At 43.2% G+C, this 57671-nt stretch carries 55 protein-coding genes (2 of these 55 cut by a window edge); 44 read left to right on the top strand and 11 right to left on the bottom strand.

Annotated elements, in window-relative coordinates; translation table 11 throughout:
• Both radA and fusA read left to right on the top strand, forming a co-directional pair.
• A protein-coding gene (gene radA / locus Q5H80_RS11080; RefSeq protein WP_009847515.1) for a DNA repair protein RadA crosses the window boundary here: on the top strand, positions 1 to 1304 show its 3' portion. It extends 76 nt beyond the left edge of the window; the window shows 1304 of its 1380 coding nt (coding positions 77-1380); the start codon falls outside the window, past its left edge; the stop codon is at positions 1302 to 1304.
• A 234-nt stretch (positions 1305 to 1538) separates the two neighbouring features.
• Positions 1539 to 3626: an elongation factor G gene (gene fusA, locus Q5H80_RS11075; protein ID WP_304564782.1), complete on the top strand. Its 2088-nt coding sequence runs from the start codon at positions 1539 to 1541 to the stop codon at positions 3624 to 3626.
• A gap of 202 nt (positions 3627 to 3828) precedes the next feature.
• On the opposite strand, the gene Q5H80_RS11070 is transcribed toward fusA, so the two are convergent.
• Positions 3829 to 4041 carry a VF530 family DNA-binding protein gene (locus Q5H80_RS11070; RefSeq protein WP_012604684.1) on the bottom strand — a complete coding sequence of 71 codons (213 nt, stop codon included), beginning with the start codon at positions 4039 to 4041 and terminating at the stop codon, positions 3829 to 3831.
• 45 nt (positions 4042 to 4086) lie between these two features.
• On the bottom strand, positions 4087 to 5037 hold the full coding sequence (locus tag Q5H80_RS11065; RefSeq protein WP_304564781.1) for a LysR substrate-binding domain-containing protein: 951 nt from the start codon (positions 5035 to 5037) through the stop codon (positions 4087 to 4089).
• A 103-nt stretch (positions 5038 to 5140) separates the two neighbouring features.
• On the opposite strand from Q5H80_RS11065, the gene Q5H80_RS11060 reads away from it, so the two are divergent.
• Positions 5141 to 5347 (top strand): DUF1127 domain-containing protein, encoded by a 207-nt coding sequence (locus tag Q5H80_RS11060; protein ID WP_304564780.1) that lies wholly within the window; start codon positions 5141 to 5143, stop codon positions 5345 to 5347.
• A 90-nt stretch (positions 5348 to 5437) separates the two neighbouring features.
• Here Q5H80_RS11060 and Q5H80_RS11055 read toward each other — a convergent pair whose 3' ends face one another.
• Together Q5H80_RS11055 and Q5H80_RS11050 are read right to left on the bottom strand one after the other, a co-directional pair.
• Positions 5438 to 7126 carry an AMP-binding protein gene (locus tag Q5H80_RS11055; RefSeq protein WP_304564779.1) on the bottom strand — a complete coding sequence of 563 codons (1689 nt, stop codon included), beginning with the start codon at positions 7124 to 7126 and terminating at the stop codon, positions 5438 to 5440.
• 90 nt (positions 7127 to 7216) lie between these two features.
• The gene (locus tag Q5H80_RS11050) at positions 7217 to 7966 is read right to left on the bottom strand and encodes an AraC family transcriptional regulator (RefSeq protein WP_304564778.1); all 750 of its coding nucleotides are present in this window, start codon (positions 7964 to 7966) and stop codon (positions 7217 to 7219) included.
• Positions 7967 to 8159: 193 nt separating this feature from the next.
• Between Q5H80_RS11050 and Q5H80_RS11045 the strand changes: the two genes are divergently transcribed.
• From Q5H80_RS11045 to Q5H80_RS10965, 17 genes are all read left to right on the top strand, one after another.
• Positions 8160 to 8330, top strand: a complete 171-nt coding sequence (locus Q5H80_RS11045; protein WP_012604678.1) for a Flp family type IVb pilin — start codon at positions 8160 to 8162, stop codon at positions 8328 to 8330.
• A gap of 173 nt (positions 8331 to 8503) precedes the next feature.
• On the top strand, positions 8504 to 9034 hold the full coding sequence (locus Q5H80_RS11040; RefSeq protein ID WP_304564777.1) for a prepilin peptidase: 531 nt from the start codon (positions 8504 to 8506) through the stop codon (positions 9032 to 9034).
• Between the two features lie 37 nt (positions 9035 to 9071).
• On the top strand, positions 9072 to 10421 hold the full coding sequence (locus Q5H80_RS11035; RefSeq protein ID WP_304564776.1) for an AAA family ATPase: 1350 nt from the start codon (positions 9072 to 9074) through the stop codon (positions 10419 to 10421).
• The gene (cpaB, locus tag Q5H80_RS11030; protein ID WP_304564775.1) at positions 10414 to 11163 is read left to right on the top strand and encodes a Flp pilus assembly protein CpaB; all 750 of its coding nucleotides are present in this window, start codon (positions 10414 to 10416) and stop codon (positions 11161 to 11163) included. The genes Q5H80_RS11035 and cpaB overlap by 8 nt, the downstream gene beginning before the upstream one ends.
• An 8-nt stretch (positions 11164 to 11171) precedes the next feature.
• Positions 11172 to 12626 (top strand): type II and III secretion system protein family protein, encoded by a 1455-nt coding sequence (locus Q5H80_RS11025; RefSeq protein ID WP_304564774.1) that lies wholly within the window; start codon positions 11172 to 11174, stop codon positions 12624 to 12626.
• Positions 12616 to 12885: a hypothetical protein gene (locus Q5H80_RS11020; RefSeq protein WP_304564773.1), complete on the top strand. Its 270-nt coding sequence runs from the start codon at positions 12616 to 12618 to the stop codon at positions 12883 to 12885. Before Q5H80_RS11025 ends, Q5H80_RS11020 begins: the two co-directional genes overlap by 11 nt.
• Positions 12886 to 12901: 16 nt before the next feature.
• Positions 12902 to 14170: a TadE/TadG family type IV pilus assembly protein gene (locus Q5H80_RS11015; protein ID WP_304564772.1), complete on the top strand. Its 1269-nt coding sequence runs from the start codon at positions 12902 to 12904 to the stop codon at positions 14168 to 14170.
• A gap of 2 nt (positions 14171 to 14172) precedes the next feature.
• A complete protein-coding gene (locus Q5H80_RS11010) occupies positions 14173 to 14601 on the top strand; it encodes a TadE/TadG family type IV pilus assembly protein (protein ID WP_304564771.1) in 429 nt (142 codons plus the stop codon).
• Entirely contained in the window at positions 14601 to 15092 is a 492-nt protein-coding gene (locus Q5H80_RS11005) for a TadE/TadG family type IV pilus assembly protein (RefSeq protein ID WP_029223094.1), read from the top strand. Before Q5H80_RS11010 ends, Q5H80_RS11005 begins: the two co-directional genes overlap by 1 nt.
• A 24-nt stretch (positions 15093 to 15116) precedes the next feature.
• The gene (locus tag Q5H80_RS11000) at positions 15117 to 16331 is read left to right on the top strand and encodes an AAA family ATPase (RefSeq protein ID WP_304564770.1); all 1215 of its coding nucleotides are present in this window, start codon (positions 15117 to 15119) and stop codon (positions 16329 to 16331) included.
• 33 nt (positions 16332 to 16364) lie between these two features.
• On the top strand, positions 16365 to 17816 hold the full coding sequence (locus Q5H80_RS10995; RefSeq protein ID WP_304564769.1) for a CpaF family protein: 1452 nt from the start codon (positions 16365 to 16367) through the stop codon (positions 17814 to 17816).
• A gap of 9 nt (positions 17817 to 17825) precedes the next feature.
• Positions 17826 to 18791, top strand: coding sequence for a type II secretion system F family protein (locus Q5H80_RS10990; protein ID WP_304564768.1), 966 nt, complete (start codon positions 17826 to 17828; stop codon positions 18789 to 18791).
• A gap of 3 nt (positions 18792 to 18794) precedes the next feature.
• Complete coding sequence (locus Q5H80_RS10985) at positions 18795 to 19766, top strand: type II secretion system F family protein (protein ID WP_304564767.1); 972 nt, start codon at positions 18795 to 18797, stop codon at positions 19764 to 19766.
• Positions 19763 to 20767: a lipopolysaccharide assembly protein LapB gene (locus tag Q5H80_RS10980; protein ID WP_304564766.1), complete on the top strand. Its 1005-nt coding sequence runs from the start codon at positions 19763 to 19765 to the stop codon at positions 20765 to 20767. Before Q5H80_RS10985 ends, Q5H80_RS10980 begins: the two co-directional genes overlap by 4 nt.
• A gap of 26 nt (positions 20768 to 20793) precedes the next feature.
• Positions 20794 to 22566, top strand: a complete 1773-nt coding sequence (locus Q5H80_RS10975; RefSeq protein ID WP_304564765.1) for a hypothetical protein — start codon at positions 20794 to 20796, stop codon at positions 22564 to 22566.
• A complete protein-coding gene (locus Q5H80_RS10970; protein ID WP_304564764.1) occupies positions 22563 to 23492 on the top strand; it encodes a glycosyltransferase family 2 protein in 930 nt (309 codons plus the stop codon). Before Q5H80_RS10975 ends, Q5H80_RS10970 begins: the two co-directional genes overlap by 4 nt.
• Positions 23493 to 23501: 9 nt before the next feature.
• Entirely contained in the window at positions 23502 to 24221 is a 720-nt protein-coding gene (locus tag Q5H80_RS10965) for a class I SAM-dependent methyltransferase (protein WP_304564763.1), read from the top strand.
• A 90-nt stretch (positions 24222 to 24311) separates the two neighbouring features.
• Here Q5H80_RS10965 and chrA read toward each other — a convergent pair whose 3' ends face one another.
• Positions 24312 to 25460 (bottom strand): chromate efflux transporter, encoded by a 1149-nt coding sequence (gene chrA, locus Q5H80_RS10960; RefSeq protein WP_304564762.1) that lies wholly within the window; start codon positions 25458 to 25460, stop codon positions 24312 to 24314.
• Positions 25461 to 25561: 101 nt separating this feature from the next.
• Here chrA and Q5H80_RS10955 point away from each other — a divergent pair, with 101 nt between their 5' ends.
• Positions 25562 to 26488, top strand: coding sequence for a LysR family transcriptional regulator (locus Q5H80_RS10955; RefSeq protein ID WP_304564761.1), 927 nt, complete (start codon positions 25562 to 25564; stop codon positions 26486 to 26488).
• A gap of 417 nt (positions 26489 to 26905) precedes the next feature.
• Entirely contained in the window at positions 26906 to 28033 is a 1128-nt protein-coding gene (locus Q5H80_RS10950) for a CyaA/EF/ExoY family adenylyl cyclase toxin (RefSeq protein ID WP_304564760.1), read from the top strand.
• Positions 28034 to 28131: 98 nt separating this feature from the next.
• Here Q5H80_RS10950 and Q5H80_RS10945 read toward each other — a convergent pair whose 3' ends face one another.
• Entirely contained in the window at positions 28132 to 28686 is a 555-nt protein-coding gene (locus tag Q5H80_RS10945) for a gamma-glutamylcyclotransferase family protein (RefSeq protein WP_304564759.1), read from the bottom strand.
• A 308-nt stretch (positions 28687 to 28994) separates the two neighbouring features.
• Between Q5H80_RS10945 and Q5H80_RS10940 the strand changes: the two genes are divergently transcribed.
• On the top strand, positions 28995 to 30179 hold the full coding sequence (locus Q5H80_RS10940; protein ID WP_304569408.1) for an NnrS family protein: 1185 nt from the start codon (positions 28995 to 28997) through the stop codon (positions 30177 to 30179).
• 348 nt (positions 30180 to 30527) lie between these two features.
• Positions 30528 to 30845, top strand: coding sequence for a DUF3622 domain-containing protein (locus Q5H80_RS10935; RefSeq protein ID WP_009847480.1), 318 nt, complete (start codon positions 30528 to 30530; stop codon positions 30843 to 30845).
• 174 nt (positions 30846 to 31019) lie between these two features.
• On the opposite strand, the gene Q5H80_RS10930 is transcribed toward Q5H80_RS10935, so the two are convergent.
• The gene (locus Q5H80_RS10930) at positions 31020 to 32066 is read right to left on the bottom strand and encodes a succinylglutamate desuccinylase/aspartoacylase family protein (RefSeq protein ID WP_304564758.1); all 1047 of its coding nucleotides are present in this window, start codon (positions 32064 to 32066) and stop codon (positions 31020 to 31022) included.
• Positions 32067 to 32337: 271 nt separating this feature from the next.
• Between Q5H80_RS10930 and Q5H80_RS10925 the strand changes: the two genes are divergently transcribed.
• The gene (locus tag Q5H80_RS10925; protein ID WP_304564757.1) at positions 32338 to 32877 is read left to right on the top strand and encodes a DUF3332 domain-containing protein; all 540 of its coding nucleotides are present in this window, start codon (positions 32338 to 32340) and stop codon (positions 32875 to 32877) included.
• Between the two features lie 143 nt (positions 32878 to 33020).
• Here Q5H80_RS10925 and Q5H80_RS10920 read toward each other — a convergent pair whose 3' ends face one another.
• Complete coding sequence (locus Q5H80_RS10920) at positions 33021 to 34493, bottom strand: aminoacyl-histidine dipeptidase (protein ID WP_304564756.1); 1473 nt, start codon at positions 34491 to 34493, stop codon at positions 33021 to 33023.
• A 1067-nt stretch (positions 34494 to 35560) separates the two neighbouring features.
• On the opposite strand from Q5H80_RS10920, the gene Q5H80_RS10915 reads away from it, so the two are divergent.
• From Q5H80_RS10915 to pgpA, 14 genes are all read left to right on the top strand, one after another.
• On the top strand, positions 35561 to 36850 hold the full coding sequence (locus Q5H80_RS10915) for an NCS2 family permease (RefSeq protein ID WP_012604654.1): 1290 nt from the start codon (positions 35561 to 35563) through the stop codon (positions 36848 to 36850).
• 84 nt (positions 36851 to 36934) lie between these two features.
• Entirely contained in the window at positions 36935 to 37399 is a 465-nt protein-coding gene (gene tet(34), locus Q5H80_RS10910; RefSeq protein WP_009847475.1) for an oxytetracycline resistance phosphoribosyltransferase domain-containing protein Tet(34), read from the top strand.
• Between the two features lie 89 nt (positions 37400 to 37488).
• Entirely contained in the window at positions 37489 to 38742 is a 1254-nt protein-coding gene (gene frsA / locus Q5H80_RS10905; RefSeq protein WP_304564755.1) for an esterase FrsA, read from the top strand.
• 145 nt (positions 38743 to 38887) lie between these two features.
• Positions 38888 to 39277, top strand: coding sequence for a sigma factor-binding protein Crl (gene crl / locus Q5H80_RS10900; protein WP_017091097.1), 390 nt, complete (start codon positions 38888 to 38890; stop codon positions 39275 to 39277).
• A gap of 76 nt (positions 39278 to 39353) precedes the next feature.
• Entirely contained in the window at positions 39354 to 40538 is a 1185-nt protein-coding gene (proB, locus tag Q5H80_RS10895) for a glutamate 5-kinase (protein ID WP_269335699.1), read from the top strand.
• A 62-nt stretch (positions 40539 to 40600) separates the two neighbouring features.
• Complete coding sequence (locus Q5H80_RS10890; protein WP_135444172.1) at positions 40601 to 41851, top strand: glutamate-5-semialdehyde dehydrogenase; 1251 nt, start codon at positions 40601 to 40603, stop codon at positions 41849 to 41851.
• Positions 41852 to 42007: 156 nt separating this feature from the next.
• Complete coding sequence (nrdR, locus tag Q5H80_RS10885) at positions 42008 to 42457, top strand: transcriptional regulator NrdR (RefSeq protein ID WP_004734394.1); 450 nt, start codon at positions 42008 to 42010, stop codon at positions 42455 to 42457.
• Between the two features lie 40 nt (positions 42458 to 42497).
• Positions 42498 to 43586 carry a bifunctional diaminohydroxyphosphoribosylaminopyrimidine deaminase/5-amino-6-(5-phosphoribosylamino)uracil reductase RibD gene (ribD, locus tag Q5H80_RS10880; protein WP_304564754.1) on the top strand — a complete coding sequence of 363 codons (1089 nt, stop codon included), beginning with the start codon at positions 42498 to 42500 and terminating at the stop codon, positions 43584 to 43586.
• A 46-nt stretch (positions 43587 to 43632) separates the two neighbouring features.
• A complete protein-coding gene (locus Q5H80_RS10875) occupies positions 43633 to 44289 on the top strand; it encodes a riboflavin synthase (RefSeq protein WP_048658105.1) in 657 nt (218 codons plus the stop codon).
• A 109-nt stretch (positions 44290 to 44398) separates the two neighbouring features.
• Positions 44399 to 45508: a bifunctional 3,4-dihydroxy-2-butanone-4-phosphate synthase/GTP cyclohydrolase II gene (ribBA, locus tag Q5H80_RS10870; protein WP_304564753.1), complete on the top strand. Its 1110-nt coding sequence runs from the start codon at positions 44399 to 44401 to the stop codon at positions 45506 to 45508.
• 341 nt (positions 45509 to 45849) lie between these two features.
• On the top strand, positions 45850 to 46320 hold the full coding sequence (ribE, locus tag Q5H80_RS10865) for a 6,7-dimethyl-8-ribityllumazine synthase (RefSeq protein WP_004734398.1): 471 nt from the start codon (positions 45850 to 45852) through the stop codon (positions 46318 to 46320).
• Positions 46320 to 46787 (top strand): transcription antitermination factor NusB, encoded by a 468-nt coding sequence (gene nusB, locus Q5H80_RS10860; RefSeq protein WP_004734399.1) that lies wholly within the window; start codon positions 46320 to 46322, stop codon positions 46785 to 46787. The genes ribE and nusB overlap by 1 nt, the downstream gene beginning before the upstream one ends.
• Before the next feature lie 278 nt (positions 46788 to 47065).
• Positions 47066 to 48040: a thiamine-phosphate kinase gene (gene thiL, locus Q5H80_RS10855; protein ID WP_304564752.1), complete on the top strand. Its 975-nt coding sequence runs from the start codon at positions 47066 to 47068 to the stop codon at positions 48038 to 48040.
• Positions 48040 to 48546: a phosphatidylglycerophosphatase A gene (pgpA, locus tag Q5H80_RS10850; protein ID WP_304564751.1), complete on the top strand. Its 507-nt coding sequence runs from the start codon at positions 48040 to 48042 to the stop codon at positions 48544 to 48546. The genes thiL and pgpA overlap by 1 nt, the downstream gene beginning before the upstream one ends.
• Positions 48547 to 48665: 119 nt before the next feature.
• Here the strand turns inward: pgpA and dxs are convergent, their stop codons facing one another.
• The 3 genes from dxs to xseB are packed head-to-tail and all read right to left on the bottom strand — an operon-like array spanning position 48666 to position 51718.
• Complete coding sequence (gene dxs, locus Q5H80_RS10845; protein ID WP_304564750.1) at positions 48666 to 50549, bottom strand: 1-deoxy-D-xylulose-5-phosphate synthase; 1884 nt, start codon at positions 50547 to 50549, stop codon at positions 48666 to 48668.
• 21 nt (positions 50550 to 50570) lie between these two features.
• On the bottom strand, positions 50571 to 51455 hold the full coding sequence (ispA, locus tag Q5H80_RS10840) for a (2E,6E)-farnesyl diphosphate synthase (RefSeq protein WP_304564749.1): 885 nt from the start codon (positions 51453 to 51455) through the stop codon (positions 50571 to 50573).
• Between the two features lie 20 nt (positions 51456 to 51475).
• Complete coding sequence (gene xseB, locus Q5H80_RS10835) at positions 51476 to 51718, bottom strand: exodeoxyribonuclease VII small subunit (RefSeq protein ID WP_004734405.1); 243 nt, start codon at positions 51716 to 51718, stop codon at positions 51476 to 51478.
• Between the two features lie 298 nt (positions 51719 to 52016).
• On the opposite strand from xseB, the gene pomA reads away from it, so the two are divergent.
• The 5 genes from pomA to Q5H80_RS10810 all read left to right on the top strand — a co-directional run.
• A complete protein-coding gene (gene pomA, locus Q5H80_RS10830) occupies positions 52017 to 52781 on the top strand; it encodes a flagellar motor protein PomA (RefSeq protein ID WP_304564748.1) in 765 nt (254 codons plus the stop codon).
• Between the two features lie 11 nt (positions 52782 to 52792).
• Positions 52793 to 53740: a flagellar motor protein MotB gene (locus tag Q5H80_RS10825; protein ID WP_304564747.1), complete on the top strand. Its 948-nt coding sequence runs from the start codon at positions 52793 to 52795 to the stop codon at positions 53738 to 53740.
• 338 nt (positions 53741 to 54078) lie between these two features.
• Complete coding sequence (gene thiI / locus Q5H80_RS10820) at positions 54079 to 55527, top strand: tRNA uracil 4-sulfurtransferase ThiI (RefSeq protein ID WP_304564746.1); 1449 nt, start codon at positions 54079 to 54081, stop codon at positions 55525 to 55527.
• Between the two features lie 674 nt (positions 55528 to 56201).
• The gene (locus Q5H80_RS10815; RefSeq protein WP_304564745.1) at positions 56202 to 57110 is read left to right on the top strand and encodes a transcriptional regulator GcvA; all 909 of its coding nucleotides are present in this window, start codon (positions 56202 to 56204) and stop codon (positions 57108 to 57110) included.
• Positions 57103 to 57671, top strand: the 5' portion of a protein-coding gene (locus Q5H80_RS10810; RefSeq protein WP_304564744.1) for an alpha/beta fold hydrolase. It continues 55 nt past the right edge of the window; 569 of the gene's 624 nt are visible here — the first part of the coding sequence; the start codon lies at positions 57103 to 57105; the stop codon falls past the right edge of the window. Before Q5H80_RS10815 ends, Q5H80_RS10810 begins: the two co-directional genes overlap by 8 nt.

Raw genomic sequence — 57671 nt, 5'->3', positions numbered from 1 at the left:
CATGTGGTGCTTGGAACACGATTACAGAAGTTAGGTTAGCCGCTTCACCTCAGGTCGCGCGTAATGAACGACTAAGTGGTTACGCTGGTGGTGCAACTGAATCTTCGGTTCAAACGCTATCGGAAATCGACTTGCAAGAGGTCCCGCGCTTTAGTAGTGGCTTCAAAGAGCTTGATCGTGTACTTGGTGGCGGTGTTGTACCTGGCGCTGCGATTCTTATTGGTGGTAACCCTGGTGCTGGTAAGTCAACGCTGTTATTACAGACTATGTGTCAGCTTTCTTCCCAGTTACCGACACTTTATGTCACTGGCGAAGAATCTCTTCAACAAGTTGCGATGCGAGCTTCTCGATTAGGGTTACCGAAAGAGCATCTCAAAATGCTCTCTGAAACCAACGTAGATAAGATCTGTCAGGTTGCCGAAAGAGAGCAGCCAAAGATCATGGTTATCGACTCCATCCAAGTTATGCACGTTGCTGATGTTCAATCTTCACCGGGCAGTGTTGCTCAGGTTCGTGAATCGGCAACCGCATTAACGCGCTATGCAAAACAGAATAACGTTGCAGTGTTCTTAGTTGGACACGTAACTAAAGACGGTACCTTAGCCGGGCCAAAAGTACTTGAGCACATTATTGACTGTTCTGTTCTATTGGATGGCGGAACCGATAGCCGCTTTAGAACACTGCGCAGCCACAAAAACCGTTTTGGTGCGGTCAATGAGCTTGGCGTGTTTGCCATGACAGGCCAAGGACTAAAAGAAGTCAGCAACCCATCGGCGATCTTCTTGTCTCGTGGTGAAGAAGAAACTTCGGGCAGTTCGGTGATGGTTGTGTGGGAAGGTACTCGTCCGTTGCTTGTTGAAATTCAAGCGCTGGTGGATTATTCCCAGCTGGCTAACCCGCGTCGTGTCGCTGTTGGTCTCGAACAAAATCGACTGTCATTGTTACTAGCCGTGCTGCATAAACACGGCGGCTTACAAATGGCTGACCAAGATGTGTTTGTGAATGTCGTTGGTGGTGTTAAAGTAACCGAAACCAGTGCTGATCTTGCATTGGTAATGGCATTACTTTCGAGTTTCAGAGACCGCGCATTGCCAAAAGATGTGGTGGTTTTTGGCGAAGTAGGCCTTGCTGGTGAGATTCGACCTGTACCGAGTGGTCAAGAGCGCTTAAATGAGGCGTTTAAACACGGCTTCAAGAGAGCCATTGTACCAGCGGCTAACATGCCTAAAGGTGGCATTCCAGGAATGCAGATCCACGGCGTGAAAAAATTATCGGAAGCAATTAATGCTTTTGATGAGTTGTAATTGAGCTCACTTCAGCTACTCTATACAGCAGAAATTCAGTCTAACTTAAACGCTATTTTCGCTTTAAGTTAGCACTAAACTTAACAATCATTTAGATTGTTTCTTCAGATTGCCTTTTTCTATATGTTAGAAAAAGGCAAAGTTTTTTAGTCCCAAATGCATGCAAAGCTATCAGTCCTCACAGATTGTGATATACTCTGCGCGCATTTTATATCCTATTAACAGAGTAAGACAATGGCAGATTTATCGAAATACAGAAACATTGGTATTTTCGCGCACGTTGATGCGGGTAAAACAACTACCACTGAGCGTATCCTTAAGCTAACTGGTCAGATCCACAAGACTGGTGAAGTACATGATGGCGAATCAACTACTGACTTCATGGAACAGGAAGCTGAGCGCGGAATTACTATCCAATCAGCAGCTGTAAGCTGTTTCTGGAACGGTCACCGTCTAAACGTTATCGATACTCCTGGACACGTTGACTTCACAGTTGAAGTATACCGTTCTCTTAAAGTACTTGATGGCGGTATCGGTGTATTCTGTGGTTCTGGTGGTGTTGAACCACAATCAGAAACTAACTGGCGCTACGCTAACGAATCAGAAGTATCTCGTCTGATCTTCGTTAACAAACTAGACCGTATGGGTGCAGATTTCTACAACGTTGTTGACCAAGTTAAAAACGTTCTAGGTGCAACACCTCTAGTTATGGTTCTACCAATCGGCCGCGAAGATGAATTCGTGGGTGTTGTAGACCTTCTAAGCCGTAAAGCATACGTTTGGGATGACACTGGTCTTCCTGAAAACTACGAAATCACTGATGTTCCTGCGGACATGGTTGATGACGTTGAGCAATACCGTGAAGAGCTAATCGAAACTGCTGTAGAGCAAGACGATGACCTAATGGAAGCTTACATGGAAGGTGAAGAGCCTTCTATCGAAGACATCAAACGTTGTATCCGTAAAGGTACTCGTGATATCGCATTCTTCCCTACGTTCTGTGGTTCTGCGTTCAAGAACAAAGGCATGCAAGTTATCCTTGATGCTGTAGTAGATTACCTACCTTCTCCAACTGAAGTTGATCCTCAACCTCTAATGGATGAGAACGGTGAAGAAACAGGCGAACACGCTATCGTTTCTACTGAAGAAACTTTCAAAGCGCTTGCATTCAAAATCATGGATGACCGTTTCGGTGCTCTAACTTTCGTTCGTATTTACTCTGGTAAATTGAACAAAGGTGACACGATCCTTAACTCATTCACAGGTAAAACTGAGCGTGTTGGTCGTATGGTTGAGATGCAAGCTGATGACCGTAACGAACTAACTAGCGCACAAGCTGGTGACATCATTGCGATCGTTGGTATGAAGAACGTTCAAACTGGTCACACTCTATGTGATCCTAAAGACCAAGTAACGCTTGAGCCAATGGTTTTCCCAACTCCAGTAATCTCTATCGCTGTATCTCCAAAAGATAAAGGCGGTTCTGAGAAAATGGGTATCGCGATCGGTAAAATGGTTGCAGAAGATCCATCTTTCCAAGTTGAGACTGACGAAGAAACTGGCGAAACTATCCTGAAAGGTATGGGTGAGCTTCACCTAGACATCAAGGTAGATATCCTTAAGCGTACATACGGCGTTGACCTAACAGTTGGTGCTCCTCAAGTTGCTTACCGTGAAACTATCACTCAAGCAATTGAAGATAGCTACACGCATAAGAAACAGTCTGGTGGTTCTGGTCAATTCGGTAAGATCGATTACCGTATCAAACCAGGTGAAGCTGGTTCTGGTTTCTCATTCAAGTCTTCTGTTGTGGGCGGTAACGTTCCTAAAGAATTCTGGCCTGCAGTTGAGAAAGGTTTTGCTAGCATGATGGAAAACGGCGTACTAGCTGGCTTCCCTACGCTAGACGTTGAAGTTGAACTTTACGATGGTGGTTTCCACGCAGTCGATTCATCTGCAATCGCATTTGAAATCGCAGCGAAAGGTGCATTCCGTCAATCTATGCCTAAAGCTGGCGCGCAACTTCTTGAGCCTATCATGAACGTTGACGTGTTCACTCCAGAAGATCACGTTGGTGATGTTATCGGTGACCTTAACCGTCGTCGTGGCATGATCAAAGATCAACAAGCTGGTGTTACTGGTGTTCGTATTAAAGCTGACGTACCTCTTTCTGAGATGTTCGGCTACATCGGTCACCTACGTACTATCACTTCTGGTCGTGGCCAATTCTCTATGGAATTCGCACAATACTCACCATGTCCAACTAACGTTGCTGACGAAGTGATTGCAAAAGTTAAAGCAGAAAAAGAAGCTGGTAAGTAATTAGCCCTTTTTTAAATTAGCTAAAAAAGCCCCGCAAGTGAAAGCTTGCGGGGCTTTTTATTGTTTGTAATATACTGCGAGGTGCGAGGTGCGAGGTGCGAGGTGCGAGGTGCGAGGTGCGAGGTGTGATGTGGCCCCTAAAAAGTAGACTCAGGGGTTGTCCCGTATTGAATCAACACGGGACTGATAAAGCAGGCAGAGACTAACGCTTTAAGTCGATGTAAATCTGCTCTACCTTGGTGCGTGCCCAATCTGTTTTACGCAAAAATTTTAAGCTTGATTTAATACTCGGGTCTTTTTTAAAGCAGTTGATGTTCACCATGTAACTCAACTCTTCCCAACCATAATGTTCAACCAATTCAGTCAGTAGCTTCTGTAGAGTGATACCGTGAAGTGGATTATTGTCTTGTGTCATGAGATGTTCTCGCCATTTATTTGAGCTAAGTATACCAGTTTCGCTTTATGAATTATCAGACCATTTAAGCTGGTAATCTGTCTCGATAATAGTTAGTTCTTCTCGACCTCTATTCCCAAACAACTGAACCTGATTTTGCATCCAAGCCTCAAAACGCTTTATCTTTTCTCGATGAAAGTAGCCCGCAGGGGCACATAAGAAGTAATTGTATTTAGGCTTGAGTGCTAAGTTACCGATTCTAACGAGTTTCTTTTCCTGCAAATACCGATAGACCAAACTGTGCTTCACAAGAGCAACGCCTTGTACGGATAATGCACCTTCTAAAACAAAATGCGAGCCATCAAATTGCAGTGATGAGCGTCCTGCCTTCGCACCTACAATGTCTAGCCATAGATTCCAATCCATATCTGGCCATCGGTCTTCAATTAGCTCTGCTTTGTGTAGATCGTCGATGTCATAAATACCATGCTTCTCTTGGTAGATAGGGTGGCAGACAGGGTAAACCACTTCGTCCATTAACCAACGTGATTCAATGTTTGGATAATTACCATGACCATATCGAACGCAGATATCGACATTAGAATCTTCAAACGTCACCAGTTTGTTGGTCGGTTCAATCAACATGGATAGATCGGGGTGACGATCACGAAAGTCGCCAATTCTAGGTACCAACCAATGTTGGGCAAATGATGGCACGGTTGAAATAGACAGTTGAGTAGGATTTGGGTCTTGGTTAATTCGCCTCACACCATCTTGAATGTGGGCAAAGCCTTTCTTAGCTTGCAGGTAAAGTACTTCACCTTCATGAGTGAGTACTATTTTTCGGTGCTGACGAATAAACAAGTCTGCACCTAACCACTCTTCAAGTTGGCGAATTTGTTGGCTGACGGCAGCTGCCGTGACAAATAGCTTTTCAGCCGCGAGTTTAAAACTGCCTGTTTCAGCCGCAGTATAAAAATAGTAGATCCCTTGGAAAGGTGGGATTCGTTCTCTCACATTAGTTTTCCTTAACCGAATGTCAGTATCTATCGTTTGTCGATATTTATCTGTTGGTCGATTATTGACCATGAAAAGGCTAAAAATCAACAGGAGATAGACTATGAACACGATAACAGCGACATCAAGGGCTAACCAATCATTCTTATCATCGTTATCAATTAAGGAATTCTATTCTAACTTTGAGCGTTATCTTCAGAATCGTAGAACCAGAAAGCAGCTGTCTGAGTTACCAGAATATTTGTTGAGAGATGTCGGGATTACACAGGAACAAGTTGATAAGGAACTGAAGAAATCGTTTTGGGAGTGAGTGGAGTGTGTTAGGTGAGGAAGTGACTGACCTAAGGTTGAGCGCTTTGGTGCTAAAAAAGGAGCCGTAATGGCTCCCTCTCAATTTTGATTACTCTTCCCAAACCACCAATTTATCTTTCGGCCAGTTATGACCGATTTCATGGTATTTCTGCTCAAGGATATGTCGCTTTATCTTGAGAGTTGGGGTAAGTACACCGTTGTCGATGCTCCACGGTTCCTTGATCATCAGTACGCCTTTGATCTTTTCATGCGAGGCTAACTGTTGGTTCATTTTTTCAATGACGCGTTTACTTGTTCTTTCGTAACGAGCCCTATCAAAATTAGGGAAGTCATGCGGAACCACAAGTAGGATAGGACCAGGTAAGCCTAAGCCGATCAAACACATCATTTCTACGCGGCTATATTCAAACAGTTTGTTTTCGATTGGCACTGGAGCCACAAACTTACCTTTCGCAGTTTTAAAGGTGTCTTTCTTACGCCCGCGGATCGTTAGGTAGCCCTCGCTGTCGATATCACCAATATCACCAGTATGAAGCCATCCTTCAGAGTTAAAAGACTCTTGGGTGGCTATGTCATTTTTGTAATAACCAGAGAACATACCTTTACTTCGAACCAAAATTTCTTCATCTTCTGCAATTTTGAGTTCGATGCCCGGGCCAGCATTACCCACAGTACCAATTTTGTCGGCTCTAAACGGGTGATTAATCGTGCTGTAAGCGAAAGACTCTGTCATTCCCCAAGCCTCGGTAATGTGTAGGCCAACACTCTCATACCATGCGAGTAGAGCCGGTGATACCGGAGCTGAACCACATCCCAAAACGCGGGCTTGATCTAACCCTAGGCCATCAGCCAGTTTCTTCTTAATGATGTTGTTGATAAACGGAATCTTAAGTAAGAAGTTCAGTTTCTTCTGCGGAAGCTTATCTTGGATTCGTTGCTGGAACAGAGTCCATAAACGAGGAACTGAAATAAATAGAGTAGGGCGATGCATTTTCACATCATCAATAAAGGTATCTAAAGACTCCGGGAAAGCTGTGACTATACCGCCCATTACCGATGAGCCAAAGATGTAAACGCGTTCTGTAATATGGGCAAGCGGTAGATAAGAGAACAAGCGATCGCCGGGTTGGATACCAATATGATCGTTCAACCGTTGAACTGACCACGTAAAGGCGCCGTATGTGAGCATCGCGCCTTTTGGTAGCCCTGATGTACCCGAAGTATAAACAAGCGACATTACTTTATCATCGTGATGCTGAGGACGCTTGGTCGAGGGTTCATGGGTATCGATGAGTTGTTCGAAAGTATGTTGGCACTTCGCTGCGCTATCGTAGGGAAGTGAGATACTCATCAAGTTTGGATTATCGTCCAGTACTTTTTGAGTGGCCTTAGGATCGTCGAGCTTACCCGCAATCACAATTTTACTTTCACTGTGTTCAATACAGTACTGTATGGTATCGGCACCCGCTGTTGGAAAGATTGGGACGCTGACAAAATCTCCTAACATCATGGCAAGATCGCAGATAAACCATTCTGCACAGTTTTTCGATACGAGAGCGACTCGATCACCGGGTCGGGCTCCGAGTCCTTCTAATGCTGACGCCAGTTTCAGTGCTTTGTCGGCTACTTCTTTATAAGTAAACTCAACAAATTGGCGGTTAATAATTTGCTTTAAGTAGACTTCATCTGGGCGTTCTTCTGCCCACTTTAAAATCATGTCATTGGGTGTAGGGAGAGCTGTTGCTTGTTCTTGGCTAAACTCGTTAGGCTGAATCATTGTCTAACTCCATGTTTTTCGCTAAGTTATTTTTGTTAAAATCATGTTAAATGTACCATGGTTTTTTCTTTTAGGGAGTAAAATTAGCGTTTATGTTCTTTGTTTTCCGTTATCTGTGCAGGCTCGCCTGTAACTTGCAGGCGTTACTCCAGTCCGTTTCTTAAAAATTCTCGAGAAATATGACACATCCTTGTATCCACATTGATAGGAAATGACAGCAATTTTTGATTCGGTATCTGCTTCGATTAACTTTTTGGCAAGTAGAATGCGTTTATCGCACACGAAGTCTCTAAAGCTTACTCCAAAGTGTAGATGAAACTTCTTAGAAAAATAGGTGGTTGAACAGTGACATTTCTCGGCGATCTCTGTCTCTCTGATTTCTTTGTTGATGTTGTCCATCACAAAGTTAACGACTTCGGATGTGAAGGCTTTTACAGGCAGCTGGTTGTTGTTGTTTGTGTCTCTGTCGATATCGAAGTGAGACTCGAACATATGCTGTGTCTTAGCCTTAAGCTCTTCGAATTGACTGGTCAGATGATTACTGTTTGTTTCTATGATGAAAAATATATTCTTATGATTTCGAACGATATTAGGTAACGGGTCAGAGCAAATAATAACAATTCTTTTGTTTAAATTTTCGCAAATAGATAAAGCCATGGTAAGTAGTTGGATTTTATCCGGGGTATTCAAAATGAAAAATACCAGTCTGACGTCTAAGTTACTGATTATAGATATGTCTTGTTTGAAATTTTCAATAGAGAAGTAGTGACTAATTTTATTGATAATAACAGAGTTGAAATCACTATCTCTATCCGATAATAACGGGGTTAAAATTTTCATATAGATACCAGATTAATTTCATATTCGTTTTCAGTCTAAAAGTAACCGATTAACGAGGCCTAATTATTAGATTAGAATCACCGTAAAAAAGTGCAAGTAAATGGCAAAAAAATCCTAACCGAATATATCTCTCACCTCTAGATTTAGTTTACAGGTAAACAAAGCCTGATACGTAAATCAAGGAGAGGTTCTCATGGATAAGTTTCTGAATAATTGTAAAGAATTCATGAAAGATGAAGAAGGGTTGACTGTTATCGAGTACGTAATTGGTGCAGCATTACTGGTATTAGGTTTAACCACTATATTTACTGGTTTTGGAGCAGCGTTATCCGCTAAGCTTAATAACATCATTAACAGTATTTAATGATTACTGGCATGGTTGCTCGGAGAGTGAGACAGCAACGGGGATTAACGACTATTGAGTATGTGATAGGTGCTGCCTCACTCGTGATTTTTGTCGGACTAATTTTCTCTGGAATGGCGACGACATTAGTGAGTAAATTTCAAAGTATTATATCGAGTGTATGAATTGAAATTATGATTAATGAGCCTTCAGTTTTTTGGGCATTGCTAATTGCGGTTTCGGTATGCGATGTTGATAAACATCGTATACCAAACAAAATATTGATTCTCTTTTTGTTTTTTTATTTTTTATCAATGTTCAACAGCAATTACACCCTTGATAGTTTCTTAATGTCTTTGGCTGGATTGGTCGTGTTCTTTTGTTTTGGATTGCTATTTTATTTTTTAAGAGCAATGTCTGCAGGGGATGTGAAGTTATTAGGTGTTGTAGGGATGTATTTGGGATGGGGACAATTACTCGATGCTTCGTACTTTATCTTGGTTTCTTCTGGGGTTGTTGGGATATTCTACCTGCTATATAACCAGTCCAATTCGAGTGCTTTGAGTATTAAAAGCTATTTTGAAAATAAGATAATTGTGCTTGGTGGAGCTGCACCAGTAATCGATAAAACAGCTAGTTTACATACTCGGTATTCAAATAAAGTAACGATGCCTTTTGCTCCTTCTGTTGTTATAGGGTTGGCGATGTATAGCTACTTTACTTAAATCTGTTGTTGGCTAGCTTTGTGGAGAAAAATAATATATGGATATTATAGGGCATACTGCTCCAGCAACCTTGAAGCCACAAATTTCAGCCCCAATCGTCCCTACATCTCTTGATATGTTGGGTGTTCCTGAAGTTGTTATTGAAAACCTCGTACTTAAGCATTTGTCTGCTTATCCTAAATCGGATGTTCTAGAGCTTTCTAATTATTTATGTGTTGTTACCCATATTGTAGAACTCGCTTTGGCCGTTTTGAGGAAGAAATCATTAATCGAGGTATTTCAACCTACTTCAAATCTTTCTATCTCATCCGTCTCTCACAGTCATGTTCGTTATTCACTCTCAGAAAAAGGGCTTGAAGAAGCGGATCTTGCTTTTAAGCGTGATGCCTATTTAGGCCCCGCACCGGTTTCGCTTACCCAATATAGTGAGGTGGTAAAACAACAAGATTTGAGAGTTGAGTTGGTGACTCGGCCACATGTCGAGGCGGCACTGAATGATGTATATGGTGTCGATAAAATGATTTCAGTACTTGGGCCTGCAATCAATTCGGGACGTGCTTTGTTGCTGTATGGACATGCAGGAACGGGTAAAACATTTGTCGCGAGCCGTATTGTGAATGCTTTACATACCTCTGTATTTATCCCTTATGCCGTCTATGCTCTGGGCAACATTATCAAGGTGTTCTCGGCGCAACATCATAAACCGTTGGATAGTAACGGCAGCGATCAAAGTATTTCCCTCAAAGATCAGTACGACAAGCGTTGGCTTAATTGTGAAAGACCAAATATCCAGGTTGGGGGTGAACTGACCATGGATATGCTTGAAGTCAATCACTCAGAGAATAGTCGTGTCTGGTTGGCACCTGTACAAATGATGGCAAACAATGGAATTTTTGTCATTGATGATCTTGGTCGTCAACCTATGCCCGTCGATACTTTGCTCAATCGATGGATTGTACCGATGGAGTATTCCTTTGATTATTTGTCGTTACCTAACGGGCAGCAAATCACGATGCCGTTTGTGTTAACGCTTGCCTTTTCTACTAACTTGAATCCTAAGAAAATAAGCGATCCTGCATTTTTACGTCGCTTGGGTTACAAAATTGAATTCAAGCCTCTTTGCCAACGTGATTATGAAGCTTTATGGATGAGCGTCGTTGCTGATAAAGAATTAGAGCTTCAAGATGGTTTCTTTGAGCGTTTGTCTCAAATGCACACGCTTTACAAAGTGCCACTTTTCCCTTGTTTGCCGAAAGATCTCGTTGGAATCAGCAAAGATATTCTTTCGTTTGAACAGCTCCCACCGGTTATTACCTTCGATATTCTTTCCATGGCATGGGAAGTCTATTTTACCTCTGATGGACATGAGGACGAAAATAATGAATAAGAGTCAAGTTTTCCTACTGTTTTTACTGTCCGTAGTATTTGGCTTAGCAGCTGTATTTTTTGCTAAGCAGTGGATGGAAGATCAAGTTCAACCGACTGTTGAAGTCGAGACTGTGGAGCGTCACCCGGTAGTGGTGGCATCACAAGAAATTGAAGCTGGAACCATTATTGAGGAGCAGTTCTTAGCGACAAAGCTGATCGAAGTTGATTGGATCAATGAAAATAATTATACCGATGCATCTGAATTGGTTGGCAAGGTTGTAGCCAATACTGTTTATGCTGGCGAATTGCTCCACAAAATGCGTTTTACTATTCCAGGAGAAGGCTCAACGCTTGCTGCATTAATACCTGAGAATAAACGAGCGGTCACAATACGAGTGGATGACGTTATTGGCGTGGCTGGTTTTCTATTGCCCGGCAATAAAGTCGATATTCTTAGCACGGTTTCGTATAGCAAAAATTCAGTAACAACCCGTACCGTGTTGAAAGACATCAAGGTACTAGCTGTAGACCAAACAGCAAAAACGAAAGAAAACAGCCCTATTATCGTACGAGCTGTGACGTTAGAGGTTTCACCTAAAGATGCTGAAAAACTTTTAACAGCAAAGAGCAAGGGCAGTATTCAACTGACACTGAGAAATCCTCATGAAGTTGACAAAAAAGTTGTTCGTCGATACGTACCTAAGCCGAGCGTAACGATCATTAAAGGTACTCAAGCATCCAGTGTTCGCGTCAAGGATTGAGGTGAGTTATGAAAATAATAATAACGTGTATTTTGAGCTTCGTTTGTTTCTCTACACTGAGCTTTGCTGCTCTACAAACGGGTAAGACGGTAACGGTTCCTCATCACAAATCAACGCATGTGGTGTTGTCCGGGAAAGCGAGCAAAGTGTCGCTTGGTGATCCTGATGTACTTGATATTGTGATGTTGAAATCGAGCGAGCTGTTTTTAATCGGAAAAAAATTAGGTGCTACTAACTTAATGGCGTGGGATGCCCGTGGCCAACTGATTGAATCGATCAACATCGAAGTCACTCATGATCTTAATAGCTTAAAAGCGAAGTTATATGAGTTTCTTCCTGATGAAACTATTGAGGTGCACAGTGCCCAGAATCGCTTGCTGCTGAGTGGGCAGGTGAGTAATCAGCAACAAATGAATGTAGCGATGCGAATAGCAGAAACCTACTCTTCGGGTGAAACTGCCGATGAATCGAAGGAAAGTGGTAGCGAGCAAGCGGCAGCGACAGGTGTTATCAACTTGATGTCTATTGGCGGTGCTCAACAAGTTATGTTGGAAGTGACGGTTGCCGAGGTTCAAAGAAGCTTGGTGAGAAAATTTGATGCAAACTTTCACTTCTTCCAAACGAGCGGATCGAATATTTCTTGGGGGGCGTCGTCAGTTCCTGCTGGTGTTCTAGGTGCTACGCCAATCTTTGATATTCCAACCTCTACTGATTACGGCATTTTAGGCTCCTTCATTGATAGTAATACCCTGTTTACATTCGCCCTGGATGTTGCAAAACAGAATGGTGTGGCGAAAGTATTAGCTGAGCCTAACTTAACGGCATTAAGTGGCTCCAAGGCTGAGTTTTTAGCGGGTGGTGAATTCCCTATCCCTGTGCCTGATGAAGATGGCATTACGATTGAATATAAAGAGTATGGAGTTGGATTAAAATTTATCCCAACGGTTCTGAGTGATAAAAAGATCAATCTAAACTTGGCTGTTGATGTGAGTGAAATCGCCAATAGCAGCTCGTTAACGATTGACCCAGGAACAACCAATGCGACCTACTTTATCCCTCCAATTACTCGTCGAAGCGCGTCATCGACGCTTGAGCTAGCCGACGGACAAACTATCGGTATTGCTGGTTTACTCAGTGAGAATGTCAGAGATGTGAGTAACAAAATGCCGGGTATTGGTGATGTCCCTATCTTAGGGCAACTGTTTAATAGCCAAGAGTATGTTTCTGGAGAAACCGAGTTAGTTATTCTTGTCACTCCTAGACTCGCTAAGCCTATTGACCGAAGTAAAGTGACCTTGCCAACAGATGCGTTCGTTGATCCGAATGATTTGGAATATTACTTGTTAGGCCGAAGTGCTTATATAGCTGAACCGTCTGAATCGGGTTCAGAACAATCTCAAGCTTCACAGGATATATCACCGACAGATGGTGGTAGCGAAGGCTCATTTGGGCATGATTTATAAGGAGATAGATATGATTAGAATAATGATGGTCTTTCTCGTAATAGTGTTAGTTGGCTGTGCTAATGATGCTCGTTTAGGGCATTCGGTAGCACTAGTAAAAACAGAACAAACGTATAACCCTAATGCGACCCAAGAGAACTTACTCGAGGTACCGGATGGTACAGGGGAGCGGATGCAGACTGGTTACGATAGATATGTAGGCAGAGGTGAAAAAGAACTGTCTGGAAGTAGTAGCCAGATTTTAGAAGAATTTAACTAAATCTGGAGGTACTCATATGTTGTATCGAGTATCAAAAAGTCCCAGAAAACAGCAAGGCTTAGTTGTCGTATTAGTTACCGCTGCTTTGCTTGTTTTCTTAGCTGTGTCAGCGTTGGCTGTAGATGTTAACCATATGCTGGTTAATAAAACACGCTTACAAAATGCTGTAGATTCAGCGGCGTTAGCTGCGGCAACCATACTGGACAATAGTAAAGACAAAGATGCGGTGGATGCTGAAATAGTCACTGCGCTAAATGCAATGGCAGCGTCAACAGGAAATCATGAGATTGATTTTACCACCGCTTCCATAAACATTGATTACTCTAACGACCCTCAGGATTTTACTGGAACAGCCACCTTCGGTGAAAACGATGATGTTTATGTGCGCGTTCGAGTAGATTCGTTGGATATGGATGAGTTTTTTATTCAAATGTTTGGGCTAGTGAAAGAGGTTTCAGCAAGTGCAGTCGCTGGGCCAAGCTCTGGGCAAGAGGTCATTAATAATGTTGTACCGATTGGGGTATGCATTGGTGATGGCTCCTCTGATAACGATATTGATCCTGAGGATGGGTATCATGACGTTACTGGCGAAGCAATAACCAATGTGTTTGGTTATGAGGTTGGGACTGTTCATGCGTTGAAGGTAGGTGACAGTAGCTTGTCGGAAATGGGCAACGGTAATTATCATCTATTGGATTTTGGCTCTGGTGGTAACACAATCAAAGAGGGCTTAGGTGGTAGTTATGATCAGCCGGTTCAAATTGGTGAAGATATTACGACCAAACCTGGTGGTACGGTTGGCCCCACAGGCGATGGTTTGAATACTCGTTTTGGCGATTATGGTGGTGGCTTATCGGCATCCGATTACCCTTCAGATTATGTGACTACAGAGCCTACCGATGAGATAACGATTGACGCTAGTACCGGAGATATCGATTTTGATGGTACCTACGACTATGCTCAATATGAAATAGATACTAATGCTTGTATCGCGAGTGGTGGAACTGGGTGTGCGGCTAACGGTGTTGCATGGCGTCGAGTTTTAGCAATACCTATGGTTGATTGTTCTGGTAAAAGTGGTGGGGCCACTGATTTTACAGTGAATAAAATTGGTTGTTTTTTCTTGTTGCAAAAAGCACCAACAAATAATTCAGGGACACCAGCCGTATTTGGCGAATTTATTCACTCCTGCAGCGTTGTTGGTGGATCTGGCAGTACTGTGTCGACAACTGAAGGAACTTATAAGATTGTTTTGTATAAGGATCCGGATAGTGGGGAGTCTTGATTATGAAACATTTAAACAAAGCTAATGCTGGTTTTGCTGCTATCGAAATGGTAATTGCGACTCCCGTATTACTGTTTTTTCTTATCTTAGTGCTTGAATTCGGCAACATCATGATTCACTACAATGTGATCTCTAAATCTGTACAAAATGGTGCGCGCTATGCGGTTAGTGAAGTCTATGGAACCAAAGGCGGAACGCTGGCTCCCTCGTCAGAAATACAGAATGTAGTGGTTTATGGTCAAAATACGGTGGGAACGGCGATATTGTCGAATTTAGTTGTTTCTGACGTGACAATTAGCCCACCGAATACAGACAGCTATGTACGTGTGAGTGTGACCTACAATTATATTCCTCACTTTGTGTCGATCCCGTTTTCTTCGGCGAGCTTTTCTATTCCGATTAGTGTCTCTTCGATAATGAGGGTGTTGTGATGAAACGGTACAAAGGGCGTATTAAAGGCATCGCTATTATCGAATTTACCATAGTGTCTTGGCTAGTTTTTCTCTTGGTTTTCCTTATTTTAGCGCTGGGTGCTTATATATTTTCACTTCAAATGGTCAGTGAGGCGACCAGGAAAGCCGCAAGATTGGCGACGGTTTGCTACGTTGCTGATAGGGACAATATCGCGGGAATGGTTGTCGCTGATCTCCCTCTTGTTGGTTTTACCGCGGCTAATTTGGAAGTTGCATATTTAGATGTTAGTGGGAATGAAATTACATCTGGTTATGATACGGATCCTGTCTTTAGTAGCATTAAATTTGTAAGGGCACGAGCGACAGGGTACGGAATTCAATTAATTGATAATTTGAGTTTTTTAGGTACGAGTGGTTACTTGGCTGCTCCCTCATTTGAAACCATCTTACCTGCAGAAAGTTTAGGTGTGGTAAGGGCGGACTCCGAAACTCGGAATCGGTGTCCATAAGTTATTTTATACAGGAGTAGCGGTATGGGGGAAGCGGTCAAAATTACGCCTAATGAGAACGATATTACGCGTTTGAGAACAAACCTAAAGGTCTGGTTGATCTATAGTACTGATGGCTTTCACTCACATATGAGTCATGAGCTAAAGAAATGTCGAAATGTACATGTGACAGCATTCTCTCTCGCAGCAATGAGTGAGGAATACTTAAAAAATGCCGATGTTCCAGAACTTATTTTTGTTGAAGCACATGGCAACTGGGCTCAAAAAATGGTTGAGCTACAGGGATATGACCTATCGCTAGAAGAACAAGATTTATCTTTAGTTGTACTCGGTGATGAAAGTGACAATGGCTCATTAAAAATCGCGCTGCGTCTAGGGGCTTCTGATTTCTTATCTCACAACGTGACTCTTTCTGATTTGCTCCCACTGCTTAAGAAAACGGCGGCTGAAAAGCTTGAGAACTCAAGCTACGGTGAGTTTATTCTGTTTTTAAACACCAAGGGGGGAATGGGGGCGACCACCTTGGCGTTGAATACCGCTATTGAGATGGCCAGTCAGCATCCCGGTGAGGTTTTGTTACTTGATATCGACCTTCAATTTGGTGTGATTCCTGATTATTTAAATATTGTTCCTACTTATAGTGTTTCGGATGCTATCAACAGTTCGAATGATCTAGATGAAATATCGTTAGGAACTTTAGTAAATAAGCACGAATCTGGCTTACATGTTCTAAGCTTTAAGCATGAGAACAATGCTGATGACTTTGAACAAGCACAGAAAATAGGCCGATTGCTCCCGATATTACGCCGTTTTTACCCTTATGTGATCATTGACCTCTCTAGAGGGCTAGACCATGTGTTTGCATCCGCAATATCACCAGCAACAAAAGTGCTTCTCGTTTTGCAACAAAGCCTAGTGTCAGTCAAAAACACAAGTCGACTCATTAAGTCTCTGAAATTTGAGTACGGCTTACAAAGTGATTCAATCGAGGTCATTCTGAACCGTTATGAAAAGCGACACTCAATTAAGTTAAAAGATATTGAGCAGGCGGTAGGTAAGCATGACATACACCTTATGCCTAATGATTTCAAAGTTGCGTTAGAGAGTGCCAACTTGGGGCAACCGCTAGTTCAGTCGAGAAAGAAAAGTTCTATTACTCGCTCTATCATCGACTTGTCTCACGTTCTTTCGCCACCAGAACAAGAAGAGAAAGGGTGGTTGAAAAAATTGTTTTCATAATGGGTTGATGAATAGTAAATACGAGGGATTGTAATGTTTTTTAAACGAAAAAATGTAAATCCAGAGTTTGAAAAAAAAGTAGAACAGATTTCGCATGATTCAGAAGATGCCAACCCTGTTGAACATTTATCAAATGTTGAGAAGTCTAGTCACTCTCGGAATGCTGAAGCTAACGTCGAAAAGGAAAAGGCGATCGATGAGGCTCGAAAAGTACTGGAACAAGAGTTATCAATAAAACACTTTTTTCATAAGCAGTTGCTTGAAACCTTGGATTTAGGGTTGCTTTCGAGTTTAGAAAAAGAGCGCGCTAAGCTTGATTTACACGAAGCAATCGTACAGTTAATGGCTGACGATGGTAGTCATGCGCTGAGTGCCGAAGGGCGTAAACGGGTAATAAAACAGATAGAAGATGAGGTTTTTGGCCTTGGGCCGCTTGAGCCTCTATTAGCCGATCAAACGGTCTCCGATATATTGGTCAATGGCCCTAAAAGTGTTTACGTTGAGCGAAGAGGTAAACTCGAAAAAACGCCATATACTTTTCTTGATGATCGCCACTTAAGAAACATTATCGACCGCATAGTAAGTCAGGTCGGACGTAGAATAGATGAAGCATCACCTATGGTAGATGCGCGCTTAGTCGATGGGTCACGTGTTAACGCCATTATTCCACCTCTTGCTTTAGATGGTCCTTCCGTTTCGATCCGTCGTTTTGCCGTTGATCGTTTGACGATGGATAACTTGATTAGCTACGACTCCGTCTCGCCTCAAATGGCTAAGTTTGTCGAAGCAGCAGTGAAAGGTGAGCTTAATATCTTGATTTCAGGAGGGACGGGGTCGGGAAAAACCACTACACTGAATATCTTTTCTGGTTTCATCCCTCGAGACCAACGAATCATTACTATTGAAGACTCTGCAGAGTTACAACTTCAACAACCCCATGTTATTCGCCTAGAAACCCGCCCTGCTAACTTAGAAGGGAAAGGGGAGATTAGTCAGAGAGAGTTAGTAAAAAACACCTTACGTATGCGACCAGACCGAATTGTAGTTGGTGAGGTGCGTGGTAGCGAAGCCGTTGATATGTTGGCGGCAATGAATACTGGTCACGATGGGTCTCTTGCGACTATTCACGCCAATACCCCCCGAGATGCCTTAAGCCGTGTCGAAAACATGTTCTCTATGGCTGGTTGGAACATTTCAACCAAAAACTTAAGAGCCCAAATTGCTTCGGCTATCCACCTTGTTGTCCAAATGGAACGACAAGAAGATGGTAAGCGCCGTATGGTGAGCATTCAAGAGATCAACGGCATGGAGGGGGAGGTGATTACCATGTCGGAAATTTTCCGTTTTCAACGTAAAGGTATTGATGAAGATGGCAATATTATCGGCTATTTCACTGCTACGGGGGTCGTACCTCAATATCATGACCAGTTAGTTAAACGTGGACTCGATCTGCCTTTCGAGCTCTTCACTGAGACTCATGGTTAAGGAGAGATTATGGATAATGTAAGTGTTTCACTCGGCCTATTATTCATCGCGGTGCTTTTTATCTCCCAAGCTTTGTTATTGCCTGCAGCGGGGAAAAAAGCTAAGCATAAAGAGCTTTCTCGACGTTTGAAAGAGACCCAACGTAATATCGATGAAGAGAGCTTATCGCTGCTCAAAGAGCATTATAATAAAGACTTATCCCCATTAGATCGCAAGCTCATCGTTATCCCTTATTTTGCTGGCTTAAAACGGATGTTGGAGCTAGCGGGGATTAGAATTTCGTTAAGCCGCTTCTTACTTATTGTTTCTCTATGTGGTGTGTCGCTCACACTGATATCAATAATGACTCAACAAGAGTGGTTCATTAGCCTAACGGCATTCATTGCTGTCTGGGTTGTTGCTTACCTGTATGTGCAAAATCGAGTGACTTATCGAATGGCTCGGTTTGAAGAGCAGCTCCCTGAAGCGTTGGATATTATTCGACGGGCATTACAAGCTGGGCAGCCGTTGGTTCAATCATTCAATGAGGTTGGTGAAGAGCTACCGGATCCTATCGGTGCTGAGTTTAAAAATACCTACAATCTACTTAACTATGGATACGACTTACGTTTGGCTATTTTACAGATGGCAGAACGTGTCCCCACCGTATCAATGTTGGCTTTTTCGAGTGCGGTAATGTTGCAGAAAGAAACGGGGGGCAACCTCTCCGAAAATCTTCAAAAAGTATCTGAAGTTCTCAGGTCTCGCTTTAAGCTCGAAAGGAAAATAAAAACGCTTTCTGCTGAAAGTCGGTTATCAGCATGGATATTAACCTTATCCCCATTTGGTTTGTTTTTTGCTTTAAAAGTGGCTAATCCGGATTATATTGAGCCGCTTTATAATGACCCGCGCGGCGTTTCGATGGTCAGTGTTGGGATCGTACTTTTAGCGATCGGAGCCCTATGGATTAAAAAGATCATCAGCATAGAGATTTAACCTATGGAATTATTAAATATTGAAATTTGGAAGCAAATGTTAGCCGACTTTGGAGTCAGCTCTCAGATGGTTATCTATGCAATGATTTTGCTTACCACCGTCTTGTTAACATTAACCCTAGGATTTCTTTTTTTAGGAGCACGCTCCCCTTTAGATAAGAAGCTTAGACAGATATCAGAGGCAGGTTCACCTAATAATAGGAAGCCTTATAACTTCTCTAATACGCTGGAGTCACTGAGTCCTTTTCTTAGTAAAGGCAATAAAAAGGATAATGAAACCTACTCACAAAAGCTTATGCATGCGGGGTTTCATGAAAAAAATGCGTTATCGGTTTTTTATGCGTTGAAAGTGTTATCGAGCTTGGTAGGTATCATCGCTGGTTTTATGGTTTATTACATATCATTTGGCGGCAGTTACAATAATTTGTTGATTATGACCTGTGTTTTCCTTGGGACTTTTACCCCCAATATTATTTTGAGCAAGTGGCAAAAAGAGCGTCAGAAGAAAATTAGAAATGGTGTGCCAGATGCACTTGATCTTCTTGTGGTTTGTACGGAATCTGGTCTAGGCTTTAATGCAGCACTTGGACGAGTTGCTTCTGAGCTTTATGTTTCTCAGCCAGAGTTAGCTGATGAATTAGAGACGGTTTTTGCCAAGATACAAGCAGGTGTAACCATGCCAGATGCGCTGAGGCAGTTCATTGACCGGACGGGATTGGTCGAATTAGAGGGGCTGGTTTCTTTGCTTTCTCATGCGTCTAGAATGGGGGGAAGCTTAGCGCAGACTCTTCGTGATTATACGGTAGATTTTCGAGATAAGCGTCAGCAAGCTGCTGAAGAAATCGCGGCCAAGATACCGACAAAAATGTTGTTCCCTATGCTGTTGTTTATTTGGCCTTGCTTTTTTATTGTCGCGTTAGGGCCTGGGATCATTATTGTTATTGATGCACTAGGTGCACCAGGAGTAAGTTTATGATACGAGTGAGTAGATATTTTCTAGCTTTATTAGTGTTCGTTATTCTTGGTTGTGCATCCTCGGATGAGCCGACAAACCAATTTGATGCAGAGTTGTATTCCGGTAAACCAATCGATACCTTAAGCAGTGATGACCCTCCACTGAGTGAGAAAGAAGCCATTATGCGTGGTGATGTGGCATTGAGGGATAACAATATCGATTTGGCCCTTTATGAATATATTCGCTCTCTATCCTTTCCTGAGAAAGAGTTTCACGATAAAACGCTTTTTACGATAGGCCAAATTCATTCATCTCGTGGTAACTATGCACTATCCGAGAAAGCTTATTTAGCAGCGCTAGATTTTAACCCTGCACATACCGAAGTCCTAGAGCAATTAGGTGTTTTGTATACAAAGCAGCGTCGCAAAGAGGAAGGACGGAGTTATTTCTTTAAAGCGATTAATGCAGATCAAGTTCGTTTAAAAAGTAGTGAAACGATTACAAATTACCAAGCCTTAAGTCAAAGTGAAGTGGCTGGTTTGAAGGTTGATAGTATGTCTCCCGAATTAGCTTTCATGGGGATAGGTGTGCTGGAAGATGTCGATGGAAAACACCAGATAGCGCAAGAGTACTTTAAAAAATCACTGACAATAGACAAAAGTTCAGTTAAAGCTTTGTTGAATATGGGGTACTCCCACTACATGTATGGCAATTACAAGGAAGCGTATCAATACACTCGTTCGGCTTTAGAGATAGAACCTAATAATGAAAAGGCTCAAAACAACCTTGCGCTTATTTACTTGGCTGCCGGGGATATCAAAAAGGCAACCAACGTTTTTATGAGACACATGGAAGCACCTGAAGCCTTGAATAATGTGGGTTATTTTTTGATTTTGCAGGGCAAGCCTAACGAAGCCATTCCTTACTTACAACAAGCTATCGATAAGAAAGCATCTTATTATAAAGTGGCGAATGACAACCTAAATAGAGCCTTGGCTGAGGTCAGAGAGATGGAGCAGTAACACTTTAAATTCTTATCTTTGGGTTAATGAAAAGGATATTCATCTTGCCTAAGAGTGACAGTTTTAACAAAGATATCATCATTATTTCGGCTTTTTGGCTGCTGTGTGCCACTGCGATATTCTTCTATAAATGGGAAAATATCTCAACGCTGAGTTTGAATGATAATGACGATTACATGCGCTTTGTTCAATTCCAAGAATGGATGGCTAATGGGCGTTGGTATTTGGAACCAATGGATAATTTTAATGCCGCTGATGGTATTGTTATTCATTGGTCACGCTTTCCTGACTTAATGCTTTCTGCTGTTGCATACCCTTTACTGTTTGTTGTGGATGAAAGTACCGCTTATTCACTCTCTATCTCTATCGTACCTTTGCTTTATTTACTGTTCTATTCATTGTCATGCTTTTATTTATGTAACCATTACTTCGGAGAGCGCTATCGGTTTTTGAGTATGATGTTTTCTTTGTTTTCCCCATCGGTTATGCATTTTATTCCGGGTTCCATAGATCACCATAATATTCAGCTTATTTTAGCTATTTTTTTCCTGTCGCTAACCCCTATAACGATGAGTCATATCAATCAATCATGGCGGGTGTATGCACAATCTATTCTCCTAGCATTGTCGTTATGGACTGGCTTGGACAATATACTTTTGTTTGCGAGTTTTTTTATCGTTTACACCGTGTATTGTTTCTTTATTAGTAAGAGTTGGTTTGTTTATGTGTCAAGCTTATATCTCTTCTGCTGTATTTCGGTTGTTCTCTCGGTATTATTAAACAGACCTTATAATGAGTTCTTTGATTTTAAGTACGATGAAGTGTCATTTGTTCTTGTGGTGTTGTTTTTTGTTGGATGGGTTTTCGTCAATAATTACAACTGGTTTAAATCTGATGGTTGGCCTTTTGGGTTTCGCTTATTTGTGTTTCTTATATTGGGTGTTGGGTATGTGACACCAGTCGTTTTACTTTATCCCAATATTACCAGTGCACTGTTTGTCGATTATCCCCCCTTACTCCAGACGTATTGGCTTGACCATGTTTCTGAAGCTAAATCTATTTCGCAGTATATAAGTGAGAATGGTTTCTTATCAATTGACAACTATGTGTTACTGATCATTCCTGCTTTATTATATCCTTTGTTTAGAATTAAAAATCATCATTGTACGATTCTGTATATTATTTTTATATTGAATTTATCTCTTGCCATGTTTTGGCAGGTTAGAGTGATAAGGTTGTGTTTTATTTTATCAAGCCCTTTTCAGGCTTATGTCGTTGTAAGAATTTCTGAATATGTAAAATATTCAATATTTAAAGTGTTGGTTATATTGTTAGGATCTCCATTAGTGATGGCATTTATAGTGATAGCTGTTGGCAATGATGATTTTGAACGAAATACAGTTGAAAATGACAAGAAAACTCTATTTAGAGTATTGGAAGAAAAAGGCATTGAATCAAAGGTTATTCTTACAGGAATTGAGACGGGAGCACCTGTGTTGGCCCACACTAATAACCGCATAATCGCAGCCCCTTATCATAGAAATATTGTTGGTAATCAATTTCTTATAGAGGTTATGTTAGAGGGTGATATGAGTTTAGCCAAGGACAAAATCCAAGCTAAGGACATTGATTATATTGTTATAGGAAATGACTCTCACTTAATGGTTTTGAAAAAGTCAGCAAGTGAAGAGGCTCTTATAAAAAAATTATACAGATCAAATGTTCCCAGCTGGTTGGAGACCATATATGACGATGTTCCTGATGGCTACCGAATCTTTAGGGTTAGGGAGAGTTTATGAATAGTATAAAAATTGCAGTATTACTCCCATGTTTTAATGAAGCGGGTGCTATCGGAAAGACAGTTATGTCTTTTAAGCAGGCTTTACCTGATGCGTCTATTTATGTGTATGACAACAACTCAACCGACAATACGGTAAACGAGGCCTTGCAAGCTGGGGCTGTTGTTCGACATGAGCCTCGCCAAGGTAAAGGGGAGGTTGTCAGGCGAATGTTCTCTGATATTGATGCTGATATCTATGTGATGGCTGATGGTGATGACACTTACGATGCGTCAATATGCCCTGCGCTGATCGAACAATTGGATAGTGAAAAACTCGATATGATTATTGGAAGTCGAGAGCGAGCTTCAATGGCTTATCCCAAAGGGCATATCCTAGGAAATAAGCTGTTTTCATCGCTGATTAATTTAGCATTCAATGCTCAATTGAGTGATGTGTTTTCTGGTTATCGAATTATGAGCCATCGATTTGTCAAAACCGTACCCATTTTCAGTGATGGCTTCCAAATAGAAACAGAGCTTACCGTTCATGCACTGCATCACAATATGCCAATCAAAGAAGTATCGACGCAATATCAATCAAGGCCTGAAGGCACAGCCAGCAAATTGAATACCTTTAGTGATGGGATCAAGATCCTCAATTTCATTTTGTTCTTATTGAGAGATGTAAAGCCAATGTTCTTCTTTGGCGTATTGTCTATGTTGCTTTGCTTCATTTCATTGGTTTTAGGAATCCCCGTTATCATCGACTTCATCGATACAGGGCTCGTCGAAAGGGTGCCTACTGCTATTTTGTCTAGCTCAATTGCATTGATTGCGGTGATGTCATTTTTTTGTGGGTTGATACTCGATAACGTATCACGCGGCAGGCGAGAGATGAGGATCCTTTCTATATTAAGAACGAGTGATAATAAGCTACCTGAATAGGAATCAGACATGAGAGCAAGCAAGGATGAAGACAAAGAGTGGCTCGACTATTTATCTCGTTTCAGTGACGAATACGATGAGCGAGTTTATAACGGCAATACAACGGGTTATGTGATGAGAGCTGGTCATATAGCGTGTGAAAGGCCATTTGGTGAAAGTGAACACTTTTCGAGAGTGTTAGAGGTGGGATCCGGAACGGGTGAACACTTACTGCACGTCAAACACACCTTTGATGAATATATCGTGAGTGATGGTGATGCAGCGGCGCTTGAGGTAGCAAAAGAGCAACTCAATCATATTGGCTCCAACCGTAAGCTTATTTTCAATGTGAGCAATGCTCGGCAATTAAACTTTGAAACCAATAGCTTCGATCGCGTTATAGCGACCCATATATTGGAGCACTTATACGAGCCTCACTTGGTGATTAAAGAGTGGTTAAGAGTGTTAAAGCCTGGAGGCACTCTGTCTATTTTGATTCCTACCGATCCTGGGATCGCTTGGAAAATCGGTCGCTATATGACGACAAGAAAACACGCCTTACAGAAGGGGTGGCATTACGATTACATTATGGCGAGAGAGCATGTCAATCCATGTAATAACTTAATCGCTTTCTTAAGGTATTACCTTCCTGAACACCAAAAATCATTTTGGCCGCTGAGCTTTGTGCCGCTTATTGATTGTAATTTGTTCTTCAACTTTCACGGTATTAAACCGCCATCTGGACATTAAAGGTGTCTCTAGTTTTTAAAAGTAAGAAGTAAGAAGTAAGAAGTAAGAAGTCAGCGATGAAACCACTCACTTCTTATCCTCAATTGTTGCTTAGAGCGCCAAACCTGTAATTGCGCCAAACAACATAAACAACCCCACTAACCCTACAATCGGAACCTTTACGGTTTTTAATAACCACACACCAACAATGATCAGAGCGAAGTCTATGCCGCTGCTCACTGCGCTTGTGAAGATCGGTTGATACAGGGCCGCAAGTAATAGACCAACAACTGCTGCATTCACACCAGTAAGCGCGCCTGCCACCAAAGGCTTAGTTGCAATCGCTTGCCAGTTTTTCAATACACCTAGTAGCAATAAGAAACCCGGCAAGAACACCGCTATTGTCGCTAACAATGCACCTGTAATCGGTGCCGATGGCATCAATACATAACCTAGATAAGTGGCTAACGTAAACATTGGCCCCGGTACTGCTTGTGCCGCGGCATAGCCAGTTAGGAAAGCATCTTGAGACAGTTGGTCACCAATACCATTCTGTAGTAACGGAAGTACCACATGACCACCACCGAAGACTAAGCTACCTGCTTGGTAGAATAGGCCAAATACTTCAATACCTTGAGAGTAAGCACTGAATAAAGGCAGGCCAACCAACAGTGCGAAAAAAATCACGAGAGGTGTTACCGATATTTTGTGTGTTGAAGGGGCTATGTTTAGATCTTGCGAGGTCAAAAACTTGCTACCAACAATCGCTGCAAATAGTAGAACGAACACTTGAGGCCAGATCCCTGGGAGCAACAGCAGAACAATCGCGGTAATAACACACAAGGCGGTCGCTATCTTTGATTGGCAAAAGTTTTTGTACATGCCGAAAGTGGCATCAGCCACAACCACAACCGCTAATAACTTAAGCCCGTGGATGATTGAGTTGAAAAGTGGAGCCTCCAATAGCTGATTGCTGACTAAAGCCAATATCAGCATCAGAATGACAGATGGCGATGTGAAACCCACAAATGCAGCAATCGCACCGGTCAAGCCACCTTTCTTGTAGCCAACAGCAAAGCCAACCTGACTTGAGCCAGGGCCCGGTAGAAATTGACTAAGAGCGACAATTTGCCCGTACTCTTCGTCGGACAACCAATTTAGTTTCTCAACAAAGGTTTTACGGAAGTAACCAATGTGTGCCGCTGGTCCGCCAAAGCTAATCCAGCCAAGCCAGAAAAAGGTTTTAAAAATTGAAAGCATGATTGATTCCGGATAAATGTTTAGCGTAATTTAGGTGGTGTTGAACTATGATTCAAATTAATTGTTTTAATTATAATTATGAATGAAATGGGTTTTGATCTATGGCTGATTTTAACTGGAAAGGGGTCGACCTTAATTTGTTGATTGCACTGCAGGCATTGTATAAAACCAACAGCGTTAGCAAGGCCGCTGAACGTTGTTATGTCAGCCAGTCAGCGATGAGTCATAGTTTACAAAGGCTACGAAAGTTGTTTGATGACCCTCTGTTTGAGCGTGTGGGCAGCAAGATGGAGGCGACCGATCGAGCCATTGAACTGTCCAGTACGGTAGAAGCTCTGCTCAATACCATCCAGTCAGAGGTGTTACTGTCTAAATCGTTTGATGCCGCGACTTATAAAGGGACTTGGAAGATTGGTCTTACCGATTATGCTGAGCAGATGTTCGCGCCAGTATTGTTTGACCTCCTCAAGCAATTCTCTCCTAATTCGCAAGTCGTGCTGTTCAATGTAAACCGGGGTAACTATCAGCAAGTATTTGAAGACGCCAAGCTTGATATGGCGATTGGTAGTTTTGGTGAGGTTTCAAAGCAATATCGAACAAAGTATTTGTACACAGAGCAACATGTCTGTTTATTCGATAAGTCGGTTGTATCTATTGAGGGGCCGATATCGTTAGAACAGTTTGTTGCTGTCGAGCATGCTCTTGTTTCTCCTGCTGGGTCTTTAAAGACTGGCGTCGATAAACGTTTGGCTGAATTAGGCTTCAGCCGGAAAGTGGCTATATCTTCAAGCAATTTTTTAACAGTAAAACGTTTGATAAGAGGTAGGGAGTTATTGTGTATCGTCCCCAAACTGGTGGCACGCAATGATATTCAAGACCAAGATACCGTGGTAGCTGTAGATCCGCCTATAGATGTGCCTGATTTTGATATACAGCTCGTCTATCGCAAGGCTAAGCATTTAGATGATAAAAATAAACTACTTAGAAAGCTTTTTACACAAGCCGTTTCATCTGTAGTTGTTGCATAGTTGCAGCAGTTGTTCGAGCATCAATTTTATGCGAATTATTTTTAGAAAAATCCGGCTTATTATAAGAACCCGACTATACTTAATTTACGACTAAAAGTAGTCGTAAAGAATAGGCTTTTTGATTTACCTAAGTAAAAAAATTGTTTATATCCTAATGATATAGCTTAAAAAACTACCAGGCTAAACGGATTTAGTTGGTCTTAAAAGCGCTAGCTCCCCCTAGCGCTTTTTCTTTTATTCTAAGTCAGTTCTAATCGCCCTGACTTGAGCTATGTGAGATCATCTTTACCTTCAATTAACGCATGATGACTTATTGATATCGTGGCTCGATCTTGTAAGTGTATGCTGAATGTTTCACTCGTTTTGAAATTAGTATAGATTGTGGCTAATAGGAATTTATCTAGAGTTGATGACATTATGTATAAAGGCGATGCAGCAATAGAGCCATCTGGGATAGTGCCTCTTCATAAAGATCTAATTATCCAAACTGCATTCCAGAACAATTGCATTATCCTAGTTCGGCCTGTAAACAAATTGTCGACTTCGCTTATTGCGGAAGGCTACGCTACAAAAGATTTACATGTGAAAGGAAAATCATCGAACTGGGGACCTCAATCAGGCTTTATTTGCTGTGACCAAAAATTTAGTAAACTGTTTAAGAAAAGCCCTCAGGAAATTGTAAAATTTAACAGTAAAGTTAAAGAGTCAATACGGGATAGGTTTGCCAAACCTGTACCACTACTGATATCAAACGAGCGTCTGAATTCTTTAATTAAAGACAAAATGCTACATATAGTCTCTAAAGAGCGGGGGATTATTCATGTGACTAACCATGGAAAGCCTCACCACGATTTCATTCTATATCCAAATGCAATGATGCCTTTTGGTGACTATCCTATACGGTATCGAAATCATCAAAAGAATTTAATGGTGATGTTCAAGAATCTTCCGCAATTGAAACATGGCTATTGGGTTATGACAAAAAATGGCGAATCTATTGAGGAGCTCCTTGTTCTAGCTGAATTTGATAGTTGTGTACCATTAACCGCTGATTATGATTTGTTTGGCGTGCTACCACATTTAAGCAGTTTCTCACACTCAAAACCTTTAAATCTCAAGTCAGCAGCGCGTGTTGTATCAACTGCTTTAGCCCAAAAAGAAAGGCGTATCAACGATGCTGATTTAGGGCGGATTTCTAGCATAACACGCAGAGTTAAAACACAAATCAACCAAAAAATAGGGCTTAGAAAAGTTATCCATCATGGATGCGAACTAGATAACCCCGTTACAGAGCTAGATTATCCAATCACCGCTTTTACTCCGTGGAACGAAGTGGTTGGGGCGGAAAACCAAGGCGAGTTAGAGGCTTTAATCAGAGATACAATAAAGCTGGGCTATGCCTTTTATGCTAATCGACTGTGGAGTCAGTTAGGGAAAGTTAATACCAATTCAAAACAGTCAGGCTATTTAAGAGATTATCAGTGGGATACGAATATTCCAGAGAGTTCGTTGTCAAAATTAGAAGTATTAACCCCTAGGGTTTGACAGATTCTAGTCGTTTAAGCTCGCTTTAGGTTGGTGAGCCAATGTGTTCACCAACCTAAACTAACTCGCTATGTACCTCCATTAACAAGTAACATCAGCTAGCTGCGTACAGTCAGTATCAAGCCATCAATCACACTGTGGTGGTGCTCGGAAACCCCAGCAAGGTTGCCGTATTTCGGCTGGTGGCGATCATTTTCTAATGGATGGTGCCAACCTTGTGTATGTTCCACAAAGTGCGCTGCAAAGCTTTCAGACACCTCTAAGCATCCTGCCATGACGGTATCAACATAGGTTTGAACGATAGGGCTGTTTTCACAAGGTGCTTCGATTTCGTCTTTGATGTATACCCAGATCGATTGATCCGCATTAAACTCGGTTTGGCTCTCTATCTGATCGTTTCTTAACTCAATTCGGTGATAACCACGCTCACGACGATCAAATTCAGCCAACGCTACATCATCGACCTCAAGCAAAACACCATTCACTTGTCCCTCACCAAGATTGACGATCAATGGTGACAAAACATAGCTGTCGTCGATTTTACTCCAGTGACGCACTAGGCCGTGCACTATCGCAGGAATCGCTTGTCCTGTTTGACCTGTGAGTTGACGAGAAGAGGAGTTGATCAAGCTACCATAACCAAAAATATACATCGCGTTCCCTGTCTGTTCTTTTGTATTTGAGACTAGTCTTACTATATGTTTGGCTTCATTAAATGTCAGTAGTTTTTTATCCCACACACATTCGAGTCTAAATGACTGCTCTTGTCGTGTTTAATTGACACTTTTTTTGATGTCTAAATACTCCTTGTTGCTTGTTTTTATTGGCTTTATATCTTTGGCGCGTTTCATGCATTGTGTTAGGCAATATTGCGGTGATGATTACTGCACCTTGAATTTGGCTATTGGTAGCAATTCAATATAAGCCACACTTGGCTTGTTATTTGAAATGAGGAATGAGTTTGTTAAATATCACAGATAAAAGCGTAGAAGATGCGATCCCAGCTTATCTTCGTTTAGGTTTTCGACCTTTCTTCTTTCTAGGCAGCCTCTATGCCGTGATTGCTATCGTCGCTTGGGTTGTCATGTTCCAAAATGGACAGCCTGAAGTGTTAAAAGTGCCCGCGCTTTGGTGGCACGTACATGAAATGCTGTTTGGTTTTTCTATGGCGATTGTGGTTGGTTTTGTTTTAACCGCCGTGCAAACGTGGACGGGAGTCAACGGAACCAAACATTATCGATTAGCTGCGCTCGTTGGTTTGTGGCTAGCACCTCGCATTCTATTTTGGACACCGGCGCCATTGTGGTTAATCTCATCGGTTGAAGCGTTGTTCTTGATCTTTGCCGCTTACGAGATTGGTTTCCGTGTCGTGAAATCGAAAGGCTGGAAGAACCTGTTTTTTGTGCCGCTGTTTATATTGGCTATCGTCGCCAACTATGCTAGTTACGCGACCATTAAAGGCATGCCTCCATTCCCATCGTCTGCAGTATGGCACGCAATGTTATGGTGGTTTACCTTGCTATTATCCGTGATGGGGGGACGAGTTATCCCGTTCTTCACGGCCCGTCGTTTTGACTTTGAAAAAGCACAACCACTGGTTTGGTTGGAATGGCTAGCGAACCTGCCTCTGGTTGGATTGTTTGTACTGAGCTTTTTCCCGTTGACCTTTGCTCAAGTGGGCAACGAGTTGATGGTGTTTGCTGGTGTGACTCAGTTGGTTCGCTTTGTTCGTTGGAAGCCTTGGACAACGTTGTCTGAGCCTTTGGTATGGTCACTGCATGCGGCTTATTTGTGCATTCCTTTGAGCTTGTTGCTAAGAGGCTTGTTAGATAATCCATTTGCAAGCCATAACATGCTGCACCTGTTTGCGATTGGCGGTTTGAGTGGACTCATTCTTGCGATGATCACTCGTGTCACCATGGGACACACAGGCCGCGCTATCTATAAAGGGCCAAGCATGGGGTTGGCATTCTCGGCTATTTTTATCGCGGCACTTGTTCGTAGTTTAGGTGTGACCTTCTTCCCTGCGTATTTATTTGAGATGGTCAACATCAGCGCAGGTCTATGGACGTTAGCATTCGGACTGTTTATCTGGAAGTTCGGAATGATGCTGTTAACACCAAGAGTGGATGGTCATCCGGGGTAAGCGTATTGATTTTCTAACACATTTTTAAAGGGAAGCTCTGAGCTTCCCTTTTTGACTGCAGCAAGTTATCGCTTTAATTTATCTCTGTTTGAGCATAGTCCATTTCATTGTTGTCGATAAAATAGGGCAGAAGTTTGGTGGTGAACAGAGAGTTACGAACCCATTGAAATCCGGCACAAACGATTTACAGCACTGGAGTGTGATCCGCTGCAAATATTTGCAGCAATATTCATTGATTTGTGCTCTAATACCGCGCTTACCAAGGGATGGTGTTAAAAGATGCTCACTTAGATGGAGTTATCAAAGTTGACCGATCCCTTAATGATCTCCCTTAGGAAAAAATAGAACATGTCTAAGAACAAAAAATTTGATATCCGCCTTACAGAAAAACGCAACGGTTGGTGTGCAGAGATTACTCGTCAAGTAACGTCTCGCAGCACAACAGTATCTAAGCGTGAGTCTGGTTTTGAAACTGAAGCTCTAGCACAAGAGTGGGCAGAGAAAGAGCTAGCATCTTTCATCGCAAACCAAGCTGAACGTAACGAGCGTAAATCAGAGCAGCGTAAAGAGCGTGACGAACTACGTCATACTAAAGAGCTTAAAGCTGAGCAAGCACGTGAAGCGCGCGCAAAAGCTCGTGAAGAAGAGCAAGAAGACGCTGAGTAATCCAGCGCTTAATTAATTTACAGGTTCCTTAATTTTAAGATAAGGGACAAGTAAAAAAAGCCCCAATATAACTTTTTTCTTTTTAGTCAAAAGTATATTGGGGCTTTTTAGTTTGTGGCGTTTATTTTCGAAAATGTAGCCACTGCTTGCTAGTGACTACATGTCATTCATTGATTAGTTGTTAAGCGCCGTTAGCCAATCATCTTCCGCTACTTCTTCAATATAGCTCTCAACTGATTGTCCCACTTCATCGTCATCTTGTTTGAAGTAAGCAATGTGGAATACTGCGTCACCTTCGTTTACCAAAGGTAGAGTTTGTTGGCCAATCACGATACCGCCTTTGGTTGTGAGCACTTGGCCTTCTTGGTGACCTAACGGAGAGCTTATGTAAGCTAGGGTTTGTCCTGCTTCAACTTGTTCGCCAAGTCTCACCATGTTACGCAAAATACCGTCTGACTCAGCGCGAATCCAGCTGGTGGATTTGCTCAACACTGGCTCTGGTAACTTCTTACGGTTAGGGCGCAGCATACCGATTTCTTTCATCACTTGATGTACGCCAAGGTAACCCGCACGAATCGCTAGGTGATCAAAACGCAACGCTTCACCACCTTCGTAAGTTAATACAGGGATACCCAATTTTTCCGCTTCGCTACGAAGTGACCCGTCACGCAGTGGTGAGTCAATGATCACAGGTGTGGCGAACGCCTTTGCAATGCGCAGTGTTTCTGGGTTCGATAGGTTTGCACGAATCTGTGGAAGATTGGTACGGTGAATCGCTCCTGTGTGCAGATCCAGAATATAATCACAGTGCTTCGCTACGTTCTCGAAGAAGGTGTAAGCGATGCGTGATGTTAACGAGCCTTTCTCACTGCCAGGGAAGCAACGGTTCAGGTCTCGACGGTCTGGTAGGTAACGAGATTTATGGATAAAGCCAAACACGTTAACGATAGGCGCAACAATTAACGTCCCTTTCAGTTTCTTTGGATCAATCGCATTTGTCAGTTGTCTTGCAATCTCAACACCGTTTAGCTCATCGCCGTGGATAGCCGCATTTACCATCAGTGTTGGGCCTGCTTGGCGACCGTGAATAATTTCAATCGGGATCGAAAGTGGAGAGTGCGTGTAAAGCTGAGCCGCTTGCAGTTCAATCTCCATTCGCTGTCCTGGCTGAACAGTATAACCAAGTAATTCGAATGGTTGATTAGGTTTTAGTCTTGCCATTTAGGTTGTTCTCAACATGGTGATAATTCGTTAACACGGAATGTAGCAATCGTTGATTTTTAGTACGAATCAATCGGTTTACGGTGACGACAAAACTTTTTTGTTGAGGGCGTGGCGAACGGGTTTCAATTTATAATTGCCAGTTTGGAATAAGCTTTTCCTTTGTAAGGTTTCTGACAATTTATTGATTTAACTCTGATAATTGTCGTTTTTGTACTTGCTATTATCCATCGCCATTTTCTGGCGGCCAAATTCATAAATTGAGATCAAAATGAAAAAAACAATTTCAAAAATCGTAGCACTCGCGGTGGTATCTGTTGCTTTATCTGGCTGTGTTGGTAGTAACGCAGTAACCGGTTACCTAATGAAGTTCAACATCAAGGCCGTTGATAACCGTTACGCTCGTGGTGGTTTGAACATTCTACTTGCACCTGCATATGGTCTAACCGTTGCTGCGGATTACCTAGTATTCAACTCACTAGAGTTCTGGACTGGTAGCAACCCACTAACGGGTGCTCCGCACATCTTTGATACTAAGACTGATACTTACCTTGATATCAACCATCAGCTTGATAAGTCACTTACTGAAGCACCAGTGGGTCCTATTACGAGTGCTGATATGATTGAGAAAGGTCAAATGCAGCAGATCGACGAAAACACGATCCAAATGGACATCACTTACCAGTCTGGTGAGCGTGCGACATTGATTGGTGTTCGCGATGGTGAGGTGGTGACCTATTTCATTGATGGAGAAGTAGTAGCACAGACTTCAATTGATGAGCTAGAAAGCTACGCGGCTTCACGTGCTTAATCATTTGTTTGATTGCTAATCTTAGATACAAAAACAGGTACTCATGGAGTACCTGTTTTATTTTGTGTCGATAAACGGTGTTTACTGAAAGGTGCTATTTAGTGAAGAGCCCTATTTATTGGAAAACACGACAGTTTATCGAATTATGCTTTTTCTGGGATTGCAGCAAGCAGTGCAACCATTTGATTCCAGAATAGCTCAACGGTATCGATCTTCACTTTCTCATCAGGAGAGTGAGGGAACTTGATGGTTGGGCCGAAAGAAACCATATCCATGTTCGGGTAAGGTTCTTTGAATAGACCACACTCAAGACCAGCGTGGATAACCATGATATTTGGCTTGTGACCGTAGATACCTTCGTACATGTCGCGGAAGATGTGCATGATCTCTGAATCAGCGTCTGGCTTCCAACCTGGGTAAGCACCAGAGAACGCGATGTTAGCGCCTGCTAGTTCAGCAACAGAGTGAAGCATGCTTTCTACTTGGCTACGACCTGAATCGATAAGAGAACGGATCAGGCAAAGCACTGTGATTGAGTTCTCTTCTGTTGTGATAACACCTACGTTTAGAGACGTTTCAACAACACCTTCAATCTCGTCACTCATACGAATCACGCCGTTTGGACATGCGTTAAGTGCCGCGATAAAGCGAGCTTGGTCTGCTGACGCAAGTGCGCCCATTTCTACAGAAGCTTCTTCATTGAAAGTCACGATGCTGTCTTCTACTTTACCTAGCTCTGTTGAAAGCAGCTCTGTGTAGTAGTTGTATAGCGAAGCTAGTTTCTCTTGGTTTTCAGCAGGAACCGCAACCGTTACGAAACCTTCACGAGGGATCGCGTTACGAAGGCTACCACCTTTGAATTCAACGAGGCGAAGGTCTAGATCTTTTGCGTGACCCGCAAGGAAGCGAGCAAGCAGTTTGTTTGCGTTTGCACGACCTGTGTGGATGTCACAACCAGAGTGACCGCCTTTTAGGCCTTTTAGCGTTAGCTTACGTGTTACGAAGTCAGCTGGAATCGCGTTACGTGCAATTTCAAATGTCATTGCGCCGTCGATACCTCCAGCACAGCCCATGTACACTTCGCCTTCTTGCTCAGAATCGGTGTTAAGAAGGATATCGCCTTCTAACCAACCGGCTTCAAGACCGAAAGCACCAGTCATGCCTGCTTCTTCATCTACGGTTAGTAGAACTTCGATAGGGCCGTGCTGGATTTCGTTTGAAGCCAGAACCGCTAGGCAAGAAGCCATGCCCATACCGTTATCAGCGCCAAGTGTTGTACCTTTGGCTGTCACCCACTCACCATCAATGTATGGTTGGATTGGGTCTTTAGCGAAGTCATGAACTGTGTCTTCGTTCTTTTGTGGAACCATATCGATGTGAGCTTGTAGCACCACACCTTTTTTGTTTTCCATACCCGCCGTTGCAGGCTTTTTGATGAATACGTTGCCCGTTGGATCACGACGTACATCTAGGCCTTGCTCTGTTGCCCAAGCAATAATGTATTGAGCAAGCTCTTCTTCATGTTTCGAAGGGTGCGGGATTGAACAAATTTTATCGAAAAACTGCCAAATAGGGGCAGGGGACAATTTACTGATCTCAGAATGGAATTCAGACACGGATGACTCCTTTTTTATTTGATAACCATATATTTAGGTTTTGTATTGGTAAAAACCTAGAACAAAAATCTAAAATATGGGTCTGTTTTGATGGCAACAGCATACCACTTGAGCGTTTTGACGAGTAGCGGTTCTAAACCTCAAATAGCTCAAATTTTGAAAGCGATCTTGTCCACCTGATTATGACTAAGCGCCTTGATGCTTATAAATGGCACGAGCAAACGGTTGTTTAATTCTGTTCTGTAATTTTATTACGAAAGTGAGTTTGAAGAATAACCATAAATAGCCAAAAGTGTGACGTATGGCAAAAAATGCTTGTAATCTTTTTTCTTTGGGGTATATTAACAACCAACTTCTGAGATGAAGAGTAAATGCTCAAAGGATGAGTCCGTTTTATCGCCTCCAAGGAACCGAGAAATCAAATTCGTTTTTTTTATTGATTTATTAAGGTGATAGTTATGAAAGGTTTACCATCTGCAATGTTCTGGATTAACAGCTCTGTTTACACTAGCAACTTTGCATACCCTACAAGCTTTGGTTACTAATACCGTAAGCATGTAACTCGAACAGTTTTGTTCACCCCTATATATTGGAATTCTTTTACAGCCCTTTTGGTTGACAGATTCTACCGCCACTCAGTTTTGAGTGGCGTTTTTTTTGCCTGCTACTTTTCCAAACCGCTTACGCTTATCACTTTTTCTGCTGTTCTGCATGGTTGTTTTTTAAACGCCGAAATGTCAATTTGCGCCTTATTACTGATCCTGTTGAAAAATACATAACTATTGTGGGTTTGAATTCAGAATTTATTAGCTAGATTCTCAATGAAAATAGCCGATGGTAGAAAAAATAACCAACTAATTATATTGATCGATTTTAGGTTAAGCTTTTGTTTTTAATGATTTTTTTATCGTTTGTGTTTTTGTTTTTAATCGCTCTGTTTCATACAGCATTCTGATAAAGATCGATTAGAGCCTTAATTCTATCTGGAATTTGTTATTTGATAACTTTATAATCCACAGCCAATCGATTACGCAACCGTTTACTTTTTACCCTTATAGGATTCGATAATGTTCGAAAAGCTATTCAAACTCAGTGAAAATGGCACCAATGTGCGCACTGAAATCATCGCAGGTCTAACAACCTTCCTAACAATGGCTTACATCATTTTTGTAAACCCAATGATTCTAGCTGATGCTGGTATGGACCATGGCGCTGTATTTGTAGCAACCTGTTTAGCAGCTGCTATTGGCTGTTTCATCATGGGCTTTGTTGCTAACTACCCAATCGCGCAAGCTCCAGGCATGGGTTTGAATGCATTCTTTACCTACGCTGTTGTAATGGGTATGGGTTATACGTGGCAAGTTGCTCTGGCAGCGGTTTTCGTATCAGGCGTGATCTTCATCTTCTTAAGTATCTTTAAGATCCGTGAATGGATTATCAACTCGATCCCTATGTCTCTGCGTGTTGGTATCTCTGCAGGTATCGGCCTTTTTCTAGCATTTATTGCGCTAAGCAATGCTGGCATTGTTGTTTCTAACCCAGCAACGAAAGTTTCACTGGGTGATATTACCGCGATTGCTCCTATCTTAGGCGCGCTTGGTTTCTTCCTTACGATTGCTCTTGTTCATCGCGGTGTGAAAGGCGCAGTGATGATTGCGATTCTAGCTATCACAGCTGTTGGTATTGCTATTGGTGACGTTCAATACGGCGGCATCATGTCGACACCACCAAGCCTTGCACCTACATTCATGCAGCTTGATTTTTCTGCTGTATTTGAAATCGGTATGATTTCAGTAGTATTCGCTTTCTTGTTCGTCGATTTATTCGATACAGCGGGTACTCTGGTTGGTGTTGCAACGAAAGCAAACCTAATCAAAGAAGACGGTAAGCTACCGCGCCTAAACAAAGCACTGCTTGCAGACTCTACTGCAACATCTATTGGTGCATTGCTAGGTACATCAAACACAACCTCTTACGTTGAAAGTGTTGCGGGTGTAGCAGAAGGTGGTCGTACTGGTCTAACAGCGGTTGTTGTTGGTATCTTGTTCCTACTGGCTCTTTTCTTCTCACCGCTTGCAGGCATGATTCCAGCCTACGCAACATCAGGTGCATTGTTCTATGTAGCAATTTTGATGATGTCTGGCCTAGTTGGTATTGATTGGCGTGATCTTACGGAAGCAGCACCAGTCGTGGTAACATGCCTGCTTATGCCGTTGACGTACTCTATCGCTGAGGGTATCTCACTCGGCTTTATCGCTTACGCTGCAATTAAGCTGCTAAGTGGTAAAGGTCGCGACGTTTCACCGGCTGTGTGGGTAATGTCGGCTATCTTTATTCTTAAATATACTTTCGCTTAATCGTCTAGATTTCTGCTTAATCGCTGAAGAGGCTATGTTTAAAATAGCCTCTAATAACATGACAAAATTATTAGGTTTTATACTATGAGCAACAAATTCGTTATCACTTGGGACAACATGCAGACTTACTGCCGTCAACTAGCAGAAAAGCAAATGCCAGCAGAACAGTGGAAAGGCATCTGGGCAGTGAGCCGTGGTGGTTTGGTTCCTGGTGCAATCTTGGCTCGTGAGCTAGGTATTCGTCACGTAGATACGATTTGTATTTCTAGCTACGACCACGATCACCAACGTGATATGACAGTAGTTAAAGCACCTGAAGGTGACGGCGAAGGCTTCCTAATCGTTGAAGATCTTGTTGATAGTGGTGACACTGCACGCAAGCTTCGTGAAATGTATCCGAAAGCGAAACTGATCGCTGTGTGTGCAAAGCCATCTGGTGCTGATTTGCTAGACGAGTACATCGTTGATATCGCTCAAGACACATGGATTGAGCAACCTTGGGATACTAGCCTAAGCTACGTTGAGCCGGTAAATCGCAAGTCAAAATAAGCGTAAACTTAGTTTTTTGAGAAATGACCCTTTATAGGGTCATTTTTTTTTATATGATTAGTAACAACCATTTCTTATTAAGTATCCCAATGTCTGAATCAGAAGAAACGAGCTCGAACCTTTCGGAAACCTTGTTTGTAAAGCACAAGCAGGCCAAAGAGACCTCAATGCTGACACAATACATGCCAAGCTCTGAAGCGCTATTGGATGAGAAGCGTGAACAGCAAAACTCATCATGGTACCGAAACCTAAGACGTCTTCAGTGGGTATGGCAAGGCGTTAATCCAATAGAGCAAGAAGCGGTATTGGCTCGCATCGCGTCATCAGATAACTCTCGTACAATCGATGAGTGGCTTGATACGGTCATGGGTTACCGAAGTGGTAACTGGGCATACGAATGGACCAAACTGGGGATGCAGCATCAAAATCGTTCGAACGAGAAGAACGGTGAAGAGATGGCTGAAGAGCTATTTTCTGCCTCTTTGTGCTTTAGCATTGCGGGCTACCCACATCTAAAGAACGATAACCTTGCTGCTCAGGCACAGGTATTAGCGAACGCGGCGTATTCTGAAGCGATCAAACACACCAAATTGATCGTCAAACAGATTGATATTCCATACCAAAACAAGAAGATCAAAGCGAACTTGCATCTAACCAAAACAGACAAACCACAACCAGTTGTGATTGTCAGCGCTGGTCTAGATAGCTTGCAAACCGATATGTGGCGCTTGTTTAGGGATTACTTAGCACCAAAGAACATTGCAATGCTAACGGTAGACATGCCATCGATAGGGCACAGTGCACATTGGCCGTTAACAGAAGACTCATCTTGTCTTCACCAAGCTGTGTTGAATGAACTGCCTAACATCCCGTGGGTCGATCACCATAAGGTTGGCTTGTTTGGCTTCCGCTTTGGTGGCAATGCTATGGTGAGATTATCTTTCCTTGAGCAACATAAGCTTAAAGCGTGTATCTCTTTAGGCGCGCCAATTCACGATATCTTTGTTCATGCTGACAAACTGAAACAGATGCCTAAAATGCATTTAGATGTGTTGGCTTCGCGTCTTGGTAAAGGGGCCGTTGATATCAATAGTCTTTCTGGGCAATTGATGGCGTGGTCACTCAAGGTACAAGGTTTGCTGTCAAACAGTAAAACCAGTGTGCCTATCTTGGCATTAGCCTTAGAGGGTGACCCAGTATCACCTCCAATGGATAATCAACTGGTTGCTATTTACAGTGATTACGGTAAAGCGAAGAAAATCAAAGCTAAGTCAATTACACAAGGTTATGAGCAATCCCTCGAATTGGCGATAAAGTGGCTTGAGGATGAATTATTTAGATGACATTTCTCCTAAATTAGTTAAGCATGAAAAGTGTACAAAGTAAGTACCTGATACTCAGAGAAATAATTTATAAAATCCAATTGCGTAATTTCTACGTATAACAGTCTGAGTAACGTCATTCTTAACATTGAAATGGAGATTCAATATGTCAGAAGTGACACAACAACCAACGCATTATCGCTTGTTAAATGTTTTAAAGGCTATTGGCCCTTACTTAAGGGAGCCGCAATCAGAAGAAGGCCACTATATTTTTGATTGCTTGTCTGTATGTGTGAACGATAAAAAATCACCAGAAGAACGTGAGTTTTGGGGCTGGTGGTTGGAGTTGGATAAGTCGGAAGAAGGATTTTCGGCGAAGTACAACACGGGTAAATACAACATTGATGGTAACTGGGATCCTTTGCCATTACCTAAAAAGGCGGTCGCTGAGGTATCTCGAACTCAAGAAGCCTTTCACCAAAAGCTGGTTGATGAACTTCAAAAGAAATTTGAAATCGGCGTTCAGTTAGACGAAGAGTCTGTCGAATTCGTCTGATTTTAAAGGTTACTCTTCTATATAAAGCAAAAAGGTGCGATTTCGCACCTTTTCTACTTGTGAATTCCCCTTTTGATTGCTAAAACATCACCTCTTATTTGTTTTATTCATAAAAGACTTCATGACAACAAATCATCAAAGCGGGACAACAACACAGCGTAAAACTGTCGTTGTTAAACTGGGTACCAGTGTCTTAACTGGTGGAACATTGGCATTAGACCGCGCTCATATGGTTGAGCTGGTTCGTCAATGTGCTGAATTAAAAAAACAAGGCCACTCTGTGGTTATGGTTTCGTCTGGCGCAATTGCAGCCGGACGTGAGCACCTTGGTTACCCCGCACTTCCCAATTCGATGGCAAGCAAACAATTGCTTGCGGCAGTTGGGCAAAGTCAGTTGATTCAAGTTTGGGAGTCTTTGTTTGCTATCTATGGCCTTAAGATTGGCCAGATGCTACTGACTCGTGCTGACCTTGATGATCGCGAGCGTTTTCTTAATGCACGTGACACGATCAATGCACTTGTTGAGCACGATATTATTCCGGTAGTAAACGAAAACGACGCAGTCGCCACCAACGAAATTAAAGTGGGCGACAATGATAACTTGTCGGCATTGGTTGGTATTTTGTGCGGTGCTGATAAGCTTTTGCTACTAACAGACCAAAAAGGTCTGTTTACGGCTGACCCTCGTAAAGACCCAAATGCTGAGCTCATCAAAGAAGTAAAAACCATTGATGACACGCTGCGTAAGATCGCAGGCGGCAGTGGTACTACTTTAGGCACTGGTGGCATGGCGACAAAATTGCAGGCGGCTGATATTGCTCGTCGTGCGGGTATTGAAGTGATCATTGCAGCGGGCAGTGCAGAGAATGTGGTGTTTGACTCATTGAGTGATAACCCACAAGGCACGCGTTTCTTGCCTTTAGCGGAAGCGCTTGAAAACCGTAAACGTTGGATTTTAGCGGGCCCAGCTTCAGCTGGTGACATCGTGGTCGATGATGGCGCAGTCAATGCCGTTAACACCAAAGGCAGCAGCTTGTTGGCAAAAGGGGTTGTTCGAGTTAAAGGCGAATTCTCTCGTGGTGAAGTTACCCAAGTCACAGACAGCAAAGGCAAAGTAGTGGCGCGTGGTATCGCTAGCTACTCAAGCCAAGACCTAGCAAAAATAGCAGGCAAGCACAGTAAAGATATTGGCGACATTCTTGGCTACGATTACGGGTCAGAAGTCATTCACCGTGACGACCTGGTTGTAATCCAAGAATAGCTCGTGATGATAAGGCGAATCGCCTTTTTACATCTAAAGACAGAATTTAGGGAGAGTTAAACGTGGATTTAACTAACATGGGTATTGCAGCAAAAGACGCTGCTTTCCACCTAGCGACCGCATCAACGGCGCAAAAAAACAAGGCATTGGCGATCATCGCTGATGAGTTAGAAGCAAACGCAGCAACGATTTTAGAAGCGAACGCGAAAGATATCGAACTGGGTCGTGAAGCGGGTCTGACCGACGCACTGCTTGATCGTCTATTGCTGAACGAAGAGCGTCTAACGGGTATCGCTAACGATGTACGTAACGTGATTAGCCTGAATGATCCAGTCGGCAGCGAGATTGACAGCAAGGTACTGGAAAACGGTATGTCACTGTCTCGTCGTCGTGTGCCACTTGGTGTAGTTGGTGTTATCTATGAAGCGCGTCCGAACGTAACCATCGATATTGCAGCACTGTGTTTGAAAACAGGTAACGCAAGCATCCTACGTGGTGGTAAAGAGACCTTCTTCTCGAACATGGAGCTGGTTAAAGTAATCCAGTCTGCATTAGAGAAAGCGGAACTTCCTGCGGCTTCTGTTCAGTACATCGAGAAACCTGATCGTGAACTAGTTTCTCAACTGCTTAAACTGGACGACTACGTGGATATGATCATTCCTCGTGGTGGCGCTGGCCTGCACAAGATGTGTAAAGAGAACAGTACTATTCCAGTTATCATCGGTGGTTTCGGTATCAGCCACATCTTTGTTGATGAAAGTGCAGACCTTGAAAAATCAGTCGATGTTGTCGAAAACTCTAAAGTTCAACGCCCGTCTGCATGTAACTCGCTAGATACATTATTAGTGCATGAAGCGGTTGCTGAGGCTTTCCTTGCTAAGCTAACACAGCGTTTAGCAGGCAAAGTAACCTTGGTTGCTGACGCTAGTGCAAAATCATTGCTTACTGGTTTTGAAGACCAACGTGATGCAGTTGAAGGTGACTTTGACACTGAGTGGCTAAGCTACACGCTAGGCGTAAAAGTAGTTGCGGATGTGGCAGAAGCGATTGACCACATGCGCGTACACAACGCGAGTCACTCAGATGCGATTATGACTAACAGTCTAGAGAGCTCAGAGCGCTTTATTAATTCAGTCGGCTCAGCTGCAGTCTATGTGAATGCATCAACACGTTTTACTGATGGCGCACAGTTTGGTTTAGGCGCTGAAGTCGCAGTATCTACCCAGAAACTACACGCTCGTGGTCCAATGGGCTTAGAAGAACTGACAAGTTACAAATGGGTGGGCAAAGCGAACTATTTGGTTCGTGGTTAACGCTGGTCGTTAATTTTACTCCTCAGCTCATTTTTGAAATGGCGATCGAGTAGCAATAATCAATGAATTACCACACAAAAGGGCCTTAATTGGCCCTTTTTCTTTCCTAACGTTTGGCAATTCCGTTACACTGATATTCAATTATTTGGAGGTGATATGCATTGTCCTTTTTGTTCAGAGAACGACACTAAAGTAATCGATTCAAGACTGGTAGCCGATGGCCATCAGGTTCGTCGTCGCCGTCAATGCCTTGCATGTAGTGAACGTTTTACGACTTTCGAATCGGCAGAACTTGTGATGCCTAAAGTCATAAAGTCGAATGGAAACCGCGAACCATTTAATGAAGATAAAATGGTCGGTGGTGTACAGCGCGCCCTAGAAAAACGCCCAGTGAGTGCTGATGCGATTGAACTTGCGATCAGCACGATTAAGTCACAACTCCGTGCAACTGGTGAGCGTGAAGTACCCAGCGAGATGATTGGTAACCTTGTTATGGGCCAATTGAAAGAATTGGATAAAGTGGCGTACATCCGTTTTGCCTCTGTTTACCGCAGCTTTGAAGACATCCGAGAGTTTGGCGAAGAAATCGCTAAATTAGAGGATTAACGCCTCAGTCATGTCAAACTTTACTCCCCTAGATTTTCAAATGATGTCGCGTGCTATTCAGTTAGCAAAGCGCGGCATTTACACCACTGCCCCCAATCCTAATGTTGGCTGTGTCATCGTACAAAGTGACGGTCAGATCGTTGGTGAAGGTTTTCATGCCAAAGCTGGTGAACCTCATGCTGAAGTGCACGCTATGCGAATGGCGGGCGACAAGGCAAAAGGTGCAACCGCTTATGTCACCCTAGAACCTTGCTCGCACTATGGTCGAACGCCACCTTGTGCGGAAGGTTTGATTAAGGCTCAAGTTTCAAAAGTGATTTGTGCCATGCAGGACCCAAACCCTAAAGTCGCAGGCCGCGGTATCAAGATGCTACGCGACGCGGGTATTGAGGTTGAAATCGGCTTGTTAGAGCAAGATGCTCTCGATTTAAATCCTGCATTTATTAAGCGTATGCAAACGGGCATGCCATTTGTTCAGTTAAAAATGGCCGCTAGCCTTGATGGCCAAACGGCATTGGAAAATGGTCAAAGCCAGTGGATCACGTCGCCAGAAGCGCGTCGTGATGTTCAGAACTACCGAGCAAAATCAGGCGCTGTGTTGTCAACTAGCCAGACGGTGATTGAAGACAACGCGTCGTTGAATGTTCGTTGGGCAGAATTGCCAAGCAGTATCAAAGCTCATTACGCTGAAGACGAGCTACGCCAGCCGATTCGAGTGATTCTTGATCGTCAAAATCAACTGCGTCCTGAGCTAAAATTATATCAGTCGCCAACATCAGTGTTGAGAGTCGCAGAGGCATCTGCAGATATTGAGGTCGGCACCACTGAGACAGGTCTGCTCGATTTACACGACCTGATGCGTCAATTACCTGCGAATCATATCGACCATATTTGGGTCGAAGCGGGCGCTACATTAGCAAAAAGCTTGATTGAAGCGCAGTTGGTGGATGAGCTAATCCTCTATTTAGCACCTAAACTTATGGGCAGTGACGGACGAGGTTTGATGGGCGCATTAGGGCTCACTTCAATGTCTGACGTTATTGACCTAGAAATTAAAGATGTTCGACAGGTTGGTGTGGATATTCGAATTGTCGCGAAACCAATAATCGTGAAACCAATCTCGAAATAGTCACTCCAACTGCATACGTGTCGTTGACAATAAAAAGAGTTTTAAAATGTTTACAGGAATTGTAGAAGCCGTAGGTACATTGAGTGCAATCACTCCCCGCGGAGAAGACATCACCGTAACGGTTAACGTGGGCAAGCTTGATATGGCTGACGTTCAGTTAGGCGACAGTATCGCAACCAATGGTGTGTGTTTGACGGTGGTTGAGTTCAACGACCACAGCTACAGTGCAGACTTGTCGCTTGAGACCCTGAAAAAAACGGGTTTTGTGGATTACCAAGCAGGCGACAAAGTTAATCTGGAGAAAGCAATGCTGCCAACCACGCGCTTCGGTGGACACATCGTGTCCGGTCACGTTGATGGCGTGGGTGAAATCGTCGAACGTAACCAAGTAGGGCGTGCGATTGAGTTTTGGGTAGAAATGCCCGCGGAAATCTCAAAGTACGTGGCTCAAAAAGGTTCAATAACGGTCGATGGTATCAGCCTTACGGTGAACGATTTACGCAAGAATGCCTTTAAGCTGACTATCGTTCCTCATACCTCTTCTGAAACCACCATCGACCAATTCAATGTCGGTCGTAAAGTGAATCTAGAAGTCGATGTATTAGCGCGTTACATGGAGCGTCTACTGCAAGGTCAGCAACAAGAGTCTGAGCCTGAATCTCGATTAACGATGGAATTCTTACAGCAGAATGGTTTTGCCTAACAGTTTGTACAAAGCTCACTAAATAAGACTTTGTAAAAACTCAGCAATATCATCAGGTTTAAATAGTGTCGGTTCTAGGAAGCAGAACCATTTCAAAGGATATAGAACAATGCCAATTAGTACTCCTCAAGAAATTATTGAAGACATTCGCCTAGGAAAAATGGTTATCCTGATGGATGATGAAGATCGCGAGAATGAAGGCGATCTGATCATGGCAGCAGAACATGTTACGCCAGAAGCAATTAACTTCATGGCGATGTATGGCCGTGGCTTAATTTGTCTAACATTGACGAAAGAGCGTTCAAATCGCATGGGTCTAGCGCCTATGGTTCAAGACAACAATGCACAGTACACCACTAACTTTACGGTTTCGATTGAAGCTGCAGAAGGTGTGACGACGGGTATTTCTGCGTCAGACCGTGCTGTGACGGTTCAAGCGGCAGTGGCGAAAGACGCAAAAGCGGCTGATCTTGTTCAACCTGGCCATATTTTCCCATTGACGGCTCAAGAAGGTGGTGTGTTAACTCGCGCGGGTCACACAGAAGCAGGTTGTGATTTAGCTCGTTTAGCAGGCTGTGAGCCAGCATCTGTTATCGTTGAGATCTTAAATGACGATGGCACCATGGCTCGTCGCCCTGATCTTGAAGTCTTCGCTGAAAAACACGATATCAAACTAGGCACCATTGCTGACTTGATTGAATACCGCAACAACACAGAAACAACGATTGAACGTGTTGCGCAGTGCCATTTGCCAACAGAGTTTGGTGACTTTGAGCTTGTGACTTACCGTGACACGATTGATAACCAGATCCACTATGCGATGCAAAAAGGTGATCTGTCTGAAGGTGCTCCTTTAGTGCGAGTTCACCTACATGATACGTTTACCGATCTGCTTCATTCCGACCGCGGTACTGAGCGCAGCTGGTCGCTAGATAAAGCGATGAAGCGCATTGGCGACGAAGGCGGTGTGTTGGTTATTCTAGGTAACGAAGAGTCGTCTGATTCTTTGATCCACAAAGTGAAGACGTTCGAAGCTCAAGATAAAAATGAGCAACCGAAAATGGCTAAGAAGCAAGGTACCTCTCGCCGTGTTGGTGTAGGCTCTCAGATTCTTCAAGACCTAGGCGTGCACGATATGCGTTTGCTGTCTTCAAGCACTAAGCGTTACCACGCATTGGGCGGTTTTGGTCTTAACGTTGTTGAATACGTTTGCGAATAAAACTGTTATTAACAAAACATATTGTTAATAAGCCATAGATGAGTAAACAGACGTTTCTCAGTTTATAGTGACAGAATTAATAGCGACATAATTGACTGATGATTTCAGTGGCTCTTTTGGTGATTAATTTTGCAAAAAGAGCCAAGTAGCGAAGCCCGATTCAAAACGTGTTAAATACACGAGCTTGACTACTTGTTGCTCCGATATGATTGGGAGTAGCGCTGCGTTATCATCTTTACATCTCCGGTGTCTGTTCTTCTAAATTAGCATTAGATATTGCTCACAGTTTTGTGCTAGAATCCGGCGATTCTCACTTGATGAAAATAGTTAAAGGAAGGCTTATGAAAGTGATCGAGGGTGGCTTCCCAGCGCCAAATGCAAAAATTGCTATCGTTATTGCTCGTTTCAACAGTTTTATTAACGAAAGTTTACTTTCTGGTGCAATCGATACTTTAAAGCGTCATGGACAAGTAAGCGAAGACAACATCACTGTTGTTCGTTGCCCTGGTGCAGTAGAACTTCCACTTGTAGCGCAGCGCGTTGCAAAAACGGGTAAGTTCGATGCGATTGTATCTCTTGGTACAGTAATCCGTGGCGGTACACCTCACTTTGACTATGTTTGTAGTGAATGTAATAAAGGTTTGGCACAAGTGTCTCTGGAATTTTCTCTTCCAGTAGCGTTTGGTGTTCTTACTGTTGATACGATCGATCAAGCTATTGAACGCGCAGGAACCAAGGCTGGTAATAAGGGTGCAGAAGCAGCACTTAGCGCACTTGAGATGATCAACGTTCTTTCTGAAATCGATTCCTAATGGGGGCCAGTGTGAAACCAGCCGCACGTCGTAACGCACGTCAATTTGCTCTACAAGCAATTTATTCTTGGCAAATTACTAAAGAAAATATTGCTACCGTTGAAGAACAGTTCTTATCTGGTGGTAAGTATGATGAAGAAGAGCATCATGCCGCAGAACCTGCTCTAGCTATGCCAGAAACAGACGTTGCATACTTCCGCGACCTACTAACTGGTGTTGCTCTTAGCCACATGGAACTTGATAGCAAGCTTCGTCCATTCGTATCTCGCCCTATGCAAGATCTGGATTTGATGGAACTAGCGCTTCTACGTTTAGCTATGTACGAGATGACTCGTCGCGAAGATGTACCATACAAAGTGGTTATCAACGAAGCTATCGAGCTTGCAAAAGTATTTGCAGCAGAAGACAGCCATAAGTTTGTTAACGGTGTGCTTGATAAAGCTGCACCGCACGTTCGTAAGAAATAAGACGTTCGTATATTGAATCTAAAGGTCAGCTTTCATGCTGGCCTTTTTTGTAACTAAATTTCTGTAATATCAATAATACCAATCGTAGTAAATAACTGGTCACCCTAGCTTGCTAAAACGCTCGATAACTGCGTTAGAATTTTTGATTGTAGAATAACTACTTATCGAAAAATTCTGCCTTGTTCTCAAGCCTTTTCCCTACGCTAATTTTGATCACTTACTTACTGTGATTGGTATAATTACAGTGATTTGTATGAAGACTAAAGATAGGGCATGTGATGTCTGGCGAATTTAACCTGATTGAAAAATATTTTGTAAATCGACAACCACAACGTAAAGACGTTCTTCTAGCTGCTGGCGATGACTGTGCTTTGGTCAAAGCGCCGGGCAATGTTGAGATAGCGATTAGCACGGATACCTTAGTCGCGGGTACGCACTTTTTAGCAGAGGCGAATCCGGCATGGGTGGCACACAAGGCGTTGGCTTCAAATATTAGCGACCTTGCGGCAATGGGTGCGACGCCAGCTTGGGTTTCATTTGCCTTAACCATGCCTGAAGTCGATGAAGCGTGGCTTGCTCCCTTCTGTGATTCTTTTTTCAAACTTGCAGACTACTTTGGTATTCAACTTATTGGTGGTGACACGACCAAGGGGCCGCTGAGTTTAACGCTTACTGTGCAGGGCTTTGTACCGGAAGGTCGAGCACTACGCAGAGATGGCGCGAAAGTGGGTGACTGGATTTACGTAACGGGCAACTTAGGCGACAGCAAAGCGGGTCTAGAGGTGATATTAGCCCCTGAACAGAACAAAGCTAAGCCTTATGCACTTGAGCTAGAAGAGAGGCACTACATTAGCTCTCCACGAGTATTGGTGGGTCAAGCTCTCGTGAACCTAGCTTCATCGGCTATTGATATCTCTGATGGCGTTATTGCCGATTTAAAACATATCCTTAAGCGTTCTCAGGTCGGTGCAAGCATTGATGTGAGTGCGTTGCCAATTTCTCCAGAACTACGCCAGTTCACATCTGATATTGCTTCGGCTCAACAGTATGCGTTGACCAGTGGTGAAGAGTATGAACTCTGCTTTACTGTACCTGAAGAGAATAAAGGTTCATTGGAAAGTGCTTTGTCGCACACTGGCACAAAAGTCACCTGCATTGGCCAGATAAGACCTGTAGAATATTTTGAATTACACAATAATGGTGAACCACTAAGCTGGAACTTAACTGGTTACGATCACTTTAAGGTTAATTGATGACAAATCCACTTTATCTTATTTCTCTTAAAAACCCTTGGCACTTACTGGCAACGGGTTTTGGTAGTGGCTTATCGCCGATAATTCCTGGCACCATGGGCACGCTTGCGTCGATCCCATTTTATCTATTGCTGGTTCAGTTACCTTTCCCTGCTTATGTCGCAGTAGTGGTTGTTAGTTGTATTATTGGTATCAAGATCTGCCAGGTGACATCTGATGATATGGGTGTACACGACCATGGCTCTATTGTGTGGGATGAGTTTGCGGGCTTTTGGATCACCATGGGCCTAGTGCCTTTATTGAATATCCCTACGGATGACTGGAAATGGTTATTCACTGGTTTTGTCCTATTTCGCTTTTTCGATATGGTGAAGCCTTGGCCTATTGGCTGGCTAGACAAACGAGTACACGGCGGCTTAGGTATCATGATTGATGATATTGTGGCAGGTATTATGGCGGCTGTTGCTTTGTACGCAGTGGCACATTTCGCGGGCTGGTTAGTTTAAGTTAGCTGAAGGATTAAGATTTAGTTGCAAGCACATTAAGCTAAGTTTCGGATACTAAAAAGGTTGACCCTAGGGCCAACCTTTTTTGTTTGCGGAGCTTACGGGCTTACGTGTTAAGGTTATTTAGCAAGATAGTCAGAGATCGACTTCTCAATACCTTTCGCGTCTAAGCCAAGCTCTTCATGAAGCTCACCCTGTGTTCCTTGAGCAATAAACTTGTCTGGTAGACCAAGGTTCAATACTGGCATCAGTAGTTTCTCTTGCATCAAGAATTCAATCACACCTGCGCCCGCGCCACCTGCAATCGCGTTTTCTTCGATTGTTACAAGTACATCGTGGTCGGCGGAAAGTTGTTTGATCAGAGCTTCATCGAGTGGCTTTACAAAGCGCATATCAGCCACTGTCGCATCGATAGCGTCTGCGGTTTGAAGTGCACTCTCAAGGAAAGTACCGAAACTTAGGATAGCGACTTTTGATCCATCTTTTGCTTTTTTGCTTTCGCGAATGATACGACCTTTACCAATCTCAAGTGCAGTAAATTCACTTTGAATCTCGGTACCCATGCCATTACCACGAGGATAACGAACGGCACTTGGACCTGTGTGCTGGTGGCCAGTGTAAAGCATTTGGCGACATTCGTTTTCGTCGCTTGGTGCCATGATCACCATGTTTGGAATACAACGCATAAAGCTTAAGTCGAACGCACCTTGGTGTGTTTGACCATCGGCACCGACAAGACCTGCACGGTCAATAGCGAACATGACTGGCAAGTCCATGATTGCTACATCGTGGATCAGTTGATCGTAGCCACGTTGTAGGAAAGTCGAGTAGATAGCCACAATCGGTTTATCACCCGCAATCGCCATACCCGTTGCTAGCGTCACAGCATGCTGCTCAGCAATCGCTACATCGAAGTATTGCTCTGGGTACTCTTTCGAGAAACGTACCATGCCAGAACCTTCACGCATTGCTGGCGTAATTGCCATCAGCTTAGGATCTTGCGCAGCCATATCACACAGGAAGTCGCCAAAAATCTTAGAGAAAGTTGGTTTAGAGCTGGTGCTTTTAGGCAGACTTGAGTGTGCTGGATCGAATTTCGGTACGCCGTGGTAACCGATTGGATCTTTCTCTGCTGGTTCGTAGCCTTTGCCCTTCTTCGTCATGATATGCAGGAACTGAGGACCTTTTAGGTCTCTCATGTTCTTAAGCGTTTTAATCAGCTCATTCACATCGTGACCGTCAACCGGACCAATGTAGTTAAAGCCTAACTCTTCAAACATAGTGCCAGGGACAACCATGCCTTTTAGATGTTCTTCTGTACGACGAACGAGCTCTTTAATCGGCGGTACGCCTGATAGCACTTTCTTGCCGCCCTCACGAATTGACGTGTAAAGACTGCCAGAAAGAACTTGAGCTAGATGATTGTTCAGAGCACCGACGTTTTCAGAGATCGACATCTCGTTATCGTTCAGGATAACCAGCATGTCATTGTGAATATCACCCGCGTGGTTCATCGCTTCGAAGGCCATACCTGCGGTAATCGCGCCATCACCAATCACACTCACGACTTTACGGTTCTTACCTTCTTTCTTCGCACTGATCGCCATACCAAGTCCGGCGCTGATCGATGTTGAAGAGTGACCAACAGAAAGCGTGTCGTATTCGCTCTCTTGACGCCATGGGAATGGGTGCAGTCCATCTTTTTGACGGATAGTCGACAAGCGGTCGCGGCGACCCGTTAGAATTTTGTGCGGGTATGCTTGGTGGCCAACATCCCAAATCAACTGGTCAAAAGGCGTGTTGTACACGTAGTGCAGAGCAACGGTTAGCTCTACCGTACCTAAGCCCGACGCTAGGTGGCCACTTGACTGGCTCACTGAGTTTAGAAGGTAGGTGCGTAATTCATCACAAAGCTGTGTAAGCGTCTCTTTTGGAAGGAGACGCAAATCCTCTGGCTTATCAGCCAAAGCAAGAGTTGGGTACTTGGATATATCAAGAGTCATAGGTAATGCGCGCTTATTGTCTTAGTTCTTGCGCTCGATGACGTATCGGGCGAACTCTTCGAGTAACTGGGTATTGTATGGGATTGCAGCCAAAGCTTGAAGCGCTTCCTGTAGCAGAGTTTGCGCTTTTTCTTGAGCGCCCTCTAAACCTAACAAAGAAGGGTAGGTGCTTTTGTTCAATTCTTGGTCAGAGCCCTGTGGTTTACCCAAAGTTTCGGTATCGCTAATGATATCTAAAATATCATCCTGAACTTGGAATGCTAATCCAATGGCATCGGCGTACTTGTCTAATTGAGGCATCACTTCAAACGCTTTTTCGCCAGCAGCCAGAGCACCTAAACGAATTGCACTCTTCATTAGAGCACCAGTCTTGTTACGGTGAACTTCTTCTAACTCTTCTAGCGTGACAGAGCGGTTTTCAGCTTCAATATCAAGAGCTTGTCCAATACACATACCTTGTGCACCAGAGGCCTCTGCTAGACGTTGAATCATTCGAACGCGATTGCTTTCCCCGTCAGCACTTAATGTGCCTTCCGCAAGTATAGTAAACGCGAGAGTTTGTAGTGCATCGCCCGTCAAAATTGCCGTTGCTTCATCGTATTTGATGTGACAAGTCTGATGGCCACGACGCAATTCGTCGTCGTCCATTGCTGGGAGGTCGTCGTGAATCAGAGAATAGGCATGAATACATTCAATTGCAGAGGCTGGAGTGTCGAGTTCTTTAACGGTGCAGCCGAGCATTTCCCCTGTAATATATACAAGAAATGGACGTGCGCGTTTGCCGCCTAAAAGTAACCCATAACGCATCGCGTTAATGAGATTCTGATTTTGGTGTGGCAGGCGATCAAGCCAAAGGTTAAGTTGCTCGTTATTACGTGCTTGATAAGACAATAACGTCTCGATCATAGGGGATCTCATACAATTTGTTATTCAGGTTGTGGGTTAAAGTCACTCAGTTCTGCATTTTCATCATTTTGCAGCAGGATGCTAACACGCTGTTCAGCGTCGTTTAGTTTACTTTGACCAGCACGAGCGAGGGAGATGCCTCGTTCGAACTTTTTCAGCGCATCATCTAAAGCTAGATCACCATTTTCTAGTTGATCAACCAAGCCGTCAAGCTCTTCGATAGCCGCTTCAAAGCTCATATTTTCAGGTTTCTTAGTAGCCATAATAAATCTGCGTTTGGAAAGATGAACGAACGTTACCCTAGGCCGCTGAGATGGTCAAATGTAACCAAGAATTTTTGCTAGAAAGTTCGTTTTTAAGGCGCTTGAATTTACTTTGATTGAATAACCGTGGCTTTATCGAGTTTATACGCTTTGGATAAGTCCAAAGTAAGCCAATAGTTGTGATTCAAAAACGAAAAGTGTGATACTTAGACGAAGAATTAACTAAAAGATCTTATAGTCTTGCCGATAAGAATATTATCGTCGACGTAGAACTGTAAAAAAGCATGAGGAGTGCTCAGTGGATTTAGCAACCCTAATAGGTTTGATTGGTGGATTTGCCTTCGTAATTATGGCAATGATCCTAGGTGGAAGCCTCGGGATGTTCTATGACACGACATCCGTTTTGATCGTGATTGGTGGTTCAACGTTTGTTGTTCTAATGAAATTCACCATGGGACAGTTCTTTGGTGCGGCAAAAATTGCCGGTAAAGCATTTATGTTTAAAGCCGATGAGCCAGAAGATCTTATTGCTAAAGTCGTAGAGATGGCGGATGCCGCGCGTAAAGGCGGTTTCTTAGCACTTGAAGAGATGGAAATCAGCAACAGTTTCATGCAAAAGGGCATCGACCTATTGGTTGATGGTCATGATGGTGATGTAGTGCGTGCAGCACTGCAAAAAGACATCGCGTTAACCACAGAACGTCACGAACAGGGCGCTAAAGTATTTACAGCTTTTGGTGATGTTGCACCGGCAATGGGTATGATTGGTACCTTGGTTGGTTTGGTTGCCATGCTTTCGAACATGGATGATCCAAAAGCGATCGGGCCGGCGATGGCGGTTGCACTTTTAACCACTCTATATGGTGCAATTCTTTCGAACATGGTGTTCTTCCCTATCGCGGACAAGCTTGCGCTACGTCGTGACCAAGAGACACTGAATCGTCGTTTGGTGATGGATGGCGTACTCGCGATTCAAGATGGTCAAAACCCACGAGTTATTGACGGTTACCTGAAGAGTTACCTTAATGAAGGTAAACGTACGATTGATGGTGAAATCGCTTAAGGGGAATAAAAATGGATGAAGAAAATCCATGTAAATGTCCCCCTCCGGGTTTACCACAATGGATGGGAACATTTGCTGACTTGATGTCATTGTTGATGTGTTTTTTTGTACTGCTGCTCTCATTCTCTGAGATGGACGTACTGAAATTTAAACAGATCGCAGGCTCAATGAAATTCGCGTTTGGTGTACAAAACCGCTTGGAAGTGAAAGACATTCCTAAAGGTACCAGCATTATTGCGCAGGAGTTTCGTCCTGGTCGCCCAGAACCAACGCCTATTGATGTAATCATGCAGCAAACCATTGATATTACGCAGCAAACCCTAGAGTTTCATGAAGGGGAATCTGAGCGTGCTGGCGGTACGATGCGTGATCAGGGCAAGATGACGGGTGGTAAATCAGCAGAGGTTTCTGCGCACAACAACCAAAACTCAGAATCAGATCAGCAGCAACAGCAAGCTCAAGAACAGTCTCAAGAGATGGAAACCTTGATGGAAAGCATCAAGAAGGCGTTGGAGCGAGAGATCGACCAAGGCGCGATTGAGGTGGAAAACCTTGGCCAGCAAATTGTGATTCGAATTCGTGAAAAAGGCGCCTTCCCATCAGGTTCCGCTTTCCTACAGCCTAAGTTCCGACCATTGGTGAGACAGGTTGCTGAGCTTGTTAAAGATGTGCCCGGTATTGTTCGAATCTCTGGGCATACTGATAATCAACGTCTTGATTCAGAGCTTTATCGCTCGAATTGGGATTTGTCATCTCAGCGAGCAGTATCTGTTGCTCAAGAGATGGAGAAGGTGCGTGGGTTCTCTCATCAACGCTTGAGAGTACGTGGCATGGCCGACACTGAACCAGTAGAACCGAATGATACTGAATGGCAACGCAGCCTAAACCGCCGCGTAGAGATCAGCATCATGCAGGGTGAGCCGTTATACAGTGAAGAGGTCCCTGTTATTAGTCAGTAGCCTGTAGGTGCGCGCCTGTTAATATGTAAATGGCGCCCAAAGCTCAACTTTATACACTTTAACTAGAAAGAGTGTTAGAGGTTGGGCTTTTTCTTTACTTGTGTGCATAGCTTCCTAAGGCTGTACTTATGTCGCTTCGAAATCTGCTACTTTTAATAACAGGCAGCTTAATGATGAGGTTAAAGCACGCACTCTTTTCCTTGTTTGATTTTCTCATGTATAATTCGCGCCCTTAGATTTAGATATGATCCATTCCTGCTTCAAGTGCCTAGTAAATTCTCTAATTTATTGGCAATGAGCGTTTTCAAAATTTTGAACATTAATGTTGTGAAAGTACTATGAAATTTATTGTTAAGCCCCATCCGGAAATTTTTGTAAAAAGTGAATCGGTGCGTAAGCGCTTCACAAGGATTCTAGAGTGCAACATTCGTAACGTTATTCAGCGTAGCTGTGAAAGTGTTGCGGTATTCAACCGTCGCGATCATATCGAAGTGACGTCTGAGAGTGATCAATACTACACAGAAGTGTTAGAGGCTCTGACTCACACTCCTGGTATTCACCATTCTCTTGAAGTACAACAGTCTGAATTCAAAGACTTGCACGATATTTACGAGCAAGTACTAGAGCGCAGCCGTGCTGATATTGAAGGTAAGACTTTCTCAGTACGTGCTAAGCGTCGTGGTAAGCATGACTTTACCTCTATCGAGCTAGAGCGTTATGTAGGTGGTGGCCTAAATCAAGCGGTTGAGTCGGCGAAGGTAAGGCTTAAGAACCCTGACGTTACTGTTAAGGTTGAAGTGGCAAACGACAAGCTAAACCAAGTCTTGGCTCGTCATAAAGGCCTTGGTGGTTTCCCTCTAGGTACTCAAGAAGATCTACTGAGCTTGATCTCTGGCGGCTTCGACTCTGGTGTTTCAAGCTACCTGCACATCAAACGTGGTTCTAAGGTTCACTACTGTTTCTTCAATCTTGGTGGTCCTGCACATGAGATTGGCGTTAAGCAAGTGGCTCACTACCTATGGAATAAGTACGGCTCATCTGCAAAGGTGAAGTTCATCTCTATCGATTTTGAACCTGTAGTTGCAGAGATCCTTGAGAACGTTGAAGATGGCCAAATGGGCGTTGTTCTTAAGCGTATGTTCATGCGTGCTGGTGGTATGGTAGCAGAGCGTTTCGGTATCGAAGCACTAGTAACGGGTGAAGCTCTTGGTCAGGTTTCTAGCCAAACGCTAACTAACCTGCGTCATATCGACAACGTGACGGACACTTTGATCCTTCGTCCACTAATCAACTGGGACAAAGAAGATATCATCGACCTGTCTCGTAAGATTGGTACTGAAGACTTCGCTAAAGTAATGCCTGAGTATTGTGGTGTTATCTCTAAGAAGCCAACCGTGAAAGCGAAGAAAGGCAAACTAGAAGCGGAAGAAGCTAAGTTTAACTTCGAAGTGCTAGAGCAAGTGATTGAGAATGCTCGTATTATGGATATCCGTGATATCGAGAAAGAGAGCCAAGAACAGGCACCAGAAGTGGAGCAAGTTCAAGCGGTTGCTGAGAACGCTATCGTTCTTGATATCCGTAGCCCAGACGAAGAAGACGAAAGCCCACTAGAGATCGACGGTGTTGAAATTAAACACATCCCGTTCTTCAAGCTTTCGACTCAGTTTGGTGACCTAGACCAAGCGAAAGAGTACTTGTTGTACTGTGACCGTGGCGTCATGAGTCGTCTGCAAGCGCTTTACTTGCAAGAGCAAGGCTTCCACAATGTTAAGGTTTACCGCCCATAGTGGTGTGTTGACCAACCGTTAATAATTTTGCAAAGCCGCTTACTGAAAAGTAAGCGGCTTTTTTATTTTCTATTCTGAAGGATTAACAGTAGTCAGACAGAGGCGTGAGTTTGGGCGTGCTATCGTCATGCTTAGCTTTAAAATTTTTGATTGATAGAACTGGTGAGCTCTAAGCGGGTTTATATGTAACTGAAGAGGTGTGAGTATACTTGAAGTATTCTGTTACTTTTTAGTGCAACTCAATGGTTCTATTTGTATGTGTTCAGTTGTTTATTTGAGTGCGTGTCTAATTCTGTGATTAACGATGACAAATAATAAAGATTAATTAGCACAGCTATTGATAAACTTATTGTTACTTTTCTTTGGACATAAAAAAACACCGCCCATAAGGCGGTGTAAACAAATTTGACAGACAGGTCAAAATAAATACAGGAAGTACATGCCTCGTTTCAGTATAGAACTGCAACAAAACATTTGGTAGAACTCTACCTAACTCGAAAAGAACGAGTTTGCAAACACAACATCGCAGGAGCTAAGCCAATTGATTCTAGAGAGAATCAAGCCGTTCAGGCTAGCTGCTGCGGGATGAAATATAGAATTTCTCTGGCCGCTAGGCAATGGACAAATTATAATGTTTCAGATAAAAAAAACTAATGCTTATTTAGAGAGTAACTATGTCTCGTCGATTACCCCCATTAAACTCCTTGAGAGTGTTTGAAGCAGCGGCTCGACACTTGAGTTTTACGCGTGCCGCAGAAGAGTTGTTTGTTACTCAAGCCGCGGTCAGTCATCAGATCAAAGCGCTTGAAGAATTCTTATCTTTGAAGCTGTTTCGTCGAAGAAACCGCTCTTTGTTGCTGACGGAAGAAGGTCAAAGCTACTTCTTGGATATCAAAGATATTTTCACATCACTGGCAGAAGCGACGGACAAAGTGCTTGAGCGAAGTGAGAAGGGCGCATTGACCATCAGTTTGCCGCCGAGTTTTGCTATTCAATGGTTGGTACCAAGGCTCGCTGACTTTAATCAGCAAGAACCGGATATTGATGTAAGAATCAAAGCCGTTGATATGGATGAAGGCTCGCTGACTGATGACGTAGACGTAGCCATTTACTATGGGCGAGGGAATTGGCCGGGCCTTAGAGCCGATAAGCTTTATCAAGAATACCTGATCCCGCTTTGTTCACCTTCCGTGTTGCTCGGAACGAAGTCATTAGAGTCGCTAAGTGATTTAGCATGTCATACGTTACTGCATGATACTTCTCGAAAGGATTGGAAACAGTTCGCTAAGCAAAATGGCATCGACGGGGTTAACGTTAATCACGGTCCTATCTTCAGTCACTCAACCATGGTGTTGCAGGCGGCCGCTCACGGGCAAGGTATTGCTTTAGGTAATAATGTGTTGGCGCAACCTGAGATCGAAGCGGGTCGTTTGATTGCACCTTTTGATGAAGTGTTGGTCAGTAAGAACGCCTTCTACGTAGTGTGTCATGAGAAACAAGCTGACATGGGGCGTATTGCTACTTTCCGTGATTGGATGTTGGCGAAAGCGCAAAGTGAACAAGAGGACTTACTTGATGAATAACCTCATTATTGATGGTGAAGACAACCCTATAACCTTTATCTTTGCACATGGTGCTGGCGCAGGTATGGAGCATGAGTTCATGCAGTCGGTAGCAAAAGGGTTGGCGTTTAAAGGGATACGAGTGATTCGTTTTAATTTCCCTTACATGATCAAACGTGCTGAAGATGGTAAGCGTCGTCCACCTGATCGAGCCCCTAAGCTGCTTGAAGCTTACCAAGAGATTATCGGACAGGTAGATGCCGATAAGCTTGTCATTGGCGGTAAGTCGATGGGAGGGCGTATGGCGAGCCATTTGTCTGAAGTTGATAAGGTGGCAGCGATGGTCTGTTTAGGCTTTCCTTTCCACCCCCCTGGTAAGCCCGAGAAGTTCAAGGGTGAGCACTTAGCTGAGTTAGCAAAGCCGTGTCTTATTCTACAAGGTGAGCGCGATACCTTTGGTAAGCGTGAAGAGTTTGCTGATTTCGATTTGTCGGATTCAATTCGTGTTGAGTTTATTCCCGATGGCGATCACAGCTTTAAACCTCGTAAGAGCTCTGGCTACACAGAGCAGCAAAATATTGC

The organism is Vibrio sp. SNU_ST1 (assembly GCF_030563405.1).
Classification (GTDB): domain Bacteria; phylum Pseudomonadota; class Gammaproteobacteria; order Enterobacterales; family Vibrionaceae; genus Vibrio.
This window is presented reverse-complemented; position numbering and strand designations above follow the sequence as displayed.

Bases quoted from the DNA above. Each gene is read 5' to 3' on its own strand.
- Q5H80_RS11050 (WP_304564778.1), bottom strand. From the start codon at position 7,966: ATGAAAATTTTAACCCCGTTATTATCGGATAGAGATAGTGATTTCAAC.
- Q5H80_RS10950 (WP_304564760.1), top strand. From the start codon at position 26,906: ATGTATAAAGGCGATGCAGCAATAGAGCCATCTGGGATAGTGCCTCTT.
- ribBA (WP_304564753.1), top strand. From the start codon at position 44,399: ATGCCAATTAGTACTCCTCAAGAAATTATTGAAGACATTCGCCTAGGA.
- ribE (WP_004734398.1), top strand. From the start codon at position 45,850: ATGAAAGTGATCGAGGGTGGCTTCCCAGCGCCAAATGCAAAAATTGCT.
- frsA (WP_304564755.1), top strand. From the start codon at position 37,489: ATGTCTGAATCAGAAGAAACGAGCTCGAACCTTTCGGAAACCTTGTTT.
- pgpA (WP_304564751.1), top strand. From the start codon at position 48,040: ATGACAAATCCACTTTATCTTATTTCTCTTAAAAACCCTTGGCACTTA.
- Q5H80_RS11070 (WP_012604684.1), bottom strand. From the start codon at position 4,041: ATGACACAAGACAATAATCCACTTCACGGTATCACTCTACAGAAGCTA.
- Q5H80_RS11040 (WP_304564777.1), top strand. From the start codon at position 8,504: ATGATTAATGAGCCTTCAGTTTTTTGGGCATTGCTAATTGCGGTTTCG.
- Q5H80_RS11005 (WP_029223094.1), top strand. From the start codon at position 14,601: ATGAAACGGTACAAAGGGCGTATTAAAGGCATCGCTATTATCGAATTT.
- Q5H80_RS11025 (WP_304564774.1), top strand. From the start codon at position 11,172: ATGAAAATAATAATAACGTGTATTTTGAGCTTCGTTTGTTTCTCTACA.
- Q5H80_RS10955 (WP_304564761.1), top strand. From the start codon at position 25,562: ATGGCTGATTTTAACTGGAAAGGGGTCGACCTTAATTTGTTGATTGCA.
- Q5H80_RS11000 (WP_304564770.1), top strand. From the start codon at position 15,117: ATGGGGGAAGCGGTCAAAATTACGCCTAATGAGAACGATATTACGCGT.
- Q5H80_RS10945 (WP_304564759.1), bottom strand. From the start codon at position 28,686: ATGTATATTTTTGGTTATGGTAGCTTGATCAACTCCTCTTCTCGTCAA.
- Q5H80_RS11035 (WP_304564776.1), top strand. From the start codon at position 9,072: ATGGATATTATAGGGCATACTGCTCCAGCAACCTTGAAGCCACAAATT.
- Q5H80_RS10935 (WP_009847480.1), top strand. From the start codon at position 30,528: ATGTCTAAGAACAAAAAATTTGATATCCGCCTTACAGAAAAACGCAAC.
- dxs (WP_304564750.1), bottom strand. From the start codon at position 50,549: ATGACTCTTGATATATCCAAGTACCCAACTCTTGCTTTGGCTGATAAG.
- Q5H80_RS10975 (WP_304564765.1), top strand. From the start codon at position 20,794: ATGAAAAGGATATTCATCTTGCCTAAGAGTGACAGTTTTAACAAAGAT.
- xseB (WP_004734405.1), bottom strand. From the start codon at position 51,718: ATGGCTACTAAGAAACCTGAAAATATGAGCTTTGAAGCGGCTATCGAA.
- Q5H80_RS11055 (WP_304564779.1), bottom strand. From the start codon at position 7,126: ATGATTCAGCCTAACGAGTTTAGCCAAGAACAAGCAACAGCTCTCCCT.
- thiL (WP_304564752.1), top strand. From the start codon at position 47,066: ATGTCTGGCGAATTTAACCTGATTGAAAAATATTTTGTAAATCGACAA.
- Q5H80_RS10990 (WP_304564768.1), top strand. From the start codon at position 17,826: ATGGATAATGTAAGTGTTTCACTCGGCCTATTATTCATCGCGGTGCTT.
- crl (WP_017091097.1), top strand. From the start codon at position 38,888: ATGTCAGAAGTGACACAACAACCAACGCATTATCGCTTGTTAAATGTT.
- Q5H80_RS10980 (WP_304564766.1), top strand. From the start codon at position 19,763: ATGATACGAGTGAGTAGATATTTTCTAGCTTTATTAGTGTTCGTTATT.
- Q5H80_RS10995 (WP_304564769.1), top strand. From the start codon at position 16,365: ATGTTTTTTAAACGAAAAAATGTAAATCCAGAGTTTGAAAAAAAAGTA.
- Q5H80_RS10965 (WP_304564763.1), top strand. From the start codon at position 23,502: ATGAGAGCAAGCAAGGATGAAGACAAAGAGTGGCTCGACTATTTATCT.
- nusB (WP_004734399.1), top strand. From the start codon at position 46,320: ATGGGGGCCAGTGTGAAACCAGCCGCACGTCGTAACGCACGTCAATTT.
- fusA (WP_304564782.1), top strand. From the start codon at position 1,539: ATGGCAGATTTATCGAAATACAGAAACATTGGTATTTTCGCGCACGTT.
- Q5H80_RS10985 (WP_304564767.1), top strand. From the start codon at position 18,795: ATGGAATTATTAAATATTGAAATTTGGAAGCAAATGTTAGCCGACTTT.
- Q5H80_RS10930 (WP_304564758.1), bottom strand. From the start codon at position 32,066: ATGGCAAGACTAAAACCTAATCAACCATTCGAATTACTTGGTTATACT.
- Q5H80_RS11060 (WP_304564780.1), top strand. From the start codon at position 5,141: ATGAACACGATAACAGCGACATCAAGGGCTAACCAATCATTCTTATCA.
- Q5H80_RS10925 (WP_304564757.1), top strand. From the start codon at position 32,338: ATGAAAAAAACAATTTCAAAAATCGTAGCACTCGCGGTGGTATCTGTT.
- Q5H80_RS10825 (WP_304564747.1), top strand. From the start codon at position 52,793: ATGGATGAAGAAAATCCATGTAAATGTCCCCCTCCGGGTTTACCACAA.
- Q5H80_RS10970 (WP_304564764.1), top strand. From the start codon at position 22,563: ATGAATAGTATAAAAATTGCAGTATTACTCCCATGTTTTAATGAAGCG.
- ribD (WP_304564754.1), top strand. From the start codon at position 42,498: ATGATGTCGCGTGCTATTCAGTTAGCAAAGCGCGGCATTTACACCACT.
- Q5H80_RS11015 (WP_304564772.1), top strand. From the start codon at position 12,902: ATGTTGTATCGAGTATCAAAAAGTCCCAGAAAACAGCAAGGCTTAGTT.
- cpaB (WP_304564775.1), top strand. From the start codon at position 10,414: ATGAATAAGAGTCAAGTTTTCCTACTGTTTTTACTGTCCGTAGTATTT.
- Q5H80_RS10875 (WP_048658105.1), top strand. From the start codon at position 43,633: ATGTTTACAGGAATTGTAGAAGCCGTAGGTACATTGAGTGCAATCACT.
- thiI (WP_304564746.1), top strand. From the start codon at position 54,079: ATGAAATTTATTGTTAAGCCCCATCCGGAAATTTTTGTAAAAAGTGAA.
- ispA (WP_304564749.1), bottom strand. From the start codon at position 51,455: ATGATCGAGACGTTATTGTCTTATCAAGCACGTAATAACGAGCAACTT.
- Q5H80_RS11045 (WP_012604678.1), top strand. From the start codon at position 8,160: ATGGATAAGTTTCTGAATAATTGTAAAGAATTCATGAAAGATGAAGAA.
- Q5H80_RS11020 (WP_304564773.1), top strand. From the start codon at position 12,616: ATGATTTATAAGGAGATAGATATGATTAGAATAATGATGGTCTTTCTC.
- nrdR (WP_004734394.1), top strand. From the start codon at position 42,008: ATGCATTGTCCTTTTTGTTCAGAGAACGACACTAAAGTAATCGATTCA.
- chrA (WP_304564762.1), bottom strand. From the start codon at position 25,460: ATGCTTTCAATTTTTAAAACCTTTTTCTGGCTTGGCTGGATTAGCTTT.
- Q5H80_RS10915 (WP_012604654.1), top strand. From the start codon at position 35,561: ATGTTCGAAAAGCTATTCAAACTCAGTGAAAATGGCACCAATGTGCGC.
- Q5H80_RS10815 (WP_304564745.1), top strand. From the start codon at position 56,202: ATGTCTCGTCGATTACCCCCATTAAACTCCTTGAGAGTGTTTGAAGCA.
- Q5H80_RS11010 (WP_304564771.1), top strand. From the start codon at position 14,173: ATGAAACATTTAAACAAAGCTAATGCTGGTTTTGCTGCTATCGAAATG.